The 57,671-nt window shown below is 73.9% G+C and carries 47 protein-coding genes (2 of these 47 cut by a window edge); 18 read left to right on the plus strand and 29 right to left on the minus strand.

What is annotated here, in order from left to right:
- On the plus strand, window positions 1-96 hold the 3' portion of the coding sequence (locus NYZ98_RS04870) for an ABC transporter substrate-binding protein (protein ID WP_262841253.1). It extends 1,167 nt beyond the left edge of the window; only the last 96 of its 1,263 coding nucleotides appear in the window; its start codon lies beyond the left edge, outside the window; the stop codon is at window positions 94-96.
- A gap of 95 nt (window positions 97-191) precedes the next feature.
- Here the strand turns inward: NYZ98_RS04870 and NYZ98_RS04875 are convergent, their stop codons facing one another.
- Both NYZ98_RS04875 and NYZ98_RS04880 read right to left on the minus strand, forming a co-directional pair.
- Window positions 192-1,364 (minus strand): YncE family protein, encoded by a 1,173-nt coding sequence (locus tag NYZ98_RS04875; RefSeq protein ID WP_262841254.1) that lies wholly within the window; start codon window positions 1,362-1,364, stop codon window positions 192-194.
- Between the two features lie 153 nt (window positions 1,365-1,517).
- Window positions 1,518-2,702: a glycoside hydrolase family 1 protein gene (locus NYZ98_RS04880; protein ID WP_262841255.1), complete on the minus strand. Its 1,185-nt coding sequence runs from the start codon at window positions 2,700-2,702 to the stop codon at window positions 1,518-1,520.
- A gap of 194 nt (window positions 2,703-2,896) precedes the next feature.
- Here NYZ98_RS04880 and NYZ98_RS04885 point away from each other — a divergent pair, with 194 nt between their 5' ends.
- Window positions 2,897-4,348: a serine/threonine-protein kinase gene (locus NYZ98_RS04885; protein ID WP_262841256.1), complete on the plus strand. Its 1,452-nt coding sequence runs from the start codon at window positions 2,897-2,899 to the stop codon at window positions 4,346-4,348.
- Between the two features lie 17 nt (window positions 4,349-4,365).
- Here NYZ98_RS04885 and NYZ98_RS04890 read toward each other — a convergent pair whose 3' ends face one another.
- Window positions 4,366-5,112: an FHA domain-containing protein gene (locus tag NYZ98_RS04890; RefSeq protein WP_262841257.1), complete on the minus strand. Its 747-nt coding sequence runs from the start codon at window positions 5,110-5,112 to the stop codon at window positions 4,366-4,368.
- Window positions 5,113-5,233: 121 nt separating this feature from the next.
- Between NYZ98_RS04890 and NYZ98_RS04895 the strand changes: the two genes are divergently transcribed.
- Entirely contained in the window at window positions 5,234-5,377 is a 144-nt protein-coding gene (locus NYZ98_RS04895; protein ID WP_262841258.1) for a hypothetical protein, read from the plus strand.
- Between the two features lie 142 nt (window positions 5,378-5,519).
- Here the strand turns inward: NYZ98_RS04895 and NYZ98_RS04900 are convergent, their stop codons facing one another.
- The 3 genes from NYZ98_RS04900 to NYZ98_RS41345 all read right to left on the minus strand — a co-directional run bounded on the left by NYZ98_RS04900 (window position 5,520) and on the right by NYZ98_RS41345 (window position 9,053).
- A complete protein-coding gene (locus tag NYZ98_RS04900) occupies window positions 5,520-6,530 on the minus strand; it encodes a CU044_5270 family protein (RefSeq protein WP_262841259.1) in 1,011 nt (336 codons plus the stop codon).
- Window positions 6,523-7,182, minus strand: a complete 660-nt coding sequence (locus NYZ98_RS04905) for an RNA polymerase sigma factor (RefSeq protein ID WP_262841260.1) — start codon at window positions 7,180-7,182, stop codon at window positions 6,523-6,525. Before NYZ98_RS04905 ends, NYZ98_RS04900 begins: the two co-directional genes overlap by 8 nt.
- A 101-nt stretch (window positions 7,183-7,283) precedes the next feature.
- Window positions 7,284-9,053 (minus strand): IclR family transcriptional regulator domain-containing protein, encoded by a 1,770-nt coding sequence (locus NYZ98_RS41345; protein WP_316249531.1) that lies wholly within the window; start codon window positions 9,051-9,053, stop codon window positions 7,284-7,286.
- Window positions 9,054-9,293: 240 nt separating this feature from the next.
- On the opposite strand from NYZ98_RS41345, the gene NYZ98_RS04920 reads away from it, so the two are divergent.
- The 6 genes from NYZ98_RS04920 (at window position 9,294) to NYZ98_RS04945 (ending at window position 14,379) form a co-directional block, all read left to right on the plus strand.
- Window positions 9,294-10,118: a CoA transferase subunit A gene (locus NYZ98_RS04920; protein WP_262841261.1), complete on the plus strand. Its 825-nt coding sequence runs from the start codon at window positions 9,294-9,296 to the stop codon at window positions 10,116-10,118.
- The gene (locus tag NYZ98_RS04925; RefSeq protein WP_262841262.1) at window positions 10,115-10,876 is read left to right on the plus strand and encodes a CoA-transferase subunit beta; all 762 of its coding nucleotides are present in this window, start codon (window positions 10,115-10,117) and stop codon (window positions 10,874-10,876) included. Before NYZ98_RS04920 ends, NYZ98_RS04925 begins: the two co-directional genes overlap by 4 nt.
- A gap of 112 nt (window positions 10,877-10,988) precedes the next feature.
- Window positions 10,989-12,290 (plus strand): thiolase family protein, encoded by a 1,302-nt coding sequence (locus NYZ98_RS04930; protein ID WP_262841263.1) that lies wholly within the window; start codon window positions 10,989-10,991, stop codon window positions 12,288-12,290.
- A gap of 5 nt (window positions 12,291-12,295) precedes the next feature.
- Complete coding sequence (gene pcaH / locus NYZ98_RS04935) at window positions 12,296-13,093, plus strand: protocatechuate 3,4-dioxygenase subunit beta (protein ID WP_262841264.1); 798 nt, start codon at window positions 12,296-12,298, stop codon at window positions 13,091-13,093.
- Window positions 13,090-13,680, plus strand: a complete 591-nt coding sequence (gene pcaG / locus NYZ98_RS04940; RefSeq protein ID WP_262841265.1) for a protocatechuate 3,4-dioxygenase subunit alpha — start codon at window positions 13,090-13,092, stop codon at window positions 13,678-13,680. The genes pcaH and pcaG overlap by 4 nt, the downstream gene beginning before the upstream one ends.
- Window positions 13,681-13,947: 267 nt before the next feature.
- Window positions 13,948-14,379 carry a DUF4267 domain-containing protein gene (locus NYZ98_RS04945; protein ID WP_262841266.1) on the plus strand — a complete coding sequence of 144 codons (432 nt, stop codon included), beginning with the start codon at window positions 13,948-13,950 and terminating at the stop codon, window positions 14,377-14,379.
- Here the strand turns inward: NYZ98_RS04945 and NYZ98_RS04950 are convergent.
- Together NYZ98_RS04950 and NYZ98_RS04955 are read right to left on the minus strand one after the other, a co-directional pair.
- Window positions 14,372-14,809 carry a hypothetical protein gene (locus NYZ98_RS04950; protein WP_262841267.1) on the minus strand — a complete coding sequence of 146 codons (438 nt, stop codon included), beginning with the start codon at window positions 14,807-14,809 and terminating at the stop codon, window positions 14,372-14,374. The genes NYZ98_RS04945 and NYZ98_RS04950 overlap by 8 nt on opposite strands.
- A gap of 228 nt (window positions 14,810-15,037) precedes the next feature.
- Window positions 15,038-15,223: a thiomuracin/GE37468 family thiazolyl RiPP peptide gene (locus NYZ98_RS04955; RefSeq protein ID WP_262841268.1), complete on the minus strand. Its 186-nt coding sequence runs from the start codon at window positions 15,221-15,223 to the stop codon at window positions 15,038-15,040.
- A 380-nt stretch (window positions 15,224-15,603) separates the two neighbouring features.
- Between NYZ98_RS04955 and NYZ98_RS04960 the strand changes: the two genes are divergently transcribed.
- On the plus strand, window positions 15,604-15,786 hold the full coding sequence (locus tag NYZ98_RS04960; RefSeq protein ID WP_262841269.1) for a thiomuracin/GE37468 family thiazolyl RiPP peptide: 183 nt from the start codon (window positions 15,604-15,606) through the stop codon (window positions 15,784-15,786).
- A gap of 265 nt (window positions 15,787-16,051) precedes the next feature.
- Window positions 16,052-16,651, plus strand: a complete 600-nt coding sequence (locus tag NYZ98_RS04965) for a response regulator transcription factor (RefSeq protein WP_262841270.1) — start codon at window positions 16,052-16,054, stop codon at window positions 16,649-16,651.
- Window positions 16,652-16,657: 6 nt separating this feature from the next.
- Here NYZ98_RS04965 and NYZ98_RS04970 read toward each other — a convergent pair whose 3' ends face one another.
- The 7 genes from NYZ98_RS04970 to NYZ98_RS05000 form a co-directional block, all read right to left on the minus strand.
- Entirely contained in the window at window positions 16,658-18,790 is a 2,133-nt protein-coding gene (locus tag NYZ98_RS04970; RefSeq protein ID WP_262841271.1) for a TOMM precursor leader peptide-binding protein, read from the minus strand.
- Window positions 18,783-21,080 carry a YcaO-like family protein gene (locus tag NYZ98_RS04975; RefSeq protein WP_262841272.1) on the minus strand — a complete coding sequence of 766 codons (2,298 nt, stop codon included), beginning with the start codon at window positions 21,078-21,080 and terminating at the stop codon, window positions 18,783-18,785. Before NYZ98_RS04975 ends, NYZ98_RS04970 begins: the two co-directional genes overlap by 8 nt.
- Complete coding sequence (locus NYZ98_RS04980) at window positions 21,058-22,863, minus strand: SagB/ThcOx family dehydrogenase (protein WP_262841273.1); 1,806 nt, start codon at window positions 22,861-22,863, stop codon at window positions 21,058-21,060. Before NYZ98_RS04980 ends, NYZ98_RS04975 begins: the two co-directional genes overlap by 23 nt.
- Window positions 22,860-24,038, minus strand: coding sequence for a thiopeptide maturation pyridine synthase (locus NYZ98_RS04985; protein ID WP_262841274.1), 1,179 nt, complete (start codon window positions 24,036-24,038; stop codon window positions 22,860-22,862). Before NYZ98_RS04985 ends, NYZ98_RS04980 begins: the two co-directional genes overlap by 4 nt.
- 4 nt (window positions 24,039-24,042) lie before the next feature.
- Window positions 24,043-25,224 (minus strand): lantibiotic dehydratase C-terminal domain-containing protein, encoded by a 1,182-nt coding sequence (locus NYZ98_RS04990; RefSeq protein WP_262841275.1) that lies wholly within the window; start codon window positions 25,222-25,224, stop codon window positions 24,043-24,045.
- A complete protein-coding gene (locus tag NYZ98_RS04995; protein WP_262841276.1) occupies window positions 25,217-28,057 on the minus strand; it encodes a lantibiotic dehydratase family protein in 2,841 nt (946 codons plus the stop codon). Before NYZ98_RS04995 ends, NYZ98_RS04990 begins: the two co-directional genes overlap by 8 nt.
- 360 nt (window positions 28,058-28,417) lie before the next feature.
- Window positions 28,418-29,350: a MerR family transcriptional regulator gene (locus NYZ98_RS05000; RefSeq protein WP_262841277.1), complete on the minus strand. Its 933-nt coding sequence runs from the start codon at window positions 29,348-29,350 to the stop codon at window positions 28,418-28,420.
- A 274-nt stretch (window positions 29,351-29,624) separates the two neighbouring features.
- Here NYZ98_RS05000 and NYZ98_RS05005 point away from each other — a divergent pair, with 274 nt between their 5' ends.
- Both NYZ98_RS05005 and NYZ98_RS05010 read left to right on the plus strand, forming a co-directional pair.
- A complete protein-coding gene (locus tag NYZ98_RS05005; RefSeq protein ID WP_262841278.1) occupies window positions 29,625-33,272 on the plus strand; it encodes a CARDB domain-containing protein in 3,648 nt (1,215 codons plus the stop codon).
- Window positions 33,273-33,821: 549 nt separating this feature from the next.
- Window positions 33,822-34,571: an AfsR/SARP family transcriptional regulator gene (locus NYZ98_RS05010; protein ID WP_262841279.1), complete on the plus strand. Its 750-nt coding sequence runs from the start codon at window positions 33,822-33,824 to the stop codon at window positions 34,569-34,571.
- 61 nt (window positions 34,572-34,632) lie between these two features.
- On the opposite strand, the gene NYZ98_RS05015 is transcribed toward NYZ98_RS05010, so the two are convergent.
- Window positions 34,633-34,884, minus strand: coding sequence for a phosphopantetheine-binding protein (locus NYZ98_RS05015; RefSeq protein ID WP_262841280.1), 252 nt, complete (start codon window positions 34,882-34,884; stop codon window positions 34,633-34,635).
- 69 nt (window positions 34,885-34,953) lie between these two features.
- Here NYZ98_RS05015 and NYZ98_RS05020 point away from each other — a divergent pair, with 69 nt between their 5' ends.
- Entirely contained in the window at window positions 34,954-36,651 is a 1,698-nt protein-coding gene (locus tag NYZ98_RS05020; RefSeq protein ID WP_262841281.1) for a class I adenylate-forming enzyme family protein, read from the plus strand.
- On the opposite strand, the gene NYZ98_RS05025 is transcribed toward NYZ98_RS05020, so the two are convergent.
- The gene (locus NYZ98_RS05025) at window positions 36,648-38,198 is read right to left on the minus strand and encodes a galactose mutarotase (RefSeq protein WP_262841282.1); all 1,551 of its coding nucleotides are present in this window, start codon (window positions 38,196-38,198) and stop codon (window positions 36,648-36,650) included. The genes NYZ98_RS05020 and NYZ98_RS05025 overlap by 4 nt on opposite strands.
- Window positions 38,199-38,326: 128 nt before the next feature.
- Here NYZ98_RS05025 and NYZ98_RS05030 point away from each other — a divergent pair, with 128 nt between their 5' ends.
- From NYZ98_RS05030 to NYZ98_RS05040, 3 genes are read left to right on the plus strand one after another with little or no spacing between them, the layout of a single operon-like run.
- Complete coding sequence (locus tag NYZ98_RS05030; RefSeq protein ID WP_262841283.1) at window positions 38,327-39,355, plus strand: TIGR03560 family F420-dependent LLM class oxidoreductase; 1,029 nt, start codon at window positions 38,327-38,329, stop codon at window positions 39,353-39,355.
- A 14-nt stretch (window positions 39,356-39,369) separates the two neighbouring features.
- Window positions 39,370-40,167 carry a BtpA/SgcQ family protein gene (locus NYZ98_RS05035; RefSeq protein WP_262841284.1) on the plus strand — a complete coding sequence of 266 codons (798 nt, stop codon included), beginning with the start codon at window positions 39,370-39,372 and terminating at the stop codon, window positions 40,165-40,167.
- A gap of 8 nt (window positions 40,168-40,175) precedes the next feature.
- A complete protein-coding gene (locus NYZ98_RS05040) occupies window positions 40,176-41,216 on the plus strand; it encodes an SIS domain-containing protein (RefSeq protein WP_262841285.1) in 1,041 nt (346 codons plus the stop codon).
- Window positions 41,217-41,240: 24 nt separating this feature from the next.
- On the opposite strand, the gene NYZ98_RS05045 is transcribed toward NYZ98_RS05040, so the two are convergent.
- The 12 genes from NYZ98_RS05045 to NYZ98_RS05100 all read right to left on the minus strand — a co-directional run bounded on the left by NYZ98_RS05045 (window position 41,241) and on the right by NYZ98_RS05100 (window position 56,786).
- Window positions 41,241-42,623, minus strand: a complete 1,383-nt coding sequence (locus NYZ98_RS05045) for an aldehyde dehydrogenase family protein (protein WP_262841286.1) — start codon at window positions 42,621-42,623, stop codon at window positions 41,241-41,243.
- 55 nt (window positions 42,624-42,678) lie between these two features.
- The gene (locus tag NYZ98_RS05050) at window positions 42,679-43,431 is read right to left on the minus strand and encodes a glutaminyl-peptide cyclotransferase (RefSeq protein WP_262841287.1); all 753 of its coding nucleotides are present in this window, start codon (window positions 43,429-43,431) and stop codon (window positions 42,679-42,681) included.
- On the minus strand, window positions 43,428-44,702 hold the full coding sequence (locus tag NYZ98_RS05055) for a hypothetical protein (RefSeq protein ID WP_262841288.1): 1,275 nt from the start codon (window positions 44,700-44,702) through the stop codon (window positions 43,428-43,430). Before NYZ98_RS05055 ends, NYZ98_RS05050 begins: the two co-directional genes overlap by 4 nt.
- Window positions 44,699-46,720 carry a non-ribosomal peptide synthetase gene (locus tag NYZ98_RS05060; protein ID WP_262841289.1) on the minus strand — a complete coding sequence of 674 codons (2,022 nt, stop codon included), beginning with the start codon at window positions 46,718-46,720 and terminating at the stop codon, window positions 44,699-44,701. Before NYZ98_RS05060 ends, NYZ98_RS05055 begins: the two co-directional genes overlap by 4 nt.
- Window positions 46,721-46,820: 100 nt before the next feature.
- Entirely contained in the window at window positions 46,821-48,071 is a 1,251-nt protein-coding gene (locus NYZ98_RS05065) for an MFS transporter (RefSeq protein WP_262841290.1), read from the minus strand.
- Window positions 48,068-49,057 carry a TauD/TfdA family dioxygenase gene (locus NYZ98_RS05070; protein ID WP_262841291.1) on the minus strand — a complete coding sequence of 330 codons (990 nt, stop codon included), beginning with the start codon at window positions 49,055-49,057 and terminating at the stop codon, window positions 48,068-48,070. Before NYZ98_RS05070 ends, NYZ98_RS05065 begins: the two co-directional genes overlap by 4 nt.
- Before the next feature lies 1 nt (window position 49,058).
- Window positions 49,059-50,681 (minus strand): pyridoxal phosphate-dependent aminotransferase, encoded by a 1,623-nt coding sequence (locus NYZ98_RS05075; RefSeq protein WP_262841292.1) that lies wholly within the window; start codon window positions 50,679-50,681, stop codon window positions 49,059-49,061.
- A gap of 53 nt (window positions 50,682-50,734) precedes the next feature.
- Window positions 50,735-51,310 carry a cupin domain-containing protein gene (locus tag NYZ98_RS05080; RefSeq protein ID WP_262841293.1) on the minus strand — a complete coding sequence of 192 codons (576 nt, stop codon included), beginning with the start codon at window positions 51,308-51,310 and terminating at the stop codon, window positions 50,735-50,737.
- 258 nt (window positions 51,311-51,568) lie between these two features.
- On the minus strand, window positions 51,569-52,759 hold the full coding sequence (locus NYZ98_RS05085; RefSeq protein ID WP_262841294.1) for a GNAT family N-acetyltransferase: 1,191 nt from the start codon (window positions 52,757-52,759) through the stop codon (window positions 51,569-51,571).
- 21 nt (window positions 52,760-52,780) lie between these two features.
- Window positions 52,781-53,059, minus strand: coding sequence for an acyl carrier protein (locus NYZ98_RS05090; protein ID WP_262841295.1), 279 nt, complete (start codon window positions 53,057-53,059; stop codon window positions 52,781-52,783).
- Window positions 53,056-54,780 (minus strand): amino acid adenylation domain-containing protein, encoded by a 1,725-nt coding sequence (locus tag NYZ98_RS05095; protein ID WP_262841296.1) that lies wholly within the window; start codon window positions 54,778-54,780, stop codon window positions 53,056-53,058. Before NYZ98_RS05095 ends, NYZ98_RS05090 begins: the two co-directional genes overlap by 4 nt.
- 62 nt (window positions 54,781-54,842) lie before the next feature.
- On the minus strand, window positions 54,843-56,786 hold the full coding sequence (locus tag NYZ98_RS05100) for a hypothetical protein (protein ID WP_262841297.1): 1,944 nt from the start codon (window positions 56,784-56,786) through the stop codon (window positions 54,843-54,845).
- Between the two features lie 388 nt (window positions 56,787-57,174).
- Here NYZ98_RS05100 and NYZ98_RS05105 point away from each other — a divergent pair, with 388 nt between their 5' ends.
- A protein-coding gene (locus NYZ98_RS05105; protein WP_262841298.1) for an exonuclease domain-containing protein crosses the window boundary here: on the plus strand, window positions 57,175-57,671 show its start. It continues 715 nt past the right edge of the window; the window shows 497 of its 1,212 coding nt (coding positions 1-497); it begins with the start codon at window positions 57,175-57,177; its stop codon lies beyond the right edge, outside the window.

Consider the following 57,671-nt stretch of genomic DNA (forward strand, 5'->3'; position numbering starts at 1 on the left):
ACCAAGCCGGACAAGGCGGCGGTCGGCGGCGCGGTGGTCTTCAAGGAGGCGGCCATCTCCGACCTGGCCAAGGACTACCAGGTGCCGGTCGGCTGACCCGGCCTTGAAGCCCACCGGCGCCCGGGCGGCACCGGTGGGTCACGGGCCCGCGGTGCCAGGCGGGACGCGGGTCCAGGTGGCCGGGCGGGTGGTCAGCGGAAGACGCCGGTGTGGCCGAGGGAGTGGCGGCCGGGCTGCGGGTAGACGGCCAGGCCGTGCGGCCCGGCACCCACCGGGATCTTCCGCAGGAGCCGGCCGTCGCGGGTGTCGAACACGTACACGACGCCGTCGTAGCGGCCGGCCAGCCACAGGCGGCGGCCGTCGGCGGAGACCCCGCCCATGTCGGGCGACCCGCCGCCCGGAATACGCCAGGTCGCGACGGGCCGGCGCTTGGCGAAGGAGACGACCGACACCGACCCGGCGCCCCGGTTCGACACGTACAGGTTCCGTGAGTCCCTGCTGACGTAGAGCCCGTGGGCGCCGGCGCCGGTCCTGACGAAACGCCGCACCTTGAAGCCGCGGGCGCCGACCAGCCACACGCCGCCGGCCGCCATGTCGGCGACGTAGAACGTCCTGCCGTCCGGGGAGAGCTTCACGTCCTGCGGCATGCTGTGGCGGGCCGGCAGGCCGACCACCTTGGCCACCTCGCGCCGGGCCAGGTCGACGACCACCAGGTGGCCGGAGAACTCGCAGCTCGCCAGGAACGTCGAGCCGTCGAGGGTGAAGTCGGCGTGGTTGATGCCCCGGCACGGCACCTCCATCGAGGCGCGCAGCGCGAAGGTGCGCGGGTCGCGGAAGTCCAGCCGGTTGAGCCGCTCGGCCATCACCAGCGCGGTGGTGCCGTCCGGGGTGAAGTACAGGTTGTAGGGGTCCTCGACCGGGATGGCCCTGCCGAGTTTTCCGGTCGCCGGGTCGATGGGCGTGAGCGTGTTGCCGTCGTTGTTGTTCACCCAGAGCGTCTTGAGGTCCCACGAGGGGACGACGTGCTGGGGCCGCCTGCCGACCCTGAAGGTCCTGATGACCCGGTAGGTCTTCGGGTCGATCACGCTGACGGTGCCGCTCTCGCTGTTCGGCACGTAGACCCGCGAGGGGAACCCGGCCACGACGGGGCTGAGCAGGCCGGGCCGGTCGTGGGCGTAGACGTCCACGGACGGCGCCCTCTTGGCGCCGCCGTGCGGGACCGGCGCGGCGGCGGCCGTCGAGGGCGGGGGCGCGTGCGGGATCGCGGCGTCGCGCGACAGGGCGACGTCACCGGAACAGGCGGTGAGGGCGAGGACGGTGCCGGCCACGAGCAGCCGGGCGGCCCGCCGGGCGTTCCCCGTCATACGTTCGGTGCCGCCGGTGTCCGCCGCCGCATGGTCCGCCCCTCCGCGTCCGCCCAGGGCCGGTGCCGGCCACGGCAGCAACGCTAGGAGGGCGACGGTCAGGGAACGCCCAAACCAGCGTCATCGGCGGGTCCCCTTTGCCACCTGTCCGGGTCAGTCCGGGAGGTGGCCGGTCCTGGCGATGTCGCCGTACACGCGGGCGCTCGGCTTGACCGTGCGCCGGAAGGTGGACCGGTCGACGGCGATCAGGCCGAAGGCCGGCGCGTAGCCGAGGAGCCATTCGAAGTTGTCGAGCAGGCTCCAGTGGAAGTACCCGCGCACGTCGGCGCCCTCGTCCATGACCGACCTGAGCGCGCGCAGGGCGCGGGTGACGTACTCGGCGCGGCGCGTGTCGTCGGCGGTGGCGACGCCGTTCTCGGTGACCATGATGGGGGTGCCGCCGGTGATCTCGGCGGCGTGCCGGACGGCGCCCGCGACGGCCTCGGGGTAGTACTCCCAGCCGATCTGGGTGGTCTCGGCCCCGTCGGGGACCGGGAGCCGTCCGTCGGGGCCGATCAGCTCGCGGGTGTAGACCTGCACGCCGACGAAGTCGTCCCCCCTGGCCGCCTCCAGGAAGACGTCCTGACGGAGCCGGGCCCATTCGTCGACGGCCTTCCCGGCGTCGCCGACCGGCTGGTAGTCGACGGCGCAGACCGTCCAGCCGGCCGACAGGCCCGGCACCGACCGGAGCACCTCCACCGACCTGCGGTGCGCGGTGACGAACGCCTCGACGGTCTCGGGAGCGGGGACGGCGGGGCCGGGGGGCGCGCTTCCCGGGGCCAGGTCGTACTCCAGCGTCGCGGCGAAGTTCGGCTCGTTGATCGTGCAGACCCAGCCGACCCCTTCCGACACCACGGGCAGCACGGCCTCGGTGAAGCGGGCGAACCGGTCGGCAGCCTCCGGGCCGGTCCACCAGCCGGAGCGGCGGAACCAGCGGGGGACGGTGATGTGCTGAAGCGTCACCACCGGCGACACGCCCCGCTGGAGGCATCCCTCGACCATGCGCCGGTAGTGGTCCAGGGCGGCGCGGGAGAACGCGCCCTCCTCCGGTTCGATGCGGCTCCAGTCCAGGCTGAACCGGTAGGAGGTCAGGCCCAGGTCCGCAAGCAGGCCGACGTCCTCGCGCCAGCGGTGGTAGCTGTCGCAGGCGTCCCCGCTCGGCTCGGCGAACGGGCCGCCGGGGGTGTGCTCCAGCTCCCAGAAGTCGCTGGCGACGTTCCCGCCCTCGATCTGGTGCGCGGCCGAGGACGCGCCCCAGAGGAATCCCTCGGGGAACGCGCCCCCGCCGTCGGTCGTCATCTCGGTCAGCCCCTCGCGTGCCGGTGGTGCGTCGATCAGGCCCCGATTATCCAGGCCACCGATCCAGCGGGTAAGGCATTACAAATCCCGATATTTCTTACTTAAGTAGGATCAAGCCGCTTTCGGCTTCTCCGGCCTTCGTACCGGGGTTATGGTGCTGTCCGACTGCACTTGTCAGACGGTCGGGAGCGCCGGTGGACACCGAAGGCTGGGCGGTCAGCGTGCCGTCCGGATACCGGGCCGGGAACTGGCGGGTCACCCGGCCGATCGCCACCGGGAGCTGGGCCAGCGTCTACGAGGCCAGGCACGACGACGGGCGCACCCTGGCGGCCCTGAAGTTCCTGCCCACCGGCACCGTCACCCGCCGCCAGCTACGCCACCTGCACGACATGGCCCAGCGGGAGATCCGCCTGCACCGGACCCTGCAGCACCCCCGGCTGATCTCGCTGCGGGAGACGCTGGAGATCGACGACGCGGCGCGCCCCGAGCTCGACGGCGCCTGCGTCCTGGTGATGGACCTGGCGGCCCGCTCGCTGGCCGACACCCTGCGGGGCGGCGCGCCGGTCCCCGGGGCGCTGCGGCTGGTCACCGGGATCTGCGAGGGCCTCGCCCACATGCACGCCGAGGGCTGGGTGCACGGCGACCTCAAGCCGAGCAACGTCCTGGTCATGCCCGACGGCTCGGTCCGGCTCGCCGACTTCGGGCTGGCCACCGAGATCGACGGCACCCACGGCTACCTGCCGCCGGCGGGCTCGATGGACCACCTGCCCCCCGAGCGGTGGAACGAGCCGCTGACCGAACGCGGGCACCCCATCAGGACCTCCGCCGACATGTGGGCGCTGGGCGTGACCGCCTGCCAGCTCCTCACCGGCCACCTGCCGTTCCTCGCCCCCACCCCCCGCGCCCGCTACGTCGCCGCCGCCGAGTACGCCGCCGGGGCCCGGCCGCTGGCGCTGCCCTCGTCGCTGCCCGAGGCGTGGCGCTCCTGGATCGGCGACTGCCTGGCGCCGCACCCCCGGTCCCGGCCCGGCGCGGCCCGGCAGCTCTACCGGCTGCGCGCCATGACCGGCACCGTCCCCGACCCGCACCCGAAACGGCGCCGCACGGCCGAGATGGCCGCGGTCGCCGTCATGGTGCTGGCGCTCGGCACGGGCGCGAGCGGCAACTCCTCCCCCGCCGACCCCTTCGCCCAGTGGCTGCGCACCGGCTCCGACATCCCCCGGCAGTACCGGGCGCTGATCGTCCAGGCCGGCACGATGTGCGGGGAGCCGGGGCTCAGCCCGGCGCTGGTCGCCGCCATGCTCAAGGCGGAGAGCGGGTTCGACCCGGACCTGTCCGACGTGGCCAAGAACGAGTACGGGATCGCGCGCTGGACACCGTCGGTGCTGCAGTACTACCTGCCCCCGGGCAAACGCGGCACCGTGCCCGCCCCTCCCCTGTCGGCGGAGGACTCCATCCCGGCCGTCGGCCGCTACCTGTGCGTGCGGATGCCGTTGCTGTCGGGCGTGCGCGGGGACCCCGGCCTGCTGGGCGCGGCGGCCTTCCGCAGCTCCGACGAGGCCGTGCGCCGCGACCACGGCGTCCCCCCGCGGTTCCAGGCGCACATCGAGCGGGTGCGCCGGTACCGGGCCGAGTACCTGCCCTGACCGCCCGGCGGCCGGCCTCACCCCTCCAGCCGATCCAGGTGCCTCTCGGTGACCAGGTCGAACCGGAGGGCGATGGACACCAGGGCGGCCCGCTGCCAGTCGGCCTTCCCCGGCCCGTCCGCCGCCTTGACGCGCAGCTTGGTGCGTGCCAGGTAGTCGATGTGGAAGTTCACCGCCGCCCGGGTCAGGCCCGCGCACCCCGGCACCCCCCGCAGCCGGTCCAGCACCTCGGGCACGGTCGGGATCACCGACGAGGAGCAGTCGCGAAGGCGCGTCTCGCACAGGGCCACCAGCACGAGGAAGTACTTCGCCGACTCGTCCAGCGGGAACGCCGAAATCGTCGCGTCGCCGCCGGACGGCAGGTCCTGCGCCTCGCAGTCGATGAAACTGTGCTGGGAGGCGAAGACGAGGAACGAGCACGACCCGTCGGTCACCGGCACCACCACGCGGGCGAACTCGAACGGCACGGGGGCGTTCACCCGCCTCGGCGGCACCTTCACGAACTCGCCGCCGCCCTCGGGGTTCTCCACGACCAGGGTGGCGGTGCGGCTCAGGTTCGTGAGCAGCCAGTAGTCGTCCACCGCCCTGATGACCCCGGCCCGCCGGGACACCCCGGGGTGGCCGAGCGGGAAGTCGACCGGCGCCGACCGGCCGCCGCGCCCGAACACGACCTCGCGGCCGGGCTGGACCTCCAGCGGCGGCGGCCCGCCGGCGGCCGGTCCGGCGCCGGGGCCGTTCTCGATCTGGAGCAGGACAGTACGCATGCGCGGCACCCTCGCGACATCCTGGAAGCTTCCAGGTACCCCCGCCCACACCCTACGTCGCACAATGACGTCGTTCGCAGAAGACGGCACCGGCGACAGCGCGACGCAACGGGAGGCGTAGATGCCGAGGACGCGGCACGTACAAGGATCGTCGGTGGTGTGGGCGGCGGCACTGTTCCTGACCATCGCCGGCACGGCGCCCGGCGCCGATCCCACACCGCCCAAGGACCCGGCCGTCACGACCGGCACGACCCGGACCGGCTAGTCCGTCACCACGAGGGGCCCGCCGGGTGCCGTCACAGGCACCCGGCGGAACGGTCACGGCCGTCCGGCGGGACCGGTCACGGTCACCCGGCCGATCCACCACAGGCACCCGGCGGATCCGTCACGGGCGGTCGCCGGATCCGTCACGGGCGGTCGCCGGCGCGGTCCACGATGCCGGAGGCCAGTTCGGTCACCGTCCATACGCTTCCCGCGCGGAAGGCGATCTCGCCGTTGATCTCCTCGCCCCGCAGCCAGACCATGCGCGTGCCCAGGTACCGGAAGGTGCCCGGTTCCAGGATCACGTACCGGCGGGTCACCGGGCCGGTGTCGCGGAAGACCCCGAGCCCCTTGCGGCCCGACCCGTCCTGGACGTCCAGCTCGATCCGGACACCGGGGATCCTGGCCAGCGCCCGGTAGATCGCCGCCTCCAGCTTCGGCGGCATGACCGCCTGCTGCCCGAGGTAGACCGAGAGCACGCGGAACGCCCGCGCGTCGGCGTCCTCCGCGCCGGCCGTGCCCCCGGCGGTCTCCACCGGCAGGTTGATCCAGTGCAGGTCCGCGCTCACCCGGGCGAGCAGCTTGGCGGGGTCGGTGGGCAGCTTCCTGAGCCTCTCCGCGTACCGCTGCGGCGAGAGGTCGTCGTCACCGGGATCCGGCGGCACTTTCGAGATCCTCAGCCGCCCGTCGTCGCCGAACACCGCGGCCCGTTTGCCGTCGTAGCGGATCCACTCTTCCTGGACGCGGCCCGCGTCCGGGCCGTTGGCCTGCTTGTCCATGCTCCTGGAGTACTGCCACTGGTCCGGCCTCGGGGTCGGCGAGGTCGAGCGCGACCCGGCGACGAGAGCCGCCCGCTCCAGCGTCACGGCGGTGCCGGCGTACCTGCCCGCCGCGCTCGGAGGCGCGCCGCCGGTCTGGCCGGGATGGGCGAACACGGCCACAAGCGCGGCCACGGCGGCGAACGCCGCGGCGAGCAGCAGCGGCCGGGGGAAGGCGCGGAGCCCGCGCCCGCGCGGTCCCGCCGCGGCACGGGCGGCGGAGAACCGTCCGGCCTCCGGGCCCTCGGACATGAAGCGGGCGCGCGTGGCGGAGAGCCGGCCGGCGTCCGGCAGGGGGGCGTCCGCGCGCAGTTCACGAAGCGTCTTCAGATCATCCACGGTCCTGCTCCTCGTCGAAAGCGGTGGGGTCGACCCCGCCCAGCGCGGCACGGGTCCTCTTCCTGGCCCGGTGCAGGCGCGACCGCACCGTCCCGACCGGGATGCCGAGCGCGTGGGCGACCTCGTCGTAGGTGAGGTCGGCCCACGCGATCAGCAGCAGCACGTCGCGGTCGCCCGCCGACAACCCCGCGAGCGCGACCGCCAGGTCCCGGTGGGCGGCGGACGCGCTGACCTCGGCGTCGACACGTTCGGTGTAGCTCTCGGCGACGACGTCCACGCCCGTGCGGGCCATCGCGCGGTAGGACCTGACCTCGGCGCGGCGGTGCCTGCCGATGAGGTTGGCGGCGATCCCGTACAGCCACGGGCGGGCGTCCGGGCGGGTCACGTCGTAGTGCCCGCGTCGCCGGAAGGCGGCGAGGAAGGTGTCGGCCACGACGTCGTCGGCCAGGGAGTCGCCCAGCCGCCGGGTGACATAGCGGTGGAGTTCCGGCGCGTGCCGGTCGAACACGGCCGCGAAGACGTCCGGTGCGTCCTGCGACCGCCGGATCAGCTCGGCGTCGCCGGTCAGATCCTCCGCCGTCTCGGCGCTGCGCGCGTCGGCGATCAAGTAGGACTCCGCTCGTGGGGCCTCGACTTTCCGAGGCGGGGTCATTGTCACCCCTTATCACCCGTTCGCCGGAAAAGAGTTCACGCTGATTCCGGCCGGCGCGAGAGGGGATCTTCCCCCCATGGCGCGCGGGCCCGAGGGGATGGTCAAGCGGAGGGGATGTGGGTGAAGCGGGCCGCCGCGCGCAGGTCCCGCTCTATGCGCGCCGCCGCCGCGCGCAGCGGCGGGAGCACCTGCTCGCGGGCCTGCCATGCGGTGCGGCGGCCGGCGTGCATCGAGACGTTGACGGCCGCGACCACCCGCCCGTCCCGGCCGCGCACCGGGACCGCGACGGAGAGCAGCCCCTCCTCCAGCTCCTGGTCGACCAGGGCGTACCCGTCGCGGGCGGCGGCGGCGAGCAGCGCGGCGAGCCGTTCCTGCGAGGTGACCGTGCGCCGGGTCAGCGGGCGGGGCCGTACGCGGGCCAGGAACGCCGCGCGCTCGGCCGGGGGCAGGCCGGCCAGCAGCACCCGGCCCATGGACGTGGCGTACGCGGGGAACCGGGTGCCCGGCGTGATGTCGACGCTCATGACGCGCACGGTGGGCACGCGGGCGACGTACTGGATGTCGTCCCCGGCGAGGACGGCCATCGACGCCGAGTCGTGGGCCCGCCCGGCCAGCCAGGCCAGGTGGGGCTGGGCGATCTGCGGCAGCGCCAGCCTGGACAGGCAGGCGAAGCCCAGGTCCAGGACCCGGGGCGTCAGCCGGTACAGCCCGTCCTCGGTCTCCGCGTAGCCGAGGTGGACCAGGGTGATCAGGGAACGCCGGACGGTGGCCCGCGCCAGCCCGGTGGCCCGCGCGAGCCCGGTGGCCCGCGCCAGCGCCGTCAGCGTCACCCCGCCCGGTGTCCCGCCGGAGGCGGGCGCCCTCTCGAACGCCACGACCACCCCGAGCCCCCGCGCCAGCGACTCCACGAACTCCGGCCCCGCCCCACCGCCCGGAGCCCCGGCGACCTCCGGCCCCTTCTCCGCGGCGACGAGGTCGGACGGCTCCGCGGCGACGCGGGCGGACGTGCCGTCCCGCTCCGCCGGACACGGCTCAGCGGGCGCCGGATCCGGCTCGGGCGCGCAGGCCAGGGCCCGTTCCATCGCGGCGACGGTCGTGCGGAGCCGGGGCAGCACCCGGTCGCGGAGCGACCCGGCGGTGTGCCGGCTGGTGTGGCTGACCACGCTCGCGACGCAGGCGACCCGCCCGTCCGCGTCGCGCACCGGCACCGCGACGGCGACCAGGCCGGGCTCGATGAGCTGGTCGTCCAGTGACCAGCCGTTCTCCCGCGCGTCCGCGATCCGCCGCTCGAACGACTCCACGCCGCGCCCGGCCCCTCTCGGCATGACCGGGAAGGACGTGCCGCCCGGATCGCCGGCCCTGCGGGTCCGCCAGCGCCGCCAGTCGTCCTCGGACCAGCCGGCCGCGAGCAGCGCCCCGATCGCCCCGCATTCGGCGGGGATCAGGTCACCGACCCGGAAGGTCACCGACATGGCGCGCCTGCGGGTCGCCTGGTGGACGAAACGGGCGCCGTCGCGGTCGGGGACGGCGAGCGAGACCGATTCGTCCAGTTCATCGGCGAGCCGGTCCGCGAGGGGTCCGAGCAGGCCGGGCAGCCGGGACGCGGCCAGGTAAGCGTTGCCGAGGCCCATCAGCGCGGGGGTGAGCACCGCGTCCCGGCCGTCCGGCCGCACGTAGCCCATCCGGGCGAGGGTGGCGATGATCCGGTCGACCGTGGACCGTGCCAGGCCCGTGTCACGCACCAGGTCGCCCATGCTCCGCCTGCCCCCGGCCAGGTCCAGCCGCCTGAGCACCGCGAGCCCCCGCACCAGCGGCCCCACCACCTCGCGTGGCGGCGGGGCGGCCGCGCGGGGGTCTGCCGTGTGCTCCACGCCGGAGACCTCCGCCCGCCACGGTGCCGTCCCGGCGATTGACAGTCCCACCGCTCGGGGATCAAACTCGGTCCTATTATAATGAACTAAAGTTCACCAGGCGAACAACCGCCACCGGCCCGGCACCGGCGGCCCGCAGCGCGAGGGAACGAGACATGACGGACACCCGCACACGTCCCGCCGCGAAGGCCCCCGAGGTTCGCGATGATCCGCCGGGGCGCGAAAGCGAGGGCGGGCGACGTGGCTGACATCCGCCCGCTCCCCGAGGCGGTGGCGGACCTGGTCCGCGACGGGGACACCGTGGCCATGGAGGGCTTCACCCACCTCATCCCCTTCGCCGCCGCCCACGAGGTGATCCGCCAGGGCGTCACCGACCTGACCCTGGCCCGGATGACCCCCGACGTGATCTACGACCAGCTCATCGGCGCCGGCCTGGTGAAGAAACTGATCTTCTCGTGGGGCGGCAACCCGGGCGTCGGCTCACTGCACCGCTTCAGGGACGCCGTCGAGAACGGCTGGCCCCGCCCCCTGGAGCTGGACGAGCACAGCCACGCCGGGATGGCCAACCGCTACGTCGCGGGCGCCTCCGGCCTGCCGTTCGCGGTGCTGCGCGGCTACCGGGGCACGGACCTGGCATGCGGCTCCGGCACCATCTCCACGGTGACCTGCCCCTTCACCGGCGAGGAGCTGGCCGCCGTCGCCGCGCTCAACCCCGACGTCACCGTGATCCACGCCCAGCAGGCCGACCGCGACGGCAACGTCCTGATGTGGGGGCTGACCGGGGTGCAGAAGGAGGCCGTGCTGGCGGCCGGGCGGGTGCTGGTCACCGTCGAGGAGATCGTCGACGAGCTGGTCCCGCGTCCAGGCGGGGTCGTGCTGCCCGGCTGGGCGGTCACGGCGGTCGCCGAGGTGCCCGGCGGCGCCCACCCGTCGTACGCGGCCGGATACTCGGTCCGCGACAACGACTACTACCAGGCGTGGGACCCAATATCCCGGGACCGGGAGCGGTTCACCGCCTGGCTCAGGAGGAACGTCCTGGACCGCGAGGGGGCCGCCACCCGATGACCGACGCCCCCGAATCCGCCTCTCCCGACGAGCTGATGACCGTCAACGCGGCGCGGGCCCTCGCCGGGGCGCGCACCTGCTTCGTCGGCATCGGCCTGCCCAGCGCCGCCGCCAACCTGGCCCGCAGGACCATACGCCCCGACCTGGTCCTGATCTACGAGTCGGGCGCCGTCGGCGCCAAGCCGGCGCGGCTGCCGCTGTCCATCGGGGACGGCGAGCTGGCCGAGACCGCCGACGCCGTGGTCTCGGTGCCGGAGATGTTCAACTACTGGCTGCAGGCCGGGCGGATCGACGTCGGCTTCCTCGGCGCCGCCCAGATCGATCGGTACGCCAACATCAACACCACCACGGTGGGCCGTGGCCCGGACCGCCCGGCGAGCCGGCTGCCCGGCGCCGGCGGCGCGCCGGAGATCGCGGCCGGGTGCGGCGAGGTCCTGATCGTGCTGCGGCACTCCACCCGCAACTTCGTCGACCGGCTGCACTTCGTCACCTCGGTCGGCCACGGCACCGGCCGGGGGGACCGGGAGCGCCTCGGCCTGCGCGGCAGGGGGCCGGTGGCCGTCATCACCGACCTCGGCGTCCTGCGGCCCGACCCCGAGACCGCCGAGTTCGTCCTGACCGAACTGCACCCGGGCGTCACCGCCGAACAGGCCCGCGCCGCCACCGGCTGGCCGCTGAGGACGGCCGCCCACGTCGGCACCACCGCGCCCCCGACCGCCGCCGAGCTCACCGCGCTGCGCGCGCTCACGAACGCGTGAGGGAGGACCCCATGACCGCCGCCCATCACGGCCGCCCCGGCTCCAGGTGGACCATGACCGGGGCGCCGCCCGGCCGCCCCCGGTGCGCGGGCGCACGAAGGCGAGGCGGAAAATGACGGAGGTGTACATCGTCGACGCCGTCCGCACGCCGTTCGGCAGGTACGGCGGCGCGCTGTCCGGCGTACGCCCCGACGACCTGGCCGCCCACGTCGTCCGGGCCCTGGTGGAGCGGACGCCGCTGCTCGACCCTGCCAGGATCGACGACGTGTTCCTCGGCAACGCCAACGGCGCCGGAGAGGACAACCGGGACGTGGCCCGGATGGCCGTCCTGCTGGCCGGGCTCCCGGTGACCGTCCCCGGCGTCTCGGTGAACCGGCTGTGCGGGTCCGGGCTGGAGGCGGTGGTCCAGGCGGGGCGGGCCATCGCGGCCGGCGACGCGTCCATCGTCATCGCGGGCGGGGTCGAGTCGATGACCCGGGCACCCTGGGTGCTGCAGAAGCCCGGCAAGGCGTTCCCCGCCGCCCACCAGGAGCTGTACTCGACCACGCTCGGCTGGCGCATGGTCAACCCGCGCATGCCCGCCGAGTGGACCGTGGCCCTGGGCGAGGGCGCCGAGCTGATCGCCGACCGGTACGGGATCACCCGCGAGCGGCAGGACGCCTTCGCCCTGGCCAGCCACGAGAAGGCGGCCCGCGCGTGGAAGGACGGCGCCTACGACGACGAGGTCGTCCCCCTCCCTGCCCCGGGCACGGCGGCGGCCACCGGCATCGTCCCCCTCGGCCATGACACGCCCGGCGCACCGGCGAGCACCGCCGGGACGGCCGGGACGCCGGTTCGCGCCACCGGGACGCCCGTGAACACCGCCGGGCCGCCGCGTGACGAGTCCATCCGCGACGACACGTCGCTGGAGTCCCTGGCCAGGCTCAAGCCCGCGTTCCGCCCGGACGGCGGCACCGTCACGGCGGGCAACTCCTCGCCGCTCAACGACGGGGCGGCGGCCCTGCTGCTGTGCGACGAGGACGGGCTGCGCGCCGTCGGCCGCGAACCGCTGGCCCGGATCCGGGCGTCCGCCGTGACCGGCATCGAGCCTCGGTACTTCGGGCTCGGACCCGTCGAGGCGGTGGGACGCGCGCTCACCCGGGCGGGGACGAACCTGGCCGATCTGACCGTGTTCGAACTCAACGAGGCGTTCGCCGCCCAGTCCCTGGGCTGCCTGGACGCCTGGCCGGAGCTGGACCCGGCGATCGTCAACCCGCTCGGCGGCGCCATCGCCATCGGCCACCCGCTCGGCGCCTCCGGGGCCCGCCTGGCGGGCGCGGTCGCCCGCCGGCTGGCCGCCGCCGGCTCCGGCACGGGCGTCGCGGCCCTCTGCATCGGTGTCGGGCAGGGCCTCGCCCTGGTCCTGGAAAGGTGAAGCCCATGCCCACCACGCCCCACCCCCGGCCCGCCGCGGCGCCGGACGCCCAGGAGGTCATCAGCGCCGAGATCGTCCAGGCGCGCCAGGCCTACGCCAAGACCGTCGAGGACGGCGCGCCCCGCCGCGACCACCCGGACCGCGACTACCCGCCGTACCGCAGCACCACCCTGCGCCACCCCCGGCGCGCTCTGGTCACCGTTTCCGACCCCGACGCGGTCGAGCTGAGCGGCCCGGTGTTCGGCGTCACCGACGTCACCGACCTGGACTCCGACCTCACCCGGCGGCACACCGGTGAGCCGCTGGGCGAGCGGATCCAGGTCACCGGACGGGTGCTGGACCGCGACGGGCGCCCGGTACGCGGCCAGCTCGTCGAGATCTGGCAGGCCAACGCCTCGGGCCGGTACGGCCACCAGCGCGACCAGCACCCGGCGCCGCTGGACCCGAACTTCACCGGGGCCGGCCGCTGCCTGACCGACGACCAGGGGACCTACGCCTTCACCACCATCAAGCCGGGCCCCTACCCGTGGCGCAACCACGACAACGCCTGGCGGCCGGCGCACATCCACTTCTCGCTCTTCGGCACGGCCTTCACCCAGCGGCTGGTGACGCAGATGTACTTCCCCGGCGACCCGTTGTTCCCCTACGACCCCATCCTGCAGTCGGTCACCGACGACGCGGCGCGTAACCGGCTCGTCTCCACCTACGACCACGACCTGTCCACCCCGGAGTGGGCCCTCGGGTACCGCTGGGACATCGTCCTGGACGGCCCGGCCGCCACCTGGATCGAGGAGGGCCGATGAGCTCCCCCACGGAACCGCTCGCGCCCACGCCGTCGCAGACCGTCGGCCCCTTCTACGGCTTCGCGCTCCCCTTCGCGGGCGGCGGCGACATGGCCCCGACCGGCGACCCCGGCACCATCACGCTGCACGGCAACGTCTACGACGGCGCGGGGGCGCCGATCCCTGACGCCCTGCTGGAGTTCTGGCAGCCGGGTCCCGGCGGGTCGCGGGCCGGCGCCCCGGGGTCCCTGCGCCGCGACCAGGTCGACGGCACGATCATCGGGCGCACCGGCCTGGACTTCACCGGTTTCGGCCGGGTCGGCACCGACGCCGACGGCCACTACGCCGTGCGCACCGTGCCGCCGGGCGGGGTGCCGTACATCTCGGTGTGCGTCTTCGCGCGCGGCCTGCTGCATCACCTGTTCACCCGCGCGTACCTGACCGACCCCGGGGCCGATCCGCTGCTGGCCTCGCTGCCCCCGGACCGCCGGGCGACCCTGCTCACGACCCTGGAACGCGACGGCGTCCACCGCTTCGACATCCGCCTGCAACACGACGGAACCCACGAGGAGACCGTCTTCCTCGCCTTCCCGGCGGGCCCCGCCTGAGCCCCGGCCCGAACTGCCGCCCGGCACGTGGTTCCCCGCGCGGACGGCCCCCCGGCGCGTCGTTCCCCGTACGGGGCCCGGCCGCGCGGTAGAACAAAGGCGAGGCCGTGACCTGGGAACTCTTTCTACCGAGCGCCCGGGTGGCCGCCAGGCGATCGTCCGACCACAGGGAAGACCCGTGCGCCCACCACCACAACCCCCGGCCGGCCACCCCGCCGGAACACCCCGCCCGCCCGGCGGGCGGTCACGGCCCGGGGCCGGGCGGCCGTGAAGGGACGCGGCTGGCTCAGGGCCGGTCTCTGCTTCCTGATCCTCTACCACCTGGTCTTCACCGGGCTGTGGCCGCTCCTGCTGCCCCAGTCGTTCTACGACGGCTTCCCGCTCCCCCGCCACGCGTGGGTGGCGATGCTCCCGCCGTTCAACGAGCACCTGCTGCGGGACTTCGGCGCCCTGAACATCTCCATCGCGGCGATCCTCGGCGTCAGCGCCTTCACCATGGACCGCCGCCTGGTCATGACGGTCCTGGTCGCCGGCGTGGTGTTCGCGATCCCTCACATGATCTTCCACGCGGCCCACCTGGACAACTTCCCGCCCCCCGACGCGATCGCCCAGACGATCCTCCTCGCCCTGATGGTGGTACTACCGGTGGTGCTGCTCCCCCTGGCCTACCGCCTGCCCCGAGTCGACCGGCTCAACTGACCGGGGCGTCCTCGGCGGCGGGGGCCGGCGGACGGCTCGCGAGCATGGCGGCCGATCGCGTCTGATGGCGGTGGGCCCAGTACCTGGCGGCGATGAAGACGAGCGAGCCGGCCCCCGCGATCGCCCAGCGGGTCTGCGCCGACAGCGACGTGACGGCGGTGACCGACAGGAAGATGTAGGGGCCGTCGATCAGGCCGTCGATGACCGGGTGCCGGCGGATCCAGGGCGAGTAGCGGTCCCAGATGATGATGGTGAACGCGAGCCAGCCGAACATCACGCCCGCGAAGACGCCCATGGCCCAGCCGTCCGAATCGGCGAAGCCCAGGGCCACCACCACGGCGACGGGGACGCTGAGCACGCGGAGCCACATGGGCGCCTTGCCCGCCGTCGTCCGCTCCGGCTCGGCCGGCCGATCCGATTCCAGTGTCATGGGAACCCTCCTGAGAAGCGGATCCTCGATGATCAGGTGGCCCGTGCACCCCGATCCGCGTTCCAAGAGATAGCGCCCGCCGCTTGCACCGCGCTTTCAGCCGCTGACATCGGATGTCACGCTCCCGGCCTCCCGCCGGGGCTCCCGTGCCGCGAGGGGGGATCGGGCGGTCGGGCCGGCCGGAACGGACCACCCGGGGGCCGGGCGGTCCGTCGTGTGCCCGTCAGGTCACAGCGTGACGCAGCAGGAGCAGCACTGGCTGCAGTAGCACGGCGGGGAGACGGTCGAGGCGCCCATTTCGCCCATGCCGTGACCGGAGGTCAGCGACTCGACGACCAGCCCGCTGGCTCCGAGCTCGAACACGTCGACCGGGAGGTTCTCCAGGTCGAAATCGAGCTTCCGAGAGACGCTCATCATTGCTTCCTTTCTCGATATGCGGAGTGTGACGCCAGGTCCGGACAAGGCATTCGAAGTATCGTCAGAAAACGGCCGCGCCGCATCCGCCGGGACAACCCACGCGCAGCCGGTCAGCGAATGGTCCTGAATAGTTCTGAACGGACCAGTTCCCCCGGCCGGCCTGCCGTGACCCCGGCCCGGACCGGCGTTCCCCCTCCTCGCGGCCAGGGCGGTGAGAGCGTTATCTGGTCCTTTCCGAACTATTCAGGACCATCCGCCGGACGCCCGAGCGCGGTCCGGCACGGCGGATGCGGCCGGAATATCCGATGAACATGATGGATGTGTATTGCGGATATGACGACCCTGTCAATCCTCGGACCAAGAAATGGAAGGGGAAAATGAGCGTTTCGCGGAAACTCGATTTCGACCTGGACAACCTGCCGGTCGACGTGTTCGATCTGGAGGGCGGGGGGCTCGCGGCCGAGTCCCTCACCGCCGGGCACGGCATGACCGAGGTCGGCGCGTCCTGCCCCACCTGCGCCGGCGGAGCCGTGTGCATATGCTCCTGCTTCTCGCTGTGAGCTGACCGATCGTGGGGGCGGGCCGCCCCCGGGCCGGCGGCCCCCCCCCACCCCCCACCGGCGGCCCGCGCCGGTGGGACCCCCCCAATGCACGCCATGGAACCGGATGGCACGCCGTCATGGTGAGGCTCGCTGACGGGATCGGTGGCGCGGTACGTGCCGCCGGGTGCGATCTCGTCAGTGGCCTCGGCAATGGCGCGCACCGGACGGCGAGCCGAGAACGAGGAGTCGTACGGCTCCGGCTCTGGGGGTGTTCTCTCTGCAAGTGTTACTCGTCGGCCTTTCGCCGTTGACGTCCCTGGGCATCGAGACCGTGCTCTCGCGGTCGTTCGGCGTCCAGAACGTCGAGCACCGCGAAACGGCTTTGGAACGCGCCGCGAAAGGCGACGTCGACCTGGTCATCCTCGATCCGTACGGGCCGACGCTGAGCGACGGCCTGAAATTCTGCCAGCGGCTCAAGGAGCTCCGCCTCCCGCCGCAGGTGCTGGCGTTCTCCGAATTCGGCGCCACGCGCGATCTGACGTACTTCTACCTCGCGGGCATCGACAGCTTCATCTCCTCCAGGGAGGGGCCGGAGCGGCTGGCGGCGGCGGTGCGGTCCACCCTGGAGGGCAAACGCGAATGGATCCTCGGCACCCCCGACCGCCGTGAGACCAGGGACAGGGAGCTCGACGGCCTGAGCGATCTCACCCCCCGGGAGCTGGAGGTGCTGTGGATGGTGTCGGACCGCTACACCAACGGGCAGATCGCCCGCTCGCTCTCCATCAGCCCGAACACCGTGAAGAACCATGTGGCCGCGATCCTGCGGAAGCTCGGGGCCAAGCGGCGCACGGAGCTGTTCTCCGGGGCGCCGCACCGCGTGTAGCGCGGCTCACGGGAACGGGTGGGGGTGGGCGTTCACGTCCTCGGGGCGGAGCGGCCGGTCGCGGTACCCGAGCAGCCGGGGCACCTCGTACAGCCGGGGCAGCCCCTCGACGCGCCGGTGCCGGTGCCCGAAGGTCATGGGCAGGGTGCCCGGGATGATGACCTTCACGCAGGAGAACCCGCCGGCCCGGTGCTCGGGGGCGGTCTGGTCCACGACGATGACGTCCAGGCCGCAGTCCAGGTACCGGCCGACGAGTTCCAGCAGGTCGTCACGCAGGTCGGCGTTGCCGAAGGCGGCGGGCCCGGCCGGCTCCGCGAAGGACGCGGTGCGCGTGGACCCGGTCAGGAACGCGAACCGGTCGAACACCTCCGGGTCGGCGTTCACCACCGAATGGTCCCCCATCGCCCGCACCAGCGACGGGTCACCGGCCATCTCGCGGGCCCGGGCGCGCTGCTCGGGGAAGGTCTGGACGAGCTGGGTGAGGATCGGGCCGAGCTCGCGCAGGGCGTTCTCGGCGGCGGTCTCCGGGTGGAGGTGGGACCCGGCCGCGCAGATCGCCTTCGGCCGCCCGGGCTCGCCGCCCGGGTCGACGGCCATCACCCAGTAGGAGGGGATCCCCTGTTCGAGCGTGGTGTCGAAGATCATGGTCTCGTAGCCGGTCTCGGCCCTGATGGCGTCCACGATCGTCGGGATGGCCCGGTCGCGGGCCGAGTGCGGGTCGACGCGCGGCACCCCCATCCTGGCGTACCAGGTCATCAGGAAGGCGTCCCGCTCGGCCACCTCCAGGATCCCGTACAGGATCGCCTCCTCCAGGCAGCCGCCGAGCGCGCAGCCGTTGGAGATCTCGTACACGAACCTCGGGGACTCCGCGTCGGTGTGCGGCACCCGGTAGTAGGCGTACGCCTCGGGCACCAGGACGGGCGCCTTGCGCGCGAACGAGTACGCCCACACCCAGCGGTAGGGGCGGTCCTCGTCGAAGGGCTCGAACGGGTAGCCGGGCAGCCGGTAGCTGCTCTGCGGGTGCGCGCCGAGCGTCCGGGGGTCGACCGCCTCGCCGGCCACCTGGCGGTGGCTCGCCCGCACGACCGTCCGCTTGCCGCCCGGGGCCATGCCGCCGTACCGCTCCAGGGCTTCGAGCAGGGCGGTCAGCTCGCTGACCCGGTAACTGCGGGTACGGCCGTATCCGCTCTCCACGCCGCCGTCCCGCAGCCCCATCGGCGCCGCCGCGAGCACGATGCCGCCCTGGCTGTCCCGGTACAGGTCGCGCACGAGGCCGCTTTCCGCGTCGACGTAGGTCTTCCTGAGCGCGGGCATCTCGTCGGCCACCGACCGCGTCCGGTAGGTGCCCGGCGCCGGTTTGGGCCTCGGCTCCAGCTCGATCCGCGCCCGCTCCGCGTCGTCGTCCGGCAGCCCGCCGCACACGGCGCAGAGCGGGTCGGGCAGGAAGCGGTGGGCCGTCACCTGGAGGGTCCGCAGGTCGAGGTACAGCATCGCGCCACGCGTACGCGCCGAGCCGGGGCCGGGGGCCGATCCGCCGACCGTGTCGGCCCCGTCGGCCCCGTCGGCGGCCAGCCGGGCAGCCCCGTCGGCCCCGTCGGCCCTGTCGGCCCCGTCGGCCCTGTCGGCCCTGGCAGCCCTGGCAGCCCGGTCGGCCCCGTCAGCGGCCAGCCTGGCGGCCTCGTCGGCGACCAGTGCCGCGACGAGGCCGGCGGCCAGTGGCGTCAGCCAGGACGACGGGCGGCGCCGGATCGCCTCCTCGTGCCGCCGCCATACCGCGTCGTGTCCCTCGGGGTTGCCACGGGCCAGCCGCCGGCGCAGTTCCGCGCATTCGACGCATCCTGGGGTCCCCGGGGACTCGACCGGCCCGATCACGACGCGGCCCAGTTCGGCGCGCACCGGCAGCCACGGCAGGCCCCGGACGGCGCACGCCGCGCGCACCTCGGGGTACCTTTCGGCGTCCCAGCCGTCACTGGCGGCCACCACCAGCGGACGGCCGCCGGGGATCGCCGACGCGGCCGCCCGATCGGCGCGGCGGGCACCGGCGCCGGCCGCGATCGCGCCGGCGAGCACCCCCTCGCCGAGCAGTGCGATCTCCGGCGCGGGCCGGGTCTCCTGGGCGGGCGTCTCGGTCTCAGTCATCAACGATCACCACGTGGACGGTGTAGGGCATGATGGCGCCGACCTCGGGATCGTGGTCGAGCGGTACGGCGATCGGGCGGTGGCCTCGTGCCACCAGGGCGGCGGCGAGACCGGCCGCGTCCAGCGGTGGCCCGCCGGGCAGCGGGCGCGTCGCGGTCCCCCGCAGGCGTTCCGGGATGCCGCGCACCGGCGGCGGGGCGTAGGCGGGCTGGCCGTTCTCGCGCGCCTGGTAGCGCAGGAGCGCCTGTTCGAGCGCGCCGGTCACCGCCTCGGCGGCCGACGGCGCGGCGGCGCGCCCGGCGGGCACCGCCCCGAGGTAGCAGACCACGGCTGGCACGCCGAGCGGGCCCGTGACGTCGTACACCGTGACCGGCTCGCCGATGGCGGCCAGCAGCGCCCGGTAGCGGTCCCCGCGCGCGTCCAGCGCCGCGCCGGCCAGGTCGACCCGGGGGTACGGCGCGGGCGACTGAGCCAGTCCGTCCATCGTGAGGCGCTCGCACTGGCCCGCCAGGCCGCGCGTGACGGCCTCGTCCCAGTCGTAGGCGGCGGCGACGCCCGGGGGCGGCACGTGCACGGGGGCGGCGGCGACACCGGGAGGCGGTACGTACGCGGAGGCGGCGGGGCGCAGCGCCGGGAACGCCCGCGTGACGTCCACGAGGTGGGTGCCGCTGTCGGCGATCCCGTACCCCTGGACGTGACCCGACAGCCGCCCGCTCCTGAGTCCTGACAGCGTCTCGCCGGGGTCGGCGCGCGGGCCGGGCGGCCGGCCGGCGACGGAGTGCAGCCTGCGCGGGTCGAGCATCAGCGACGCGTAGCCGGCGAACGCCCTGAGCGCGGCCTGGTAGCGCGCGGCGGCGAAGTCCAGGCCGGCCCCGGTGACCCTGAGCGCGGGCGCGCCGGGACCCAGCAGGCCGGCGGGGTCGGAGACCTCGATCTCGCAGACATGCAGCGGGATCTGGGCGAAGTCGCGCTCGCCAGGCGCGCCGAAGACGCCCACGTGGTCCCCGGCGCAGACCGCCGCGCGCCGCGAGAAGGTGTCGTCGTCCAGGCGGGCACCCGCGCGCAGCGACGCGACACGGTCGGCGACGCCGGGCACGACGGGGGCGGGCATCGCGAACGGGTGCGGCACGAACGCGCACACCTCGCCGTCCAGCGTGGCCAGGTCGACCCGGGTCACCTGGTTCCTCGGCGGCGCGGCCGACCCGGTGATCGACCGAAAGACACCATGCACAAGCTGCCCGGCCACCACCGCGGCGGCGGCCTCGTCCGGCACGGTCTCGTCCGGCACGGCCCTGCCTGGTGCGGCCCTGCCTGGTGCGGTCGCGTCCGGCGCGGTTCCGCCCGGTGCGGTCGCGTCCGGTGCGATTCCGGCCGGTGCGGTCGCGGCCGGTGCGATTCCGGCCGGTGCGGTCGCGGCCGGTGCGATTCCGGCCGGTGCGGTCGCGGCAGGTGGGGGGTCGTCGGGGGGCGAAAACGCCTCCGGTGAGGTGCCGGGGCGGGGTGGTGGGGTGGTGACGGGGTGGCGGGCCAGGAGGCGGTGCCGGGCCGACGTCCAGCTCAGGCCGTCGCGGCCGCCGAGGCCGGCGGTGCCGATCCACGCGTGGCCGTCCAGGACCAGTGCCTGCGCGAGCAGGACGCCGCTCTCCTCGCACAACCGGTCCAGCAGGCCCGCCCGCTCCACCATCGGCCGGTCGGAGGCGTGCAGGACCAGGTCCACCCCGTCGATCAGGGACCTGACCGCCTCGCCGGTCTCCCCGCGCGGCAGGTCGCCGTCCGGCCACGGCCGCTCGCCCCGCCACCCGCCCCCGAGGGCGCCGAGGCCCGCCAGGTCGGTGGGGCACTCCGCGGTGGTGACCACCCGGACCTGCCCCAGCCCGGAACGGACGGCGGCGACGGCGACGGCCCGGCAGAGCCGCCCGGCGCCGACCACCAGGGTCACCTTGTCCTCGTACTGCCGGAAGACGGCGTCGGGGAAGTCGCGGAAGTAGCCGACGAAGCCGGCCTCGGGGCGGAGCGGACCCGCGCCTGACGCCACGTCCGGTGCCGTGTCCCTGACCACGTCGCGCTCGATCAGCGTCGTGACCAGCTTCCTGACCAGGTCCGCGCGCTCGGCCGGGAGGTCGGCCGTGAGCTCGGCGAGGGTGTGCCGCCCGTCAAGGAACGGCGCGAGCCGGTCGATCAGGGAGTGGACCGAGCGCCCGGTGAAAGCGGACGCACCGTGGTGGGTGAGGATGTACGCCCCGTCGGAGGTCTCGGCGTAGTAGGCGTCAGGGCGCAGTAGTAGTCCCACGGTCCTCTCCTTGGTGGCTCGTGGCGGGGGCCGGGTTCTGTCGTACAGGGCTCGTGCCGGGGGCGGGGTTCGGTCGTTCCGGGCTCGTGGCGGGGGGCGGGTTCTGTCGTACAGGGCTCGTGCCGGGGGCGGGGTTCGGTCGTTCCGGGCTCGTGGCCGGGGCCGGGTTCTGTCGTACGGGACTGGTGGCGGGGGGCGGGTTCTGTCGTTCCGGGCTCGTGTCGGGGGACGGGTCTCGCGGGCGGCTGCCGAGCAGGAACTCGCCGACGCTGCTCTCGGTGAGGTAGTCCGCGCCGGTGGCCTCGGTGAAGGCGCCGGCCTCACCCGCGCCGAGGCCGCAGGCCGCCAGCCCCATGGACGTGGCGACCAGGTACATGGTCTGGTACAGCACGCCGACGTGCTTGAGGACGAGGGAGTACGGAAGCTCCTCGTACGTCAGCATCAGCCGGCCGAACCTCGCCGCCACCACGAGCAGCACCTGCGGCGGGGCCTGCATCATCGCCGCGGACGTCGCGGTGCGCAGCAGCCGCCCGACGGACGGCTCGGGCCCGCGGACCAGGCGCAACCGGTGGTCGTGCGGGTCGTAGTGGTACATGCCCGGGTCGAGCCCGGCGGCGCGGCGCACCACGGGGTACAGCTCCAACTCGTAGGTCGACCCGCCGGACGGGTGCGGGCGGCTCACGTACTCCACGCCCTCGCGGGTGAAGGAGTGCCGCACCCGGGCGCAGCGGTACAGCAGCTCGCCGAGCTGGTCGGCGGTGATCGGGGCCTCGTCGTCGTGCTCGCGGATCGAGCGGCGTTCCTCCACCACCGCCGTCAGCGGGCGGTCGGACACGCGCAGCGTCGCCATGTCCGGCCGGTAGAGGTCCACCACGGGCCCGGGGTACGGTTCCCGTCTCGCGGGCAGCGACTCGTGCAGGCCCTTGGCCCAGGTCGTACGGCCGAACCCGCCGGAGTAGCCGCCGTCGCCCATCCGGCTGCGCGCGTGGAACCACAGCTCGTGGGGACGCCACTGCTCCACGTCCCGGCCGGTCTCCCCCGACGCCGCCACGACGAGCCCCGCCCGGAACAGGTCCCGCACCACCCGCCTCACTGCCGCGTCCGGCAACGCACCCCACACGGCGTCCGGCAATGCACGACGCACGACGTCCGGCACCGACCCCACAACCGCGTCCGGCACGGAGCCCGCGACCGCGACCGGCACCGAGCCCACGACCGGCACCGACGCCGCGATCGCCTCCGGCACCGAGCCCGCGACCGCGTCCGGTGTCGAATCCGGGGCGGCGTACGGTGAAGCAGGGAGGACCAGGGCGCCGATCAGGGACATGACGCGCGCGTCGTGCACGAGCATCCGCGCCCGTGCCAGCGGGGACTCGACGACGAGCCCGTCGCCCTCCCGGCGCATCACGGTGAACCGCGACAGCACCAGATCGGGAGGAAGCGCCTCCGGCGCCTTGGACTCGGGGCACAACGGCTGCATCGTGTACAGATCGCGCCCCCGGTGGCGCACCGTCGTCACGATCCAGCCGCCCGCGCGGAGCGTGCCGAGGAAGGCGGGCACCTCGCCGGGCCCTCCCACGGCGAGCAGCTCGCCCGTCGTACAGGCTCCGCGGGCCAGCAGGTCGAGCACGGCGCGCTTCACCGCGCCGGGCGCGCCGAACGCCTCGCTGTGGTGGGAGAGCCCGCGCCGCAACAGGAGCAGCTCCCCGCCGATCGTGGCCAGGAACACCCCGGGCCGCAGGCTGAGCACCTCTTCGACCGCCGCCATCACCTCAGCGCTCATCGCGAGCTCGCCTCACGGGGGGCCGGCTCGCGGGGAGCCGCCTCACGCGGGGCCGGCTCGCGGGGAGCCGCCTCACGGAGAGCCGCCTCACGGGGGGCCGCGTGCGGTGCGGGTTCGGTCGGGACGGACGGGCCGGTCGGGACGGACGCCGAGACGTCGTAGCGGTCCTCGACCGCGTTCGCCGCCAGGTGGCACAGCAGGAACCGCTCGGCCGGGGCGACTCCGAGCCGGGTCAGGTACAGGTAGGTGAGGTTGAGCATCAGCCGGTACCGGAGGAAGTCCGCGGAGACCCGCGTCCGCTCCCAGCGCGGATCGCCGAACAGCCTCCGGTGGAACGGGCTGAGCCCCGCGAGCCCGCCCTCGGCGGGCGCCGTGTCCCCCATCGGGACCAGGCCGTCCCGCACCAGCAGCCCCGCACGGCCGCGGTACGGCGTGAGCGTCGTCACCCATTCCCCGACGAACGGTACGTTCCGCCGCCCGTCCGCGAGGGTGGCCACGACCGCGTCCACCCGGTCCACCAGCGCGTCCGCGTTCCGCGCGTAGTGCTCGTCCCAGGCGGGACGCAGCCCGGCGCCCTCGGGGAAGCCGCACAGGAACCCTTCGGCGTGCGAACGGAACGACACGAACGCCTTCGTGATCCCGGCGCCGGACAGCGCGTGGGCAGTGGCGATCATCAGGTTGAAGCCCAGCGCGAGCCGCGCGGGCCCGCTGACCTCCTCGATCATGCCGAACGCCAGCTCGGTCGTCCCGGCGTGGAAGTCGGCCAGCAGGTCGGCCGTCTCGGGGTTGCCGAGGACGTCCTCCCGCCGGTCGTAGGGGGCGACGCGGAGGGAGTTGTCGGGATGCCACGGCGTCAACGGGCCCTGATCCCCCTCCAGCTCGGCGAGCCGCCGGTGGGCGGGAAGCTCGGCCTCGGGATCGCGCCGCCGCACCGACGGGCGCCTCGCCAGGAAGCCGCCGATGACCTCCTCGGCGGCCGGGCGCACCACCTTCTCGAAGGTCGCGGCGCCGGCGCGGACGTTCAGCCTCAGGTGCGGCCCGCGTCTCCAGTGCCGGGTGAACGACATGGCGCCCACCTGGCCGGCGAGCCGGCGGAACAGCGGCCGGACCCCCTCCAGGATCAGGGCGTCCTTGTCGGCCTCGTAGTAGTAGACGTGGATGCTGCGCCACTCCACGATGTCAGCCCCCCTCTTCGGCGAGCACCGCCACCGCCTCGGCGGCGAGCCTCCGCAGGGCCGCCTCCGTGACGATGGACAGCCCGAACCTGTTGCAGATCAGATGGGCGCAGATGTCCAGGACCGTGGGCACCCCGCCCCCGGGCGTCGCGATCCCGCCCCGGCCTTCCCAGCCGCGTGACGGCGGGACGAACGCGCCTTCGGCGGCCAGCGCCGTGAGCGTGTCCCGCAGCGTCCTGGCCGACCGCGCCCAGTCGGCCAGCGTCCCGCCGGGCGGCGGGTCCTGGACGGCGGCCAGGGCGCGCATCCGCCGGGCGAGCCCGGTCACCTTGTCCCGCCGCGCGTCGTCCCCATCGGGCGCCCGCCGCCGTCCGCCGGTCCAGGACGCCCGGCCGCCCGGGCCGAGGTCGCCGGTCCAGGACGCCAGGCGGCCAGGGTCGGGTTCGCCGATGAACCAGGTCAGCAGGATCAGCGCGCCGGCGGCCGTGGCCCGCCGGTCGGCGGGCACCCCCAGGGTGACGACCCTCAGCGCGATCCGGCTCGACTCGGCGAAGTGCCGTTCGACCGCCTCGATCGCGGGCCCGTGCCCGTACCGGTCGTGCTCGCGCCGGTAGGGGATGAACGAGACCGAATTCGGCGGGTGGGGACGTTCGGAGTAGGACGTGAGGTGCTCCCGCTCCGCCAGCGAGCGGGCCATCCGCGCGTACTCCTCGGGATCGGGGTGGCCGGCGGACGGGTACCGGGCCAGGTGGTCCCCGAACCTTTCGGCGACCAGCCGCTCGACCTCTGCCCGGACGCCGCCGGTCCGCCGGTCGGTGACGCCGGAGGCGTCCGCAGCGTCGGCGGCGCCGTCGGTGGCCGGCAGGACGCGCAGGCGGAGGTGCGGGCCACCGTCCCAGTACCGCAGGAAGAAGAACTCGCGCGCCAGCCCGGCCGCGTCGAGCTCGGCCACCAGCGGGGCGACGACGCCGGTGATGAGCGGGTCCAGGTCGCCCTGGTAGAAGACGTGGGCGCTCACCCAGGCGGACTCGTGCGCGGCGGACTCGGCGAGGGCGGCGGACTCGGCGGGAGCGGCGGGGGCGGAGTCGGAAGGGTTGACCTCGGAGGGGGCGACCTCCGAGGCGGCGACCTCCGAGGGAGCGACCTCCGAGGGAGCGGAATCGGAGGGGGCGGTCCGCTCAGGCACCGCCGGCCCCCGCCGGCTCGGAGATCTCGACGATGAGCTCGGTGACGCGGGGGTCGGCGCCGGCCGGGCCGAGCGCGTCCTGCGGTCCCGGCAGGGCCTCTTCGAAGACCACGACCGGTCCCGCGCCCTTGAGCGTCCGCTCGAACGCCATCACCAGGTACCAGTTGGCGAAGTCGACGTAGACCGGTTTGTGGGACTTGTCGAGGATCCACCGGGTGGTCGGCACCTTCGAGCCGGTGAGCGGGTCGCCGTCGAACACGCGGACGAAGCAGCGCTCCGGTATCCCGTGCGCCCGCAGCCACACCACGATCCTGACCAGGTAGCTCGCGTCGGACTCGCCCTTGCCGCGCACCGGCACCTGGCCGGTCGCCGCGACCCAGCGCGCCCGCCGGATGGTGACCCTGCCGACCTCGACGCGCGCGTGGGCGGTCACCGTCTCCGGGACCGACCAGGCGTCGGAGGAGGCGAGCAACGGTGTGCTGGGACGCATGTAGTACGTGACGCCGAACGCCTGGGCCAGCAGCCGGGCGGCGGCCGGGAGCAGGACGTCCGCCATCATCCCGAGGTGCAGCGTCCTGACCTCGGCGCCGAGCCCTCGCGCGGCCAGCCGCGCCAGGTCCGTCGCGGGGTCGTGGACGATCTCCAGGTCCGACAGCGGGATGCGCTCCCCGGCCGGGCGGGCGCTCTCGGTGAACGGGTAGTCGATCTCGTAGGGCACGCTCGGCAGCCGTACATTCGGGGAAAACGCGAACATCCCGCCGAACTCCGCGAGGACGGGCTCGCCCGGGGCCGCGTCCCAGGTGTGGTCCGGCGGCGTGCCGCCCGCCTGGCGCACCAGGTGCAGGGTCCTGCCGCGGCCGCGCCCGAAGCCGCCGTGCGCCGCGTTGACGACGAGGCGCAGGGTCGTGTCGTCGCCGAGCACCTGCAGGTAGCAGGCCATCGACGGCGGCGCGGTGATCCACTCCGGCCAGGTCGCCGCCAGGCTCGCGAGGACGGCGGGATCGGCGCGGACGACGCCGTCCCCGTCGGCCGGCGGCAGCAGGGCACGGTGCAGGGCCGCGCGGATCCGGCCCAGCTCGCGCAGCCGGGCGAGGTGGCTGCGTCCCAGGTCCGGGGCCGGGGCGAGGGTCATCCGCAGGAGCCCGGCGAGTTCACGCACGACGGGGCTCTGGTCGGCCTCGTCGCGCCGCAGGTCCTCCCCGATCGCCTCGTGCAGCAAAAGGAAGCGCACGCGGGCGCCCGGGCCGAACCGTTCCGCGCAGTAGGCGCCCAGGGCCACCCGCAGGGGCAGCGCCGGGTCGAGCGCGCCGAGCGCGCGCCGTACGACGTCGAGGTCCTCCAGCGCCGGGCGCCAGACGGGCATCGAGAACTCGGCCACGACGCCGGTGTGGACGGCGTTCTCCCGCATCACGTCCAGGGGGCGGGTCAGGTGGCCGGACGGCAGGCCGGCCCGTTCGGCGAACCGGCCGAGCGCGGCGCCGAGCTCCCGCTGCCGGAGGGTGTGCCCCGCCACGTCGGCGACCGCCGCCGGGTGGCGCAGCCGCCACCGGACGTCGTCCACCAGCGCAACGGTGCCGGGGTCCCCGCCGTTCGCGGTCAGCCAGGCGGACAGCTCACCCAGCGGGTCGGCCGAGAGGTCGGCGACCGGCGACCGGTGGTGCAGCAGCCCGGCGTCCACCAGGGTCGACAGGAACGGCTCGACCGGCCCCTCGCCCCGGTCGCCGGCGTCGAGCAGGTCCCGCAGGCCGCTCATGGTGTACGAGGCCCCGCCGCCGAGGATCCGCAGGCACTCGCGGACGGCGGGCGTGGCCGGCACGGTGACGATCGGCTCCCCGGGCGCGGGGCCGAGGAACCTGACCGTGCCCTCGTCCAGGGTGGCGCTCGGGTTGAGGCGCAGCGGCATGGCCTGCGCCACCCGAGGGTCGGCGCACAGTGCGGTGACCAGCCGTTTCAGCAGGAACCCGTTGACCTCCAGCACGCCGAGCACCGGGCCGCGCTCCGCGAACCGCGCGCGAGGGCCGCCAGGCGACCACGTTCCCGCCCCGCTGACGGTGAACGTGCTGAACGGGCTGGTCTTGGCGGCGGCCCGCGCCGCGTACTTGGCCAGCCGGGTCAGGGACTGCCGCCGGGGGCGGCTCTTCTCGTCGGCCAGCCACTTGGCCGTCTCGCCGTACAGCGCCGGGCTGGCCTGGGACAGGGCGCGCTGGAAGCCCGGGTCCCCCACGATCTCGCGCAGCGCCGCCTGCTTGATCTCGGCCTCCCAGGCCAAAAACCTCGGCAGCCGGGCGCTCAGCCGCTCGCGCTCGCCCAGGGTCTCGACCCAGGACGCCACCCGGCCGGCCATGCCGGCGGGCAGCACGGCGGCCACGTGCTCGTTCCACTCCCGCTCCGACGGCCGCCGCCCCCGGTGCACCGCGCGCCGCAACCCGACCAGCACCGCCCGGCCCGCGACCTCTCGCGCGGGCCCCGCCTCCGGGTCGCCGTCCCGCGAGGGCGGGGCGTCGGAGACGGCGACCCCCGTACAGCGCGCCCCCTCCGGCGCGGAGACGACCGGCGAGGCGGCGGGGCGGGAGGGTACGGCCGTGGTGGCGGGCCGGGAGGGGACGGTTCGCGCAGGAGGGGATTTCAGCCCGCCGATGACCGCGTAAAGCTCGTCCGCCAGGATGTCGCCCTCGGCGGCGAGCCGTTCACGCAGTTCGGCGATCTCGCGGACCCGCGTGGACGAGTCCTCGAAACGCAGCCGCTCCATGGCCGACATCGGCAGGCCGGCCACCCGCACCACCAGCGGCGACGCCACCCTGACCCCATTCGGCAGGACGAATTTCTCCTCCACAGGACGAGCCGGCCCTTTCGCTAGTGCGGTTTCCGCGAACCGTCGCCGGGCCGCCCTCGTTTCCCCGCCACGCGCACCCGGAGGCAGGGGCGGCATTGTTCGAAAGGGCCGGTCGGGTCGGCGAAGATGGTGAATGAATTTCTTTGCCACAGCAGCGTGTCAAGTATTTCCATTCGCCGGCTCGGCCACATCCGCCGATGTCGACCACCCTCAGCCAGTCCCCGGCTGGTTCTGACTGGTCCAGACCGGACTAGACGCGTTCACGGGCCGGTTCACGGGCCGCGCCGGCCGCACTTCCGGACGCGGACCACCGAAGGACGCGGACCACCGAAGGACCCGGACCGCCACCGGCCGCCCGGGCTACGCGCGGGCGCGCAGGGCCTGGGCGAACCAGTCGAGCACCGGGGCCACGGTCTCGGGGGCGGGCCAGCCGTTGACGACCGCGAGCAGCCGCAGGTACCGCTCCCTGCGCGGGTCGTTCGCGGTCTCCAGCAGCGTCAGCAGCCGGCTCCGCAGATCCTCGTCGTCGGCGCGGCCGGACACGCGCGCGTACTGGGCCGTGACGGCCGCGACCACCGGATCGGCCTGCGGCGACGCCGGGCCGGCACCGGCGGCCAGCGCCGGTCCCGCGTGGTCACGGACGATCGCGGTGGCGTCGCGGCCCGGGCCCGTGGCGCCGCCCTGGGCGCGGTCGGCCGCGAGGTATCCGGCCATGCGCCGCACGACGGCCCGGAAGCCGGGGTCCTGGGACAGCTCCGCCAGCTCGACCCAGGCCTCGACCTGCTCGGCGGCCGGGTCGCCTGGCAGCTCGGGGGTCATCGAGCGCATGATCCCCGCGAATCCGGGTTCGCCGTGCAGCCCTTCGAAGGCGGTGCCGAGGAACTCGCCGATCAGGCGGCGTCGTTCGTCCTCGGAGAGCGTGGCCAGCTTGTGCATGAGATCCATCTCCTCTTGGGTGGACCCGCGCTCGGCCACCGCCACCAGCACCGCGCGCCGCAGGCGCAACGTCCTGATCTGCACCGCCAGTGCCTCGGCGTGCGCCGCGGCGACCTCGGGGAGCGAGATCTCCCGGTCCGCGACCCTGCGGATCGTGGGCAGGTCCAGCCCCAGTTCGCGCAGCGTCCGTACGAGGTCCAGGCGCGCGACGGCGTCGATGCCGTAGAGGCGGTAGCCGGCCGGGCTTCGGAGGGCCGGCGGCACGATCCCCCGGTCGGAGTAGAACCGGATGGCCTTGACCGTGAGCCCGGTCCGCCTGGCCAGTTCGCCGATCGAGTAGAGCGCGTCGCCGTCCATGTCCTCACCCTCACGTCTCCCCTTGAAGGAGACTCAAGCCCGCCCGCCCCCTTGGGCGAAAGGGGCGTTTCCAGCCGTTGACGCGACCGTAGCGCGTATGTAACATTTGGCCAACACTGTGCAAGATTCTTGCAATCAGATGTTCTTTTTCTCGCTGTTCCTCGCAACTTCAGGGATGCACTGCGTCCGTGCACCTACCCCCCATCCGTGTGCGGCGAAGGCGAACGCCTTGCGGCCCCGACCCTGTCGTGCCTGACGAGAGAGAAGAACGCGAATGAGAAAACCACACAGACCGGTACGGCTGGTGGCGGCCATCGTCGCCGCCGGCCTGTTCGTCATGGGGGCGGTCGTCCCCGCCTCCGCCGCGGGCGGACCCAACCTGTCCCTCGGAAAGTCGACCCTGGCCAGCAGTTCCACGGGCGGGCAGGTGGTCGCGGCCGTCAACGACGGCGACCAGAGCACGTACTGGGAGAGCACCAACAACGTCTTCCCGCAGTGGGCCCGTGTCGACCTCGGCACCGCCACCAGCGTCGACCAGATCGTCCTGAAGCTGCCCCCGCCGTCCGTCTGGCAGACCCGCACCCAGACGCTCTCCGTCCAGGGCAGCGCCGACGGCTCGAACTTCACCACGGTCGTGCCCTCGGCCGGCTACACGTTCAACCCCGCGACCGGTAACAAGGTCACGATCAACTTCACCGCCGCGGCGTACCGGTACTGGCGTGCCAACATCACCGCCAACACCGGCTGGCCCGCGGGGCAGATCTCCGAGTTCGAGATCTACGGCGCCGGCGGCGGCGAGAACCAGAACCCGACGGCTCCCGGCAACCTCGCCTACACCCAGCCCTCGGGCACCCAGATCAGGCTGACCTGGACCGCCTCGACCGACGACGTGGGCGTCACCGGCTACGACGTCTACGCCAACGACCAGCTCCGGGGCAGCGTCGCCGGCAACGTGCTGACCTACACCGACACCCAGCAGGCGTCGGCGACCGTGACGTACTACGTGCGGGCCAAGGACGCGGCGGGCAACCAGTCGGCCCCCAGCAACTCGGTGACCCGCACCGGCAGCGGCACCGGCGATCCCGGGACGAACCTGGCGATCGGCAAGGAGATCGTCGAGTCCGGCCACGTGTTCACGTTCGCCGCGGCCAACGCCAACGACAACAACCTGGCCACCTACTGGGAGGCCAACTCCGGGGCGTTCCCGAACACGCTGACCGTCAAGCTCGGCGCCAACGCCACCGTGAACTCGGTCATCGTCAAGCTCAACCCGGACGCCTCCTGGGGCACCCGCCAGCAGAACATCCAGGTCCTGGGCCGCGAGCAGAGCGCCACGACGTACACCAACCTGGTGTCGGCGGCCACCTACACCTTCAACCCGGCCTCCGGCGGCAACTCGGTCAAGATCGACTTCGCGGCGACCGTCGCCGACGTCCAGCTGAAGTTCGCGAGCAACAGCGGCGCGCCCGGCGGCCAGGTCGCCGAGTTCCAGGTCATGGGCTTCCCCGCGCCGAACCCCGACCTCACGGTCACCGGCGTGACGTGGACCCCGGCCTCGCCGAACGAGACCAGCGCGATCACCCTGTCGGCCACCGTCAGGAACTCCGGCAACCTGGCCTCCCCCGCCGACAGCGTCAACCTCAACCTCGGCGGCGCGCTGGTCGGGACCGTCGCGGTCCCCGCGCTGGCCGTCAACGGGACCGCCACGGTGACGCAGAACATCGGCACCCGCGGCGAGGGCTCGTACGCGGTCAGCGCCAGAGTGGACGCCGACAACACCGTCTTCGAGCAGAACGAGAACAACAACCTGTTCACCGCGGCGGCGCCACTGGTGGTCGCCCAGGCCCCCGGCCCCGACCTGCAGGTCCTCGGCGTCACCACCAGCCCGACGAACCCGGCGGTCGGCGCGGCCGTCACGTTCACCGTGTCGGTGAAGAACCGGGGCACCACCGCGACGGGCGCCACCACGGTCACCCGGGTCGCGGTGGGCGGCACCACGCTGAACACCAACACCCCGTCGATCGCCGCCGGCGCGACCACCAACGTGGCCATCGGCGGGAGCTGGACCGCCACCAGCGGCGGCGCCACCATCACCGCCACCGCCGACGCGACCGGCGTGGTCACCGAGACCAACGAGACCAACAACACGTTCTCGCAGGCCATCGTGGTCGGGCGCGGAGCGGCGGTCCCGTGGGTCGAGTACGAGGCCGAGACCGCCCGCTACCAGGGCACCCTTCTGGAGGCCGACCCGCTGCGCACCTTCGGGCACACCAACTTCGCCACCGAGTCCTCGGGCCGCAAGTCGGTGCGGCTGAACAGCACGGGACAGTTCGTCGAGTTCACCTCGACCAACCAGACCAACTCGATCGTGGTGCGCAACTCCATCCCGGACGCGCCGGGCGGTGGCGGCATCGACGCCACCATCAGCCTGTACATCAACGACACCTTCGCCCAGAAGCTGACGCTGTCGTCGCGGCACAGTTGGCTGTACGGGAACACCGACGGCCCCGAGGCGCTCACGAACAACCCGCAGACCGACGCACGGCGGCTGTTCGACGAGTCCCACGCGCTGCTGGCGTCGTCCTACCCGGCCGGCACGAGGTTCAAGTTGCAGCGCGACGCCACCGACACCGCGTCCTTCTACATCATCGACATGATCGACCTGGAGCAGGTGGCGCCGGCCGCGAGCCAGCCGGCCGGCTGCACCTCTATCACCACCTACGGCGCGGTGGCCAACGACGGCCTCGACGACACGGCCGCCATCCAGCGTGCGGTGACCGACGACCAGAACGGCGTCATCAGCTGCGTGTGGATCCCGGCCGGGCAGTGGCGGCAGGAGCAGAAGATCCTCACCGACGACCCGCTGAACCGGGGCCAGTGGAACCAGGTGGGCATCAGCAACGTCACGATCCGCGGCGCGGGCATGTGGCACTCCCAGCTCTACACCCTGACCGAGCCGCAGAACGTGGTGGGCGGCATCAACCACCCGCACGAGGGCAACTTCGGCTTCGACATCGACAGCAACACCCAGATCTCCGACATCGCCATCTTCGGCTCGGGCCGGATCCGCGGCGGTGACGGCAACGCCGAGGGCGGCGTGGGCCTGAACGGCCGGTTCGGCCTCAACACCAAGATCACCAACGTGTGGATCGAGCACGCCAACGTGGGCGTCTGGGTCGGCCGCGACTACGACAACATCCCCGCCCTGTGGGGTCCCGGCGACGGGCTGCAGTTCTCCGGCATGCGCATCCGCGACACCTACGCCGACGGCATCAACTTCACCAACGGCACGCGCAACTCGCGGGTGTTCAACTCCTCGTTCCGCACCACCGGGGACGACGCGCTGGCGGTCTGGGCGAGCAAGTACGTCAAGGACACGTCGGTGGACGTCGGGCACGACAACCACTTCGTCAACAACACCATCCAGCTCCCCTGGCGGGCGAACGGCATCGCCATCTACGGCGGCTACGGCAACACCATCGAGAACAACCTGATCTACGACACGATGAACTACCCCGCCATCATGCTGGCCACCGACCACGACCCGCTGCCCTTCTCCGGGCAGACCCTGATCGCCAACAACGCGATCTACCGGGGCGGCGGCGTCTTCTGGGGCGAGGCCCAGAAGTTCGGAGCCATCACGATCTTCCCGGCGAGCCAGGACATCACCGGGGTCACCATCAGGGACACCGACATCTACGACTCGACCTACGACGGCATCCAGTTCAAGAACGGCGGCGGCAACGTGCCGGGCGTCGTGATCACCAACGTGAAGATCGACAAGTCCAACAACGGCGCCGGAATCCTGGCCATGAGCGGTGCCAGGGGCAGCGCGACGCTGACCAACGTCACCATCACCAACTCGGCCACCGGCAACATCGTCAGGGAGCCGGGCACCCAGTTCGTGATCAACGGCGGCTGATCCCCACGTGATCACCGGCGGCTGACCCCGCTCTCCTGCCGGTCCCGTGCGCCCACCGGCGCCCGGGACCGGACACCCACCGGCCAGGTGGCGCGCTCCCCCATCCGGGGAGCCCGTCCCTGGCCGGTCGGGTTATATGTGCCGAAGTGCATGGACGCGGCCCGCCCGCGGCCGGATGCTCGGCCAGGGGGACGCGACGGGGCTGACCGCCTCCACAGCGAGCCCGAGGGGCCGGGCGGCGATGGCACAGGATGGCACGCCGCTCAGGTGGGGACCGCTCGCGACGGACGCGGTCATCCGCGTCTCCCACGCTCGGTCACCGACACGAACGGGGAGACAGGAATGGTCAAGCACAGATGGGGAGGGACGGATGCCCAGGCATCGGTCGTCGAAGCCGCTCGTCCAGGGCCGGGTCCCGCACGCGGCCACTCGGCGGGGCCCGGCAGGCTACAGACGGGCGGCCAGAGCGCGTCGCACGGTGCGACGGGGCCCGGCGGCCTCCCGTCCGCTCACGACGTCTGCGGGTGCGGCGCCGACGGGGGCACCGGCGTGAGCACGCGGCTCCGGCTGAACCTGGTCGGGACGTTCACCGTGAGCCAGGACGGCCGGACCTGGCCGGCCACCAAGGTGGGCAGCCGCAAGGCGCGCAGGATCCTGGCGCTGCTCGCGGTGGAACGGGGCCGGCTGGTGTCGCTCCACCGCGTCGTCGAGGCCCTGTGGGACCAGGCGCCGCCACGGCGGTCGGCCGAGAACGTGGCGACGCTGGTCAGCAGGCTGCGCACGACGCTCGACCCCGAGGTGATAGCGGGCGGGCGCACCGGCTACCGGCTCGGGCCGGCGGTGGGGGTCGACGTGTACCAGGCCGGGGACCTGGTCACCCGCGCGGAGAGGATGCTGAGCGGGCACCAGCCGGTCTCCGCGGCCTCCGCCGCCCGCCGGGCCGTGGACCTGCTGACCACGGCGGAGGTGCTGGAGGACGAACCGGACGCGTTGTGGGCCGAGCCCGCGCGCAGGCTCCAGGGCGACCTGCTCCGCCGGGCCCGGCACGCCGCCGCCGAGGCGGCGCTGCGGACCGGTGACCTGACGTCGGCCCAGGCGGCGGGCGAGGCGGCCCTGCGGACCGACCCGCTGGACGAGATCGCCTGCCGGCTGGTCATGCGCGCCCACACCAAGGCCGGCGACACGGCGCGGGCGCTGGCCGTCTACCAGCGGCTGCGCGAGGCGCTCGCCGAGGAGCTCGGCGTGGATCCCGCGCGGGCCACCCGGGACCTGCACATGGAGATCCTCCTGATCCCATGAGCGCACGAGAACCGGACGCCGGGCGCGGCCCGCGACGAGGAAGGTCGCGGTCCACTCCCGGTCACAGGCGGGCCAGCAGTTCCCGCACCGAGGACGCGATGGTGCGGACGCTGCGGAACGTGTCCGCCGAGATCATCTCGGCGGGGAACTCGACGGCGAAACGCCGCTCGAATTCATCGATGAATTCCACCATCTGGAGTGAGGTCACTCCGGCCTTTCCGAGGTCCGCGTCGATATCCCCGAGGGGTGCGGTGTCATTTCGCTCGATGCGGTCGTTCACGACATTGAGAATTTCCCGGGTGACCTCGTCCATGAAATCGAGCCTAATACACGCGGGGCGCGCCCATCCAGGCGGAACGGGCGCCGGAATTTCGGAGGGTGAATGGTGAACAGGGCCTGCGGGGTGCACGATTATCCGGGTGCGCCCGCCTCTCGGCGCACCGTGCTGGCCTGTCTCGACGACCAGGTCCGCGTCCGGGGCGACGACCCCTATCTCACCGCGTCGGCGGGCGAGGGCGGTGAGACGGCGACGCTCTCCTTCCGCCGCCTCGACGCGCTGAGCCGGGGGCTGGCGCACTGGTTGCGGCACGAGCCGCGCACCCGCACCGGCGAGGTCGTCGGGCTCATCCCGAAGAACGACGCCGCCTCGGTCGTCGCCCTGTTCGGGGCGCTGCGCGCGGGCTGCGCGATCCTGTTCCTCAGCCCGCACGAGCCGGAGGCGCGCCTGCGCGCCCAGGCCGGCACGCTGGGCGTCCGCACGGTGCTCCGGCCGCCCTCGGTCCCGGCCGGCGTCTACCCCGACGCGATCCCCGTCCCCGACCTCCTGAGAACCGTCGACCATCCCCCGGACGACACCCGCATCCGGCTCGCCGGGCCGGACGGCTCGGACGGCTCGGACGGCTCGGACGGCTCGGACGGGCCGGACGGGCCGGACGGGCCGGACGCCGGGCTCCGTGGATCCGCGGACGGCGAGGCCGGGCCGTCCGGCGCGGACGACGCGTTCTTCTTCGGCACCTCCGGCTCGACCGCGGCGTCCAAGCTGGTCGCCCAGTCGCACCTCAACGCCGTCACGAACGCGGAGGCCGTCGTGCGCCACCACGGGCTGCGGCCCGGCCACCGGATACTCGGGTGCCTGCCCGTCCACCACGTCAACGGCGTGCACTTCACGCTGCTCGCGACCCTGGTCGCCGGCGCGCACGCCCTCCTGGCCCCGGGGTTCGACCCGTTCTCCTACCCCCGGCTGCTGACGGAGTTCCGGCCCCGGGTGGCCAGCGTGGTGCCGAGCATCCTGGAGGCGCTCACGCGCACGTGGCGCCGGCCGTCGCCGCCCGCGTCGTTCGCGTACTTCCTTTCGGCCGCCGCCCCGCTGTCGGCCGACACCGCCCGCGCGGTCGCCGGGAAGCTGAACACCCGGATCGTGCAGGGCTACGGCCTCTCCGAGACGACGAACTTCTCCACGACCATGCCGCCGGACCTGCCTGAAGAGCAGCACCACCGGTTCACGACGGGCGCGGACATCCCCTCGGTCGGCGTGGCGCTGCCGGGCAACGAGGTGGCCGTGCTGGACGAGCGCGGGCGACGGGTGCCCGAGGGCGTACGGGGCGAGATCTGCATGCGCGGCCGCACCGTCATGACCCGGTACGCGGGCAACCCGGCCGCCACCGCGGAGGCGTTCGCCGGCGGGTGGTTCCACTCCCAGGACCTGGGCTTCGAGATCCGCGACGAGGCGGGACGCGTCTTCTTCGTCATCACCGGGCGGACCAAGAACATCGCCAAGGTGGGCGGCGAGTCGGTGTCCCTCGACGAGATGGAACGGGTCCTGCGGGCGGTGCCGGGCGTCCAGGACGCCGCGTGCGTGGCCGTCCCGCACCGGCTGCTCGGCGAGGAGATCATCGCGGCCGTGGTGTACGCGCCGGGCGCGCCCGAGGCCGACCCGCGCCCGTACCTGCTCGCCGTCTTCGCGCCGGCCGCGCTGCCGTCCCGCTTCGTCCGGCTGGCCGCCATCCCGCGCACCCCGACGGGGAAGATCCGCCGCCCCGACCTCGCCGAACGGCTCCGCACCGGGGACGCAGGGGGCTAGGCGGGCGCGGGGCCGGGGCGCAGGGGTTTGCGCAGGTGGACGTAGCGCCTGCCGGTGCCGTCGGAGTGGACGGGGCCGTGCTGCTCGAAGCCCAGGTGGGCCAGCAGCGCCCGGGTGCCGGTGAGGTCGGGGTTGGCCTCGGCGTGCAGGGCGTCCGCCCCCAGGCCCCTGGCCAGCTCGATCGCCTTGCGCACACACTGGACGCCCACCAGCGACCCCTGCTCGAGCAGCTCGGGCTTGACCGCGAGGCGGCTGAGGTACATGAGCCTGCCCCCCTCCGGCAGGTCGAGGCCTGCGGGGTCGAAGGGCGGCCGGTCGGTGAGCGTGAACATGGCGACCGCCTCGGTGCCCCGCCTGAGCAGGTGCACGGCGCCGGACCGCACCCGGGACTCGGTCGTCTCGATCACGCGGGCCGGCACCGGCGTGCCGGTCCGCTCGGCCTGGTAGGCGTCGCAGGCGACCAGCAGGTCGTGCAGCTCCCTGGGGTCGGTGCCGACCTCCCAGGTGTCCACGGCGGGCGTAGAACCGGTCATGTCCGTCCCCGTTCCCCTCGCTCCCGGGCGCCCCGGCCGCGCCGTGCGGAATTCGTGCGTGGTGCGATGACCGTAAGTCTGCCCGGGATCCAGGCGCGCCGAGGGGAAGTCCTGGCGGTTGGGGGCGTCCGGCCAGGCCCCGGTCTCCAGGCAGATCCCGGCCCTCGGCCACCGGAAGTGGTCGGCCGAGTAGACGCCCATCCCCGGCTGGTCGGTGACGACCCGCATGGCGCGTCCGCTGGCCTCGTGCGTGAGGTCGGCCGCCCACCCCGGGTCACCGAGCGCGTAGAAGTGGTCGAGCCGGTCGTCTCCGACGGGCCGCGCCGTCCTGCGGTCCAGCGCGGTGCCGGTGACGTCGCGGGGCGGGCCCGGGAGGGGGATCAGCTCCGGGTCGAACCCGACGACCCGCGCCGAGTTGACCGCCAGCAGGTGCCCGTCCACGGTGCCGCCCGTGCCGGACAGGTTCCAGAACGCGTGGTTGGTCAGCCCGGCGAACGTGCTCGCCGTCGTGGTGGCCGAGTAACCGAAGGTGAGGCGGCCGTGCCGGTCGACCTCGTAGCGGGCCTCGGCCGTGAGCGCGCCCGGGTAGCCCTGGTCGCCGTCCGGGCTGTCCAGCCGGAGCCGCAGGACGAGCCGGTCGCCGGTCGTCTCGGCCTCGGCGTCCCACACGAAGCGGTCGAACCCCAGCGGGCCGCCGTGGACGTGGTGCCGCCCGTCGTTGCGGTCCAGCTCGTGGACGACGCCGTCGAGCGTGAAGGTCCCGTTCGCGACGCACCGGCAGTAGCGGCCGACGGTGGACCCGACGTAGGCGTTGACGGCCGGGTCCTCGTAGGCGGCGAGATCGGGGAGCCGGACGACGACGTTGGCGGCGTGCCCGGCACGGTCGGGGACCAGCACTTCGACCAGGGTGGCGCCGTAGGTCCACACGGTGATCGCCAGGCCGTGCCCGGTGTCCAGGGTGTAGGCGTGGACCGGTGCCGGGCCCGCGCCGGCGTGCCCTCGTGTCGTGCCCACCGTCGCGCGCGAAATCCTCACCTGGCACCCCCCCCCCCGCCCGATCGGCGTGCTCCGAATGTTCATGATATTTCGTTCGCCGCACCTTCACATGCGACAAAATTGGAGAGAAGGCGAAACCGTCGGGGGTGGGCGTGATCAGGTTCGGGCTGCACTCGGGCCAGCAGTACCGCACCTTCGACGAGGCCCTGCTCCTGTGGCGGCGCGCCGAGGAGCTGGGGTACGACTGGGTGTCGGTCTTCGACCACTACCGACCCCCGCTGGGCGGCCCCAATGGCGTCTGCTTCGACGGGCCGACGCTCCTGTCCGCGCTGGCGGCGCACACGAGCAGGGTCCGGTGCGCGATCCTGGTCTCCTCGGTCACCTGGCGCCATCCGGCGGTCGCGGCCGCCATCGCCGCCACCCTCGACCACGTCTCCGGCGGGCGGCTGGAGTTCGGGCTCGGCGCCGGCGGCCCCGACCTGGGCTACCAGCAGTACGGCATCCCCTTTCCCGAGCCGCGTGTCAGGCTGGAGATGCTGGAGGAGTACTGCCAGGTCGTGCGCGGGCTGTGGAGCCGGGAGCGCACGACCTTCCACGGCCGGCACTACGACCTGGTGGACGCCCGCCTCTCCCCCAAGCCGCTGCAGGCCCGGCTGCCGCTGGTCATCGGCGGCGGTGGCGAGAAGCGCACCCTGCGCGTCGTGGCCCGCCACGCCGACGTCTGGAACACCCTCGCCGGCGACCCCGGGGAGTACCGGCGCAAGCGGGAGGTGCTGGCCCGGCACTGCGCCGAGGCCGGGCGGGATCCGGGCGAGATCCGAGGGTCGATCACCTTCAGGGCCGTGCTCGCGGCCGACGAGGCGCGGGTGGGGCTGCGCCGGGCCGAGCGGCTCGCGATGCTGCCCGCCGGCTCGCCGGACCTGGCGGAGTACGTGACCTTCGGCACCCCGGAGGAGTGCGTGCGCGACCTGCTCCCCTACGTCCGGCTCGGCGCACGCGACCTGCTGCTCGGGGTGCGCCCGCCCGTCGACTGGGAGACGGTCGAACTGTTCGCCGAACGGGTCGTCCCCGCCCTGCGCGCGGCGTCCGCGCCGACCGAATCTTCCGCACCGCCCACATCGACCGAACCGACCGCGCCGCCCGGACCGACCGCAGCGTCCGCGTCGTCCGCATGAGGAAGGGGTGAGGTATGGCGAACGGCAAGCTCGTGCTCGGCATGGTGCATCTGCGTCCCCTGCCCGGCACGCCGTTCCACGAGCACGGCGACCTCGACCGGACGCTGGCGGTCGCGGTCGAGTCCGCCCGCGCCCTGCACCAGGGAGGCGCGGACGGGTGCCTGGTGCAGACCGTCGAACGCGTCTACGGCGTCGCCGACGAGTCCGACCCGGCCAGGACGGCCGCCATGGCGCTGATCGTGCGCGAGATCACGCGGGCGACCGGCGACGGCTTCCAGGTAGGGGTGCAGCTCATGCGCAACGCGATCAAGGCGTCGCTGGCCGTCGCCTCGGTCGCCGGGGGGACGTTCGTCCGCGCGGGCGCGCTGGTGGGCAGGACGCTCACCGAGCACGGCATGGTCGTGGCCGATCCGCTGGGCGTGGCCGAGTACCGCAACAAGATCGGCGCCCAGGGGGTGCGGGTCTTCGCGGACATCGACTCCGGGCATTTCACCTGGTACGGCCCGCCCAGGTCCACCGGCGAGGTGGCCTCGGCGGCGGCCAGGGCGGGCGCCGACGCCGTGGTCCTCGGCCGCCCCGACGAGACCCGGACCCTGGAGATGATCGCCTCGGTACGCGCGGCGCGACCTGACCTGCCGATCATCCTCGCCGGCCACACCGACCACGGCAACGCGGCCCGGCTCCTGAAGGCGGCGGACGGGGCCTTCGTCGGCACATGCCTGGAACGCGACGGCTGGGGCGGAAGCATCGACCCCGACCTGGTCCGGTCATACGTGGACATAGTCCGCAACCTCGAACCGGAGAACGGGTGAGCCCCGGCATGTTGCTGCGAGAGGCGGCGGCGCTCGCCGAGGATCTGCGTGAGCGGGTGCCCGTGTTCGCCGGGCGGGCCGCCGGTCTGCTGTCCGCCTCCGAGTGGTCCGCGGTCCGGCAGGTGTACCTGGTCGGCGACGGCGACTCCTACCACGCGGCGTGCGCGGCCGAGATGGCGTTCGAGACGATCGGCGGCGTCACCTGCCGGCCGATGAGCGCGTTCCGGTTCGCCGAGTACGGCTCCGGGTGGATGCGGGACCCCGGCGGGACCCTGGTCGTGGCGGCCACCGCCTCGGGCCGCACGCCCGCGGTGCTGGACGCCCTGCGGCGGGCCCGGGAGCACGGCGCGCCGACCGTCGCGATCACCGGCACGGCCGGTTCCCCCGTGACCGAGGTGGCCGACCGGGTGCTCGCCGTGGAACTGCCGGACAAGGAACCGGGCCCGGGGGTCCGCAGCTACCAGGCGACCCTCCTGGGCATGCTGCTGCTCGCACTCCGACTGGGCGACGCCGGCACACTACTCGGCGAACTCACCGCCCTCGCGGACGTCGTGACCGCCACCGACAGAGCACTGACCGCCCACACGGACGTCGCCGGGTGGGTGGCGGCGGCTCCGGTGATGGTCGTCGCCGGTAGCGGTCCGAACCATGGCACCGCCCAGTACGCGGCGGCGAAGCTGGTCGAGGGTGCCGGGGTCATGGCGATGGGTCAGGACCTGGAGGAATGGTGCCATGTCGAGCGGTGGGCCTACCCCCTCGACATGCCGGTCTTCGTCATCGCGGTGCCCGGCCGCTCCCACGCGCGGGCGGTCGCCATGGCCGCCCGGGCGCGCGAGCTCGGCAGAAGGGTCGTCGCCGTCGCCCACGCCGGGGACGGCGCCATCGCGCCGCACGCCCACGCGCTGCTCCCGGTCGCCCGCCCAGAGACGGGCGACGTGCGCGAGGCCTTCTCCCCGCTGGTCTGCCACGTCTTCGCCGCCCACCTCGCCGCGCACGTCGCGACGACCCTGGGCCGCCTCCCCTTCCACGCCGACCGCGCGGTCACGTGAGGCAGCGGCCCCGGGGTCGTGGGGTCATGTGAGGCGGGCGGTGATGGTTTTGGGGCGTTGGTATTCGGTCAGGGCGAGGACGCTGAGGTCGGTTCCGTGTCCGGAGTGCCCGCGTCCGCCGTGCGGTAGTTCGGCGGTCTGTTCCAGGTGGCAGTTCAGCCACACCTCCCCGCCGTTCACCGCCGCAGCGATGTCCAGCGCCGCCCCCAGCCCGGTGCTCCACACACTGGCGGCGAGGGCCTGCGGCACGCCGTTGGCCATCCGTACCGCCTCGTCCGGGTCGCCGGCCGCCTGGACGGTCAGCACGGGGCCGAACACCTCGCGTTCCACGGCCGGGTCGCCGGGTTGCAGGCCGGCGAGCACCGTGGCGGGCCGCCAGTAACCGCCCGACTCGTCCTCGCCCGCCGCCACCTCCCCGATGTGCCGGACGCTTGCTCCGCTCGCCTCCATGATGCGGTCGAAGCGGGCCGCCTGGGCGGCGTTGTTGAGCGGCCCGAAGTCGATGCCCGCCCGCAGCGCCGACATGGCCTCGGCGAGACGCTCGACCGTCTCGGCGTGGTTCTCGCGCAGGGTGATGACCCTGGCGGGCGCCGCGCAGCTCTGGCCGGCGTTGTAGGTGGAGGCGCGGGCGAGGTCGGCGTAGGTGTGTCCTGGCGCGTCGGGCAGCACGATCGCCGGGCAGTTGCCGCCCAGTTCCAGGCTCACCTTGCGCAGCCCCGCCCGGCTCACCACGTCGAGCCCGCCGGCGACGCTCCCCGTGAACGCGACCACGTCCACCTCGGCCTCCACCAGCAACCGGCCGGTGTCCCGGTCGCCGGCCACCGTGGTCAGCACGCCCGGCCCGAGTACCTGGGCGGCGTGGCGGGCCAGGAGCCGCCCGCTGTCGGGGGTCGTCTCGGCGGGCTTCAGGACGACCGCGTTGCCGGCGGCCAGCGCGGGGGCCAGCCGCCACATCGCCATCAGCAGCGGATAGTTCCACGGGACCACGGCCGCGACGACGCCGAACGGCTCCCAGCGCACCCAGCTCTCCCGGCCGGGGAGCCGCCGCCCGGCCGCCGGGGCCAGATCCGCGCGCGCGGCGCCCGCGTAGAAGCGCAGCACGTCCACGCTCTGCGCCACCTCGGCGAGCGCGTCGGCGGGCGGTTTGCCCGTACCGGCCCGTTCGGCGGCGGCGTACTCCCCGGCGTTGTCCTCGATCAGCCCGGCCAGCCGCAGCAGCAGGAGCGAGCGGTCGCGCGTGGTGTGCGCCGCCCAGCCCGGCTGGGCGCGGCGGGCGTCCGCGACGGCGCGAGCGACGTCCCCGGCGTCACCGGGACGCGCGGACGCCCGCGCCCGCCCCGTGCGCGGGTCGTAAAGGATCGCGGACGCGGTGCCGGGGGGATCGGTGGTCAGGGGTGCTCGGCGCATGGGACGACCTCGATCTCGTAGGCGGACGCCGTCCCGGGGGCGCCGGGCTCGGCGGTCAGAACTGCTCGACGCACGGGACGACCTCGATCTCGTAGAGGGTGGGCCACAGTTTCCCGGTGACGAAGAGCCGGTCGCCGGACGGGTCGTGTGCGATTCCGTTCAGCACGGCGCCGTCCGGGCAGCGGTCGCGGGGGTAGGGGTTGAGGCCGGACAGGTCGATCCAGGAGGTCACCACGCCGGTGCCGGGGTCGATGCGCGCGACGCGGTCGGAGTACCAGACGTTCGCGTACAGCTCGCCCCCGGCCATCTGCAGCTCGTTCAGCCTCGTCACCGGGGAGCCGCCGCTGGTCACCCGGGCCAGGGACCGCTGCGCGCGCCCGCCGGTGGCCGGCCGGTACAGCTCGTCGGTCCCGTCGCTCATGATGAGCTCGCCACCGTGTTCGGCCAGGCCCCAGCCCTCGCCGTCGATCCCGAACTCCCCGATCCGCGCCAGGTCGTCCTTGCGGTGGACGAAGCCCCGCTTCTGCCGCCAGGTGAGCTGGTACAGCAGGTCGCCCACCAGGGCGATGCCCTCCGCCCAGTACTCCTGGCCGAGCGGCCTGCGGTCCAGGACCCTGCCGGTGGCCGCCTCGACCCTGCGCAGCTCGGACCGCCCGTACAGGCCCACGCTCTCGTAGAACACGCCGTCGTCCCAGACGAGCCCCTGGGTGAAGGCCTGGGGGTCGTGCGGGTAGCGCCCGCGGACCCGATAGGTGTACTCCCGGGGCGCCACGACCGGACCGGTCGTCTCGTCGCGCATGGCGGTCATGTCCGGTTCGAGGTGGTATGGGCGAGGACGACGCCGGGTCGGGTGGGGCCGGGTTCGAGGATGGTCTCCCGGATGAACCAGTCCGTGGCCTCGGCGAGGACGCCCTCGGCCTCGCGGCGCGTGTGCCCGGAGACCAGCAGGGAGCCCATCTCGTCGATGCTGAGCGCCGCCGGCCCCAGCACGTCGCCCTCCGCCACACCCAGGCGGTAACCCTGGACGCCGTCGACCGGGCAGGCGCGGGGGATCCGCACGACCGTCCCGGGGCGGGGCGGGAACAACGCGAGCCCGGCGATCCTGGCGGGCGCGGCGGGCAGCGGGGGCAGGGACCGGCCCGCGACGGCGCGCACGTACACCTCGGCGAGCGAGACGCCGAACCCGAGCTCGACCGCCTCCTCGATCCTGCCCCCGCCGAGCCGGCAGGCGATCTCGTTGAGGACCAGGCCGCCGCCCGGGGTGACGAAGATCTCGGCGTGGAACAGCGAGACCGGCTCGGTGGGCAGCGCGGCCAGCGCCCGGCGGGTCAGGTCGCACAGCGGCGCGCGCAACGGGTCGTCCCGGTCCAGCATCACGCTGCGGAGCGGCTCGCCGGACAGGACGCCCAGGCACGAGGTGTCCCCCTGGGTGGACGGCCAGATGAGCGCGGGTTCGCCGCCGATGACGATGCCGTCCACGTGCGCCATCTGATGGCCGAGGTACCGCTCCACCATCAGCGGCGCGCCGTGATCCTCCCCCAGCCCCGGCGCCCGGCCCGCGTAGCCGAGCAGGTCCGCCTCGCCGCGCAGGACCTCCACCCCGATGGAGGCGCCTCCCCTGCGGGGCTTCACCACGACGGGGTACCCGTGGTCGCGGACGAAACCGGCGAGCGACGTCAGATCGGGCGCGGCGGCGAAGGGCACCACCGGGATCCCCGCCGCCCCCAGCAGCTCCTTCATGCGGATCTTGTCGCGGTACGCGGTCGCGGCCGCGACGCCCTGCCCGTGGACGCCGAGGCTCTCGCGCAGCCGCGCGGCCCGGAGCAGGTCGAACTCGGAGGTGGTGACGATCCTGTCGAAGCCGTACTCGGCGTGCAGGCGCATCACCTCGTTCTCGACCAGAGGGCTGTCATGGAACGGGTCCATGAGGCTGACGTGCGCGTACCCGGCCCGCGCCTGGGAGGACGCCCCCCGCGCGGCCGTCGCGTCGCTCAGCAGCACCACCTGGTGCTCCGGCCCGATCCATCGCGGGTAGGGGCGGGTGGACAGCGGCGCCCGGTTCATGACGAGGACGTTCACGCCGGGAGCCCCTCGTCGCGTCCCGGGCCCGCGTCCCGCTCGCCGAGCCGCTCGCAGATGCCGGCCACCGTGCGCGCCTGGAAGAACACGCGGACGCTCACCGGGACGCCGGTCTCCTCGCGGATCCTGCGGATGAGCCGCGTCGCCATCAGCGAGTCGCCGCCGGCCGCGAAGAAGTCGTCGTCGGCACCGATCCTGGGGACGCCGAGCACGTCGGCGAACAGCGCGCAGAGCGCCTCCTCCCGGGCCGTACGGGGCGCGCGGCCAGGACCGGCGCCGGCGCCGAGGTCCGGCTCCGGCAGGGCCAGGCGGTCGACCTTCCCGCTCGTGGTGAGCGGCAGGCGGTCCAGGAACACGAACAGGGAGGGCACCATGTGGTCGGGCAGGCCGGCGGCGAGGTGCGCGCGCAACAGGGCGGCCCTCGGGACGGACCCGCCCGCCGCGACGACGTAGGCCACCAGCCTCCGGTCCCCCGGGCGGGGTTCGCGTGCCGTCACGACGGCCTGGCGGACCCCCGGGCATCCCATCAGGGCCGACTCGATCTCGCCGGGTTCGACGCGGAACCCGCGCAGCTTCACCTGCTCGTCGGCCCGGCCGAGGAACTCGATCTGGCCGTCGGCGGCCCGCCGTACCAGGTCGCCCGTGCGGTACATCCGCGAGCCGGGCGGCCCATAGGGGTCGGGGACGAACCGCCGCGCCGTCAGGCCCGGGCGGTTCAGGTAGCCGCGCGCCAGGCCGGGCCCGGCCACGTACGCCTCGCCGGGGACGCCCGGCGGCACCGGGCGCATCCGGTCGTCCAGGACGTGGACCCGGGCGTCGCGGACAGGACGGCCGATCGCCGGGGTGCCCCCGCCCGACAGCGGGTCGCTCATCGTCGCGCACACGGTCACCTCGGTCGGCCCGTAGGCGTTGACCATGCGGCGGCCCGCCGACCACCGGGCCACCAGGGGTCCCGGGCAGGCCTCGCCGCCGACGACCAGGCACTTCAGACCGTCCAGGCCGTCGGGTTCCAGGTCGGCGAGCGCGGCCGGGCCGATGAGGGCGTGGGTCACCCGGTGCTCGCGCAGCGCGGTGGCCAGCGTCTCGCCGGCCATCAGGTCCGCGCCGGGCACGACGAGCGTGCCGCCTGAGGCGTAGGCCATGAGCAGTTCCAGGACGAAGGCATCGAAGCCGGGCGAGGACACCTGGAGGATCCGGCTGCCCGGCCCCGGCCGCAGCCCGTCCACCAGGGAACGGGCCAGCGCGGCGAGCCCGCGATGGGTGACGACGACGCCCTTGGGCCGGCCGGTGGACCCCGAGGTGTAGATCACGTACGCGGCCAGGTCCGGCGACCACTCCCCTGCCCGGCCGCCCCCACCGGTGCCACCGGTGGCGTCCGTAAGGGTTCCCCCGGCCGGGAATCGGGCGGTGTCCGGGGTGGACCCCTCACCTGGAGATCCATCGGCGTCCAGGTCGGACGCCTCGCCCAGCGGCCCGGCGATGTCCAGGTCGGAGCCCTCGCCCGGGGACCCGGCGGTGTCCGGGTAGGAGCCCTTGTCGTCCAGGGTCACGATGGGCCCCTGCCAGCCCCCGAGCGCGGCCCGGGGCTCCGCAGAAGTGATCACGCAAGTGGGGTTCGCGTCCGCCAGCATGAACGCGGTCCGCGCGGCCGGGACGGTCACGTCGATCGGCAGGTACGCGGCGCCCGCTTTCGCGACCGCGAGGATCGCCACCACCATGGCGGCGCCGCGCGGCAGGACGATGGCGGCGATCGCCTCGGGGCCGAGGCCGCCCGCGACAAGATGGCGGGCCAGCCGGCCGGCCACCGCGTCGAGCTGCTCGTAGGTGAGCCGCAGGTCCCCGGACTCCAGGGCCGGGGCGCCCGGCGCGCGAGCCACCCGCGCCTCGAAGATCCGGTCGAGGCGTGCCGGGGTGACCGGCTCCACCCACGCCTCGAAGATACGGTCGAGGCGCGCGGGAGCGACCGGCTCCTCCCGCGCCGCCGTCCCGGCGTGCTCGGACTCCTGGCTTGTACGCATGCCCACCTTCTGTCGGTCTCGCGTCGCGGCACGGCGGATCCGCCCGCCCTCGAAGGCTGCCAACCGGCTTTGCATTCCGGTTGCAGAGCGCGGGCGGCCGTCAGCGGGTGCGCTCGGCCCAGCGGACGACGGGGGCCACGGCGAAGCCCAGCGCCGCGAAGACCGCGGCGCACACGAGCCAGCCCAGCGTGCCGCCGCCGAAGACGAGGCCGGTCAGCGCCGCCGGGGCGATGACGTGCCCGAGCAGGATGCCCATCGAGTGCGCGCCCTGGTACTGCCCCTGCGCGTGCGGCGGGGCCAGCGCGAAGGAGATGCTCCAACCGGCCGCCGACTGGCGCAGTTCGCCCATCACATGCGCGAGTGCCCCGGCGACGAGCAGCGCCACGGCCACCGGCGCCGGCGTCCCGGAGGAGCCGGCGAACAGCAGGCAGGCCACGGCGACGCAGATCCCGCCCGACCGCGACGCCCTGGCCGCGCCGGACGGCGTGTCTGTGCCCCGGGAGGCGCGCACCTGCAACGCCACGACGGCCGTCGTGTTGAGCACGAACAGCACCGCGACCAGCCAGCGCGGCGCCTCGGTGCGGGCGGCGATCCACAACGGCACCACGAGCTGGATGAGCACGAAGTGCGTGGACGACAGCCCGTCGACGACGGTGTAGACCAGGAACGGCAGGTCCCGCAGCGCGACCAGCCGTGGCCCGCCCGCCGGGGGCCTGGCCGGCGGCGGGGACGGCGCCCGGACGCAGATCGCCGCCGCGACCAGGTAGGTGGCCGCGTTGCCGAGGATCATCACCAGGTACGCGGGCCTGGTGTCCACCGCGATGCCGAACCCGGCGCAGGCGGCGCCCCCGGCCAGGCCCACGTTGGTGACCGCGCGCAGGTAGGCGCGGGTGCGGACCCGCTCGCCTGCCGGGACGGCGCCGCCGATGAGCGAGCCGCGCGCGCCTGCCGCCCCGGAGTCGGTGACCGCGATGAGCGCGGAGACGACCAGGAACGCGGGGAAGGACCCCACCAGGACGAGCGCCGCGCCGGCGGCGGACTGGGCGAGCAGGAACCCGACGAGCATCCCCCTCGGCCCGTACCTGTCGGCGAGGTAGCCCATCGGGGTGCTGACCAGCGTCGACACCAGCGCGGCCAGCGTCAGGCCCGCCCCGACCTGCCAGACGGCGAGCCCGGCGGACCGGGTCAGGAAGAACGCGGCGCACGTCATCCACAGGCCGTTGCCGAACGTGTTGACCAGCGTGGCCGCCGCGAGGACGCGGGCGGCGCCCGGTTCCGGGGCCATCGCGCGCAACCGCGTCAGGCGCGGCCGGGTCGGGGAAGGCCGGTCGTCGACCGTCTGCCGGTTCACGCGACGATCCGCAGGCGCCGCAGGTGCCGTCGCGGGACCGAGGGGTCGACCAGCCCCGCCGTGCGGCCGTGGAACAGGAACGTGTTGTCGATGACCACCAGCGAACCCGGGCGCCATCGCGTGCCGGCGGCGCCCCCGGTGTACATGGCGGCGAGCAGGGCGCGGATGGCCTTGTCGACCTCGGCCGCGCCGGCGCCGCCGGTGTGGGTCCACTCCAGGGGCTGCGAGCCGAAGTCCCGGAACGAGAAGACCGGGCGGCCCCCGGCGTACCGCAGGATGGCCGGGCCACGCTCGTTGCGGCGGTAGCGGGTCCGCGAGAGCACGTCCGCCTGGGCGGGCGTCAGCCGGCGGGCCACGTCCGCCATGGGGACCAGGACGGTCTGTGTGCCGGTCGCGGCACCGGGTTCCAGGCACATCAGGACGATGTACCGGGGTTGCCCGGCGGCGGGCCGCCCGCTGCCCTCGCTGTGCAGGGTCAGCGGGCTGGCCGCGAACGGCTGGAGCGCGACGTCCGGGGTCGCCTCGTGCTCGGTGACCAGGTTGAGGATGACGTCGTCCTCCACGTACGGCCGGACGGACGGGTCGGTCTCGGGCATCGCCCGGCCGAGCAGCGCGCCGAGGGCCAGGAAGCGGTCGTTGGTCAGCGGCCGGTCCAGCGCCGCCACGGCGAGCCCCCGCCGGCCCAGTCCGGCAAGCAGCGCTCCCCCGCCGGCGTTCGGGAAGTCGTTCGCGCGGGCCGTGCGAACCGGCACGTCCGGGGCGGGCAGCTCCGACCTGCCGTCGAGCAGTTCGCGCCGCGCGCGGACGTGCGGGTCGCCGGGCCGTTCGGCGAAGACCCCCTCGACCACGGGCCGGGACACGCGGGCACCTCTCTGGGACGTCTGGTCGTCTTCGCGGGACACGTCATCGCCTCCCCGGGTCGTCCGATCGTCCTCGGGGGACGCGCAGGCGCGTCCCCGGGTCGTCTGGGCGGGTGTCTGGGGCATGTCATCGCCTTCCCGGGGTCAGGGTGAACGCGTCGTGGATGCGGGAGATCGCCGGGGACAGGTCCTCCCACGGCTGGGCCGTCGTCACCCGGACCGTGCCGCCCGACAGGCAGAACGTGAGGACGCCGGGGAACACCGCGACGCCCGTCCGCCGCAGCACGTCGCGGAAGCACAGGTAGGAGTCGTCCCACCCGGGGAAGTCGACGGCCGCGTTGATGGAGTACCGGGGGCGCACCACCGACACCGACGCCTCGGTGAGCCCGGCCAGGGCGGCGTCGCGGACCACGGTCAGCTCGGCCTCGCGGGTGAGCCGGTCGTGCCGGTACGCCTGGTAGGCCGCCCGCAGCCGCCGGGGGTCGAGCCCGTAGGCGCCCTCGAACTCGGCCACCTCGGCGGCCCCCGGTTCCAGGACGCCCGTGACCAGCCAGCGTTCCATCCGGGCGAGCACCTCCACCAGCGTGTACAAAAACGACGGCGGCCCGCCGAACGTCGTGGAGGCGTGCTCGTAGTACGACTCGACGAAGGCGGGGTCGGCGAGGATCCAGCCGATCTTCAGGCCCGGTGCCGACCACATCTTCGACAGGCTGGAGACCCGCACGACGTTCGCCGAGGCGCGCAGCGGCGAGAACCGCCCGGAGGCGCCCAGCCACTCGTGGCACTCGTCCAGCAGGATGATCGTGGACGGCGACGCGGCCCGGATCAGCCGGGCCAGGTCCTCCTCGGCGATGCCCGCCCCGGTGGGGTTGGCCGCCGTCTGGAGCATGACAAGCGGCGTGGCGGGCGTCAGCGCGGCGATCAGCCCGTCGACGTCCACGCGTCCCGACGTCGACGGCAGCGGCACGAGCCGGGTCGCGCGCCGTCGCGCGATGGCCTCCACCAGCGGCGGGTAGTTCGGGATGCCGCACAGCGCCGGAGCGCCGGTCGCCGGGGCGCCCAGCAGGACGAAGTCGGCGAGCGTGCTGATAGCGAACGTGCCGCCCATGGTCAGGGCCACCCCGCCCGCCTCGTAGGGCGAGCCCTCGATGCGCGCGTTCTCGTACGCGGCGACCGCCTCGCGCGCCGGGATCCGGCCCCTGGAATCGGAGTAGCCGTACCAGTCGCGGTCGAGGGCGAACCGCAGGCAGTGCTTGAGCGTGTCGGGAAGGCCCCACGCCCGCTCGTCCACCGACCCGCCCGACAGGATGAACTCGGCGTCCCCCCGCAAGTCGCCGTACAGGTCGTCGCGGAAGAAGGAGTTGAAAAGCTCCTTGACGAAACGGACGGTCGCGCGGGACGCCAGGACCTCCTCGGCGTCCACGGCCCGCCGCACCCGGCTGGCGCGCCACAGCCCGGCCAGTTCCGGGCGGCGGCTGTGCGGGCCCAGCTCGTGCTCGACCCGGCCGAGCCACAGGTCGCGCAGCTCGAACGGGTCGCCGGCGTCGCGGGCCCTCGCGTACACCTCGATCGTCCGCTCGTCGACGCCCGGGTGGAACTCCTCGCGGACGCCCTTCATGTCCGCCGCGCGCAGGGCCGCCGCGTGCGCCGACGCCGGCAGGCCGGGCGACCGCCGGCGCGGCGCGGTGTCGAACAGCCGCCCGGTCTCCCGCTCCGCCGTCAGGGGCGCGAGGAGCCCGGCGGACGTCACGGGGCGCTGGACCGCGGGACCTTCGGGGGCACGCGAACGCCCCGCGCCGCCGTTCACCCGAACCGGTGCGGGGAATGAGGGCAGCCCAGCCCTTCCAGCTCCTCGCCTCCGGTCGCGGCGACGCCGCAGATCCGGCAGCTGATGGTGCCGAAGGAGGTCAGCAGCGCGGAGTACTCGGTGAGGTCCTGCCGCTCGGGGCTGTCCAGGAGCCGGTGCGGCGCGCCGACCGCGAGGATGACATGGTCGGTGACCGCGCCCACCGCGTGCGGCACCGCGCCTCTGACCATGTACACCTGGCCGGGCGCGGTCGCGGTGATCGCCCCGTCGACGGTGATCGTGCCGTGCCCGCCCACCACGATCAGCAGATGGTCCCCCGGGTGGGTGTGCGGGAGGAATCCCTCGCCCGCGGGCAGGTGCAGCAGGTCGGCACCGAGATGCCCGGAGGTCACCAGCGAGCGGCCGGTGGCGGCCCTGGTCTTGAGCACCCGCGTGGGGTGGGGCGTCATGTCGATCCCGAGCCACTGTGTGGTGCCGTCCACGCCCCCGTCCGCGGCCCAGTCACAGATCAGCAGCGGCGCCTCGAAAACCCCGCCACCGGGTCTCTCCTCGACCATTCCCCGTTCCGGCATTTCTCCTCCGCGATGATTCGGTCGGCCGATCCCGGGGCGTTTCCCGATGACCGGTCACGGCATTCCTTCGGCTTTTCCGGAACCGCGCCGAAAGGCGACCGGAGGCCGTGGAGTTCCGAATCTCTCACCCGAGGTTGCAGTGTCGTTGCACTCCCGGAAACCGGGCCGGAATAGCGCCGGGCCGCCTTTCCTTCACGAATATCGAGGCCACCGGCCGGACCGGCGAGCCTCGACTCCGCCTTCACCCTGCGGCCGGGGTCAGCGCCAGCTTCGTCCGCAGACGGCCCTCAGGTCCCAGGCGGACGGCACGTCGAGACCGGTGAGCGCCGGTGAGAGGATCGGCGCGCCGGTCGGGCGCACCAGGAGATTGGGCAGGTGGCCGTCGCGGGTGAGCCGCCCGGTCGGTTCGTCCAGCCGGAAGCCGAGCGAGGGAAGGGCCGCGCGCCGGGCGTCGCCGATGTCGCGCGCCCACATATCGATGGACGGACCTGGCAGCACCGACAGGGCCGCCGCCAGCAGGTCCGTCCAGACGTCGTCGCCGGTCGCCTCGCACTCGACGATCGTGGTCGGCGCCCCGTCCTGCGCCGGTCCTGGCCGGTGCGCGACCAGGTAACCGGCCGGCGCCCTCGCCCCTGCGGCCCCGGCGCGCCCCCGTCCGGTAACGGGCGGTTCCGGTCCGATGCCGTCCCGCTCCGGTCCGTGGCCCGGCGGTTCAGGTTCGGTTCCGGGAGGTTCCGCGACGAGGTGGAAGTAGCGGGCGAGCGGGTTCTGGTTCCGCCACGTCAGGTACTCGAGGTCGCGTACGTGCCGGATGCCCGCCTGGGACGGGAGCCCCGTGGCGAGCGCCGCCATCGCCCCCAGCCCGTCCGCCCCGGCCGCCCGGATCCGCAGCCCGGACCGCACCCCCCACAAGACGGCTGGCGCCTGGGAGGCGGTCGGGGTCTGGGAGGCGGTCGGGGTCTGGGAAACAGCCAAGGTCGGGGAGTCGGCCAGGGTCTGGGAGAGGGTCGGGGGCGCGGAGGCGGTGGGCCAGGGGCCGATGGCGCGCCAGCCCTGCATGAGCATGGCGGGCCCGGCCGGCTGGTCGCCGAAGTCGAGCAGCCAGGGCACCCCGTCGCCGCGCAACCGATCCACCAGGTCGTCGAGCATCCGCCCGAACAGGGGACCGCCGCGATGCGCGGGCGCCACCACGGTGTCGGCCAGGCAGGGCAGCATCACCCGCGCCCCGCCCACCTCCCACATGGCGCCGAAGGCGCCCACCATCCCGGCCAGCTCCGCGCCCGCCCACGCCAGCGTGACGTACCGGTGGTCCAGGTAGGGGTTACGCCGGTACTTCCAGTCGAGGTAGTCCCCGTTCCCGCGCGGTCCCCCGCCCCACAGCAGCTCCTGGAACCGGGTGACCTCGTCCCGATGACGTGGCTCGTACGCCGTGATCCGGTAGGACGTCATCGCCGCGCCCCGGCGGGGACGTCACGTCGCGGCATGGTCGCCGGCCGGTTGTCGTGCCGCGCGCTTGTCGCGGACGAACCCCGCGATGCGCTCGATCGTCCGGAAATGGTCCAATCGCAGGTCGGCGGACCGGACCTCGATCCCGAACTCGTCCTCCAGCAGGGCGAAGAGCCGCATGAACCCCATCGAGTCGATCAGCCCGCTCGCGACGATGTCGGTCGTGTCGTCCGGCGGGTCCACGAACATCGAGTCGCGCATCAGCGCCGCGACGCGCCCGGCGACCGAATCGTCCCCTCTCATGCCCCGACCTCCCTCTCCAAGGACCCACGCGTATCCGCGCACCGATCGGCGGACCCCGGCCCGGCCGGGCGCCGATCGGCGTCCGGGGACCCGTGCCCGGACGGGCGCCGAGTGGCGTCCAGAAAGCGGTGTTCGATCGCGCGGTGGTCGGTCTTCCCGTTCGGGGTCATCGGCATCGAGTCGAGGACCAGCCAGCGCGTCGGCACCATGTACGGCGGCAGGGTGCCCGCGAGCTCGGCCCGCAGTTCGGCCGGGCCGCGACCCCCGCCCGGCACGGGCACGTACGCCGCGCAGATCTCGGTCCCCTCGAAGCCGTCGCCGGACACCGCGACCACCGCCCCGGCGGACAGCCCGCGCACCCGGCCGAGCGCGACGGCGATCTCGTCCAGCTCGACACGGTGACCGCGCGCCTTGACCTGGCGGTCCGCCCTGCCGTGGAAGTGGAAGACGCCCTCGGCGTCCATGGCGGCCAGGTCGCCGGTGCGGTACCAGCGTTCGCCCCCGGGGGCCTCACGGAAGGCGGCGGCGGTCGCGGCCGGATCCCGCCAGTAGCCGGGGCTCAGCCCCGCGCCGGCGATGTGCAGGTCGCCGACGACGCCGGGCGCGAGCGGCGCCAGGTCCGCGCCGAGCACGGCGAGCCGCTCCCCGGGGATCGCCCGGCCGATCGGGACCGGCGGCGCGCCCGGCCCCGGGACCGACGTCAGGGTGTGGTGGCTGCTCGCGATCGTCGTCTCGGTGGGACCGTAGACGTTGGTCAGCTCGACGTGCGGGAGCCGTTCCATCCAGTAGCGCACGGCGGCGGCCGGGAACACCTCCCCCACCCAGATGAGCCGGCGCAGGTCGGGAAAGTCCCCGTACGCCACCACGTCCCGGCGCGCCATCTGCACCAGCACGGACGGGACGGAGAACCACTGCGTCAGCCCGGTCCGCCGGAGGAAGTCCGCGGTCAGGCTCGGCAGCAGGTTGGCGTGCGGCGGCACCAGGTACAGCCGGGCGCCGGAGGTCAGCGCACCGAAGACGTCCCACACCGAGATGTCGAAGTGCAGCGGCGCGTGCCCCGAGACGCGGTCGCCGGGCCCGAGCCCGAAGCGCGTGTTCGCCCACGACGTGAAGTGCCGCACGCTCGCGTGGGTGACCGGCACCCCCTTCGGCTCGCCCGTCGAGCCGGACGTGAACATGATGTAGGCAAGGTCGCCGGCGTCGCCGCGCACCGGCGGCGGCTCGGCGGGGCCGTCGTCGAGGCCGACCGGGACCACGGGCGGGCGCACCGCCGCCGGCGCGGTGAAGTCCTCGGGGACCGGGCCGAGCCACAGCACGCCGCGCACGCTCGACGGGCCCGCCTCGTCCAGGCACCCCGCCACCAGGCCGGACACGCCCGGGTCGGCGACCACCCAGCACGGCCCGCACCGGCGCAGCACCCGGCCGAGCCTGCGGGCGGGGCTCGCGGTGTCCATCGGGACGTAGCACGCCCCCGACTTCAGGACCCCGAGGACGGCCACGATCGCCGAGACGGACTTCGGCACCATCAGGCAGACCCGGTCGCCCGGCCCCACCCCCTGGTCGACCAGGGCCCGGGCGAGCCGGTTCGCCCGGTTCTCCAGTTCGCCGTACCCGCACTCGGCGGCGCCGTCCACGACGGCGCGGGCGCCGGGATCGCGCTCGGCCTGGGCGGACACCAGCAGTTCGAGTCGGCCGCGACCGCCTCGGTCTCCCCAGCTCATCGTCTCGGTACCCTTCCGGTCCGGTGTCGTCGTACCCGGCCGGTGAGCGGCCGGGCGGTGCGTCAGGCCAGCTTCAGCATCGTCAGCGATGCGACGTAGACCCCGTCCAGCAGGGCGACGAAGATCCCGGTGTGGGTGTCGGGCCGAGGGGTGTACAAGCGCAGGTCGACGGGGACCCGCAGCCGGTGGACCTCGCCCGCGCCCACCTCGGCGCCCGTGCTCCAGGCGGGCGGCAGCCCGAGGGCGCTGCGGGCCTTGAACGCGAACCCCGCGCCTCCGCGCACGGTCTCGCCGCCGAGGTTGGCGATCTCCCTCTCGACGTACGCGGTCGTACCCCGGGCGGCGTCCACGTCCAGCACCCCGCTCATGGTGATGGACGGGTCGCCCGGTTCCGTGGTCCACCACAGGTCCCCGCACCGCCGGCAGACCAGCGTCGTCACGTGGACGTCCTCCTCGACGCGGTGCCGGAGGCGGAGCAGGGCGGCCGTCGCCCTGCCGCAGTTGGGGCACACCTCGTCGGTCCTGCCGACCTGACGCAGGCCACCGAAGGCGCCGCCGGCGAAGTCCCATCCGGAGGTGTATATCCGGCCGGCCAGCGATTCGGCGGCGCGCCGCTGCACCTCGGCCAGGTCGGCCGCGACGGCGGCGGCCGATCGGGCCGTCCCGGGGTCGAGCAGGTCACGGCAGATCTCGCGGACGCGCGCGCGGATCGCGTCGACCTCGGCCTCGTCGATCTCCAGCCCGAACCAGCACAGGCGTTCCAGCCGGGGCACGACCACACCGTTCAGCCGCCGCAACGACGCGACCACGCCCTCGTCCTCCCGCCTCCGCGGACCACCGCCCGTACCGCGACCCTCAGGGCCGGCGTCAGAACGCGACCCTGCGCCGGGGCCAGGATCGGGACCGGGACGCGACCCGCTGCCGAGGTCGGGGCCAGGACCAGGACGCAGGGTGAGACCAGGGTCGCCCAGCAGGCCGAACCTGGTCAGATCACCTTGGATCGGATACCCGTGCTCGTTCATGCGGCGGACCACCTCGCCGAGCGGCACACCGTCCGCCAGCGCGTCCTCCAGCTCCACCTGGGCGCGGGCATGCTCCAGGTGGAGGCCCACCGCCCCGATCACCGCCACCGCCGTCCCGTCAAGGAAGCCGAGCCCAAGACCGATGTCCGTCGGATAGGCGTTGACCCCGACGGCGACGGACGCGCAGCTCTGCGCCATCACCAGCGTCGCGTGCAGGTCCCGTGCGGGCAGGCGGTCCGATTCGCCCAGGTCTCGGCGGAAGCACCCTTCGCCCCGCAGGCAGGGCGTGGCCCGCAGTCCGGGGGCCACCGGCCGGGGCACGACGTCCAGGGCGTCCGAGCGCCCGCAGATGATGCCGTCGACCAGGCCGGCGCAGCACTCGCGGCCGTAGGTGCGCAGGACGAGGAGCCGTACCCGGTTCGCGCGTACGTGGCCGAACTCGGCGAGTTCGAGCGCGTCCGCCTCCCCGGCGCCGGGCAGCATCGGGTGCGAGCCGACGAACACCCTGTCCTCGCCGGCCGCCTCGACGGTCAGCGTGCGGTAGACCAGGCAGGCCAGCGACTCCTCGGTGCGGCCCGTGACCACGCCGACGGGACTGCCCGCGGCCCCGGGCCAGTCCCCGGCCTCGGACAGCTCGCCGGCGAGCCCCACGACCGCGACCGTCTCTTCGGGACGGGCGGCCAGCTCGGCGGTCAGGCGTCCGGCGGGAACATGCCGGTGCGGGCGGCCGGTCGCGGTGGCGAGCATCCACCCTGCGGCCGCGCCGAACTCGCCTCCCGCCGACAGCACCAGCCCCGGCCGGGCCTCCGGCACGACGGTAGGCAGCACGCCCTGCGGGAACAGCGACACGTACCGGTCCAGCGCGGGCCCCTCGAGCAGCGGGAACGGCCGATCCACCGTCCACTCCCCGGCCCGCCGCAGGAACTCCCCCCGGTCACGGCACAGGCGGACGGCCGAGCCCACCGTCCCGACGACGCCGCCCACAATGCCTCCCCCGCTGACCGCTCCCGAATCGGCATCCGAAACCCTCGGCGACCGTCCTCGAGAGTCCCACCCGACATTGCAGCGCCATTGCAGCCGAATATCGGGGACGACCGGCCCGGTGGACCGCCTGCCGGCGAAGCCGTTCAGATTTCAGCGAGGTACCCGGCCTGGTGACGCTTTCATCATCCTGACCCGGACCGGGGTATTCATCAGGACAAATCACCATAAAACCAAGCAATACCCATCACCGACCTCGGTCGCATTTCACCATTCCGGCGCGAGCGAATCCCCGCTCCTGTCACGAGCCGATCACAGTGCGCGCATCGGCATTTCCCCTTTCCCTCGATCGTGGAATCGTCGATGACGTCCGCTGCGGAAAGGGGAAGAAATGGCGAATGAGCCGGTCGGTTACGCCGTTCTCGATCTGGAGACCACCGGCCTGCGGCCCTCATGGCACGACCGGATCGTCGAGGTCGGCATCGTCCATCTCGACCCGTCCGGGGAACCCACCGGCGAATGGGGCACGCTGGTGAATCCCGAGCGCGACCTGGGCCCTCGGCACATCCACGGCATCGACGCCGCCGACATCCGCCACGCCCCGAGGTTCGCCGAAATCGCCGGGACCCTGACCGGCCTGCTGCGCGGCCGTGCCCTCGTGGCGCACAACCTCCGATTCGACCTGGGCTTCCTGCGACACGAGTTCGCTCTCGTCGGTGCGCCGCCCCTTTCCCTTGACGGGCTGGGCATCTGCACGATGACCGAGGCCACCCGGTTCCTCCCCCGCGCCCCGCGCAACCTCGCCGGGTGCTGCGCCGAGGCCGGGATCCCCCTCGACGGTCACCACGACGCGCTCGTGGACGCCCGCGCCACGGCCGGCCTCCTGCG

Origin of the sequence: Sphaerisporangium corydalis (assembly GCF_025506355.1) — a bacterium.
Lineage (GTDB): Bacteria > Actinomycetota > Actinomycetes > Streptosporangiales > Streptosporangiaceae > Sphaerisporangium > Sphaerisporangium corydalis.

Bases quoted from the DNA above. Each gene is read 5' to 3' on its own strand.
- pcaH (WP_262841264.1), top strand. From the start codon at position 12,296: ATGCCCACCACGCCCCACCCCCGGCCCGCCGCGGCGCCGGACGCCCAG.
- NYZ98_RS05020 (WP_262841281.1), top strand. From the start codon at position 34,954: ATGGTGAACAGGGCCTGCGGGGTGCACGATTATCCGGGTGCGCCCGCC.
- NYZ98_RS05095 (WP_262841296.1), bottom strand. From the start codon at position 54,780: ATGAGCTGGGGAGACCGAGGCGGTCGCGGCCGACTCGAACTGCTGGTG.
- NYZ98_RS05005 (WP_262841278.1), top strand. From the start codon at position 29,625: ATGAGAAAACCACACAGACCGGTACGGCTGGTGGCGGCCATCGTCGCC.
- NYZ98_RS05015 (WP_262841280.1), bottom strand. From the start codon at position 34,884: ATGGACGAGGTCACCCGGGAAATTCTCAATGTCGTGAACGACCGCATC.
- NYZ98_RS04905 (WP_262841260.1), bottom strand. From the start codon at position 7,182: ATGACCCCGCCTCGGAAAGTCGAGGCCCCACGAGCGGAGTCCTACTTG.
- NYZ98_RS05070 (WP_262841291.1), bottom strand. From the start codon at position 49,057: ATGCCCCAGACACCCGCCCAGACGACCCGGGGACGCGCCTGCGCGTCC.
- NYZ98_RS04875 (WP_262841254.1), bottom strand. From the start codon at position 1,364: ATGACGGGGAACGCCCGGCGGGCCGCCCGGCTGCTCGTGGCCGGCACC.
- NYZ98_RS05060 (WP_262841289.1), bottom strand. From the start codon at position 46,720: ATGCGTACAAGCCAGGAGTCCGAGCACGCCGGGACGGCGGCGCGGGAG.
- NYZ98_RS04925 (WP_262841262.1), top strand. From the start codon at position 10,115: ATGACCGACGCCCCCGAATCCGCCTCTCCCGACGAGCTGATGACCGTC.
- NYZ98_RS05085 (WP_262841294.1), bottom strand. From the start codon at position 52,759: ATGACGTCCTACCGGATCACGGCGTACGAGCCACGTCATCGGGACGAG.
- NYZ98_RS04880 (WP_262841255.1), bottom strand. From the start codon at position 2,702: ATGACGACCGACGGCGGGGGCGCGTTCCCCGAGGGATTCCTCTGGGGC.
- pcaG (WP_262841265.1), top strand. From the start codon at position 13,090: ATGAGCTCCCCCACGGAACCGCTCGCGCCCACGCCGTCGCAGACCGTC.
- NYZ98_RS05040 (WP_262841285.1), top strand. From the start codon at position 40,176: ATGTTGCTGCGAGAGGCGGCGGCGCTCGCCGAGGATCTGCGTGAGCGG.
- NYZ98_RS05050 (WP_262841287.1), bottom strand. From the start codon at position 43,431: ATGACCGCCATGCGCGACGAGACGACCGGTCCGGTCGTGGCGCCCCGG.
- NYZ98_RS05035 (WP_262841284.1), top strand. From the start codon at position 39,370: ATGGCGAACGGCAAGCTCGTGCTCGGCATGGTGCATCTGCGTCCCCTG.
- NYZ98_RS04970 (WP_262841271.1), bottom strand. From the start codon at position 18,790: ATGACTGAGACCGAGACGCCCGCCCAGGAGACCCGGCCCGCGCCGGAG.
- NYZ98_RS04895 (WP_262841258.1), top strand. From the start codon at position 5,234: ATGCCGAGGACGCGGCACGTACAAGGATCGTCGGTGGTGTGGGCGGCG.
- NYZ98_RS04930 (WP_262841263.1), top strand. From the start codon at position 10,989: ATGACGGAGGTGTACATCGTCGACGCCGTCCGCACGCCGTTCGGCAGG.
- NYZ98_RS05080 (WP_262841293.1), bottom strand. From the start codon at position 51,310: ATGCCGGAACGGGGAATGGTCGAGGAGAGACCCGGTGGCGGGGTTTTC.
- NYZ98_RS05045 (WP_262841286.1), bottom strand. From the start codon at position 42,623: ATGCGCCGAGCACCCCTGACCACCGATCCCCCCGGCACCGCGTCCGCG.
- NYZ98_RS04890 (WP_262841257.1), bottom strand. From the start codon at position 5,112: ATGCGTACTGTCCTGCTCCAGATCGAGAACGGCCCCGGCGCCGGACCG.
- NYZ98_RS04950 (WP_262841267.1), bottom strand. From the start codon at position 14,809: ATGACACTGGAATCGGATCGGCCGGCCGAGCCGGAGCGGACGACGGCG.
- NYZ98_RS04980 (WP_262841273.1), bottom strand. From the start codon at position 22,863: ATGAGCGCTGAGGTGATGGCGGCGGTCGAAGAGGTGCTCAGCCTGCGG.
- NYZ98_RS04960 (WP_262841269.1), top strand. From the start codon at position 15,604: ATGAGCGTTTCGCGGAAACTCGATTTCGACCTGGACAACCTGCCGGTC.
- NYZ98_RS05000 (WP_262841277.1), bottom strand. From the start codon at position 29,350: ATGGACGGCGACGCGCTCTACTCGATCGGCGAACTGGCCAGGCGGACC.
- NYZ98_RS04955 (WP_262841268.1), bottom strand. From the start codon at position 15,223: ATGAGCGTCTCTCGGAAGCTCGATTTCGACCTGGAGAACCTCCCGGTC.
- NYZ98_RS05090 (WP_262841295.1), bottom strand. From the start codon at position 53,059: ATGAGAGGGGACGATTCGGTCGCCGGGCGCGTCGCGGCGCTGATGCGC.